The sequence below is a fragment of the Lysinibacillus sp. ZYM-1 genome (assembly GCF_001308875.1).
In the GTDB taxonomy this organism is placed as follows: domain Bacteria; phylum Bacillota; class Bacilli; order Bacillales_A; family Planococcaceae; genus Lysinibacillus.
Genome location: NZ_KQ465124.1, coordinates 45,193 through 89,057 on the forward strand (window position 1 = coordinate 45,193; position 43,865 = coordinate 89,057).

The 43,865-nt window shown below is 39.0% G+C and carries 36 protein-coding genes, 1 rRNA gene, 1 pseudogene and 1 riboswitch; of the genes and pseudogenes, 1 reads left to right on the forward strand and 37 read right to left on the reverse strand.

The features are described 5' to 3' along the window. From AO843_RS25175 to AO843_RS15440, 23 genes and pseudogenes are all read right to left on the reverse strand, one after another. Window positions 1–445: pseudogene (locus AO843_RS25175) on the reverse strand (YceG family protein); the annotation flags it as partial. 531 nt (window positions 446–976) lie between these two features. Next, on the reverse strand, window positions 977–2,473 hold the full coding sequence (glpK, locus tag AO843_RS15340) for a glycerol kinase GlpK (protein ID WP_054611961.1): 1,497 nt from the start codon (window positions 2,471–2,473) through the stop codon (window positions 977–979). Window positions 2,474–2,492: 19 nt separating this feature from the next. Next, window positions 2,493–3,296 carry an MIP/aquaporin family protein gene (locus AO843_RS15345; RefSeq protein ID WP_054611962.1) on the reverse strand — a complete coding sequence of 268 codons (804 nt, stop codon included), beginning with the start codon at window positions 3,294–3,296 and terminating at the stop codon, window positions 2,493–2,495. Between the two features lie 162 nt (window positions 3,297–3,458). Next, window positions 3,459–4,016 carry a glycerol-3-phosphate responsive antiterminator gene (locus AO843_RS15350; RefSeq protein WP_054611963.1) on the reverse strand — a complete coding sequence of 186 codons (558 nt, stop codon included), beginning with the start codon at window positions 4,014–4,016 and terminating at the stop codon, window positions 3,459–3,461. 71 nt (window positions 4,017–4,087) lie between these two features. Beyond that, entirely contained in the window at window positions 4,088–5,731 is a 1,644-nt protein-coding gene (locus AO843_RS15355) for a glycerol-3-phosphate dehydrogenase/oxidase (RefSeq protein WP_054611964.1), read from the reverse strand. Window positions 5,732–6,028: 297 nt separating this feature from the next. Beyond that, window positions 6,029–6,997, reverse strand: a complete 969-nt coding sequence (locus AO843_RS15360; protein WP_054611999.1) for a tRNA dihydrouridine synthase — start codon at window positions 6,995–6,997, stop codon at window positions 6,029–6,031. Window positions 6,998–7,626: 629 nt separating this feature from the next. After that, on the reverse strand, window positions 7,627–9,612 hold the full coding sequence (locus AO843_RS15365) for an AraC family transcriptional regulator (RefSeq protein WP_231630170.1): 1,986 nt from the start codon (window positions 9,610–9,612) through the stop codon (window positions 7,627–7,629). 163 nt (window positions 9,613–9,775) lie between these two features. Next, window positions 9,776–11,140 carry a 23S rRNA (uracil(1939)-C(5))-methyltransferase RlmD gene (gene rlmD / locus AO843_RS15370; RefSeq protein ID WP_054612001.1) on the reverse strand — a complete coding sequence of 455 codons (1,365 nt, stop codon included), beginning with the start codon at window positions 11,138–11,140 and terminating at the stop codon, window positions 9,776–9,778. 109 nt (window positions 11,141–11,249) lie between these two features. After that, the gene (locus tag AO843_RS25400; RefSeq protein ID WP_012292033.1) at window positions 11,250–11,372 is read right to left on the reverse strand and encodes a cytochrome bd oxidase small subunit CydS family protein; all 123 of its coding nucleotides are present in this window, start codon (window positions 11,370–11,372) and stop codon (window positions 11,250–11,252) included. Window positions 11,373–11,386: 14 nt separating this feature from the next. After that, window positions 11,387–12,412 (reverse strand): cytochrome d ubiquinol oxidase subunit II, encoded by a 1,026-nt coding sequence (locus tag AO843_RS15375; protein WP_054611965.1) that lies wholly within the window; start codon window positions 12,410–12,412, stop codon window positions 11,387–11,389. Beyond that, window positions 12,409–13,755, reverse strand: coding sequence for a cytochrome ubiquinol oxidase subunit I (locus AO843_RS15380; RefSeq protein WP_054611966.1), 1,347 nt, complete (start codon window positions 13,753–13,755; stop codon window positions 12,409–12,411). The genes AO843_RS15375 and AO843_RS15380 overlap by 4 nt, the downstream gene beginning before the upstream one ends. A gap of 432 nt (window positions 13,756–14,187) precedes the next feature. After that, the gene (locus tag AO843_RS15385) at window positions 14,188–15,102 is read right to left on the reverse strand and encodes a diacylglycerol kinase (RefSeq protein ID WP_054611967.1); all 915 of its coding nucleotides are present in this window, start codon (window positions 15,100–15,102) and stop codon (window positions 14,188–14,190) included. Window positions 15,103–15,174: 72 nt separating this feature from the next. Continuing rightward, window positions 15,175–15,738, reverse strand: a complete 564-nt coding sequence (locus tag AO843_RS15390) for a thioredoxin family protein (protein WP_054611968.1) — start codon at window positions 15,736–15,738, stop codon at window positions 15,175–15,177. A gap of 158 nt (window positions 15,739–15,896) precedes the next feature. Continuing rightward, window positions 15,897–17,324: an Asp-tRNA(Asn)/Glu-tRNA(Gln) amidotransferase subunit GatB gene (gatB, locus tag AO843_RS15395; protein ID WP_054611969.1), complete on the reverse strand. Its 1,428-nt coding sequence runs from the start codon at window positions 17,322–17,324 to the stop codon at window positions 15,897–15,899. Between the two features lies 1 nt (window position 17,325). After that, complete coding sequence (gene gatA, locus AO843_RS15400; RefSeq protein WP_054611970.1) at window positions 17,326–18,789, reverse strand: Asp-tRNA(Asn)/Glu-tRNA(Gln) amidotransferase subunit GatA; 1,464 nt, start codon at window positions 18,787–18,789, stop codon at window positions 17,326–17,328. Window positions 18,790–18,813: 24 nt separating this feature from the next. Next, complete coding sequence (gene gatC, locus AO843_RS15405) at window positions 18,814–19,101, reverse strand: Asp-tRNA(Asn)/Glu-tRNA(Gln) amidotransferase subunit GatC (protein WP_054611971.1); 288 nt, start codon at window positions 19,099–19,101, stop codon at window positions 18,814–18,816. A gap of 232 nt (window positions 19,102–19,333) precedes the next feature. Next, entirely contained in the window at window positions 19,334–20,473 is a 1,140-nt protein-coding gene (locus AO843_RS15410) for a CamS family sex pheromone protein (protein ID WP_054611972.1), read from the reverse strand. A gap of 89 nt (window positions 20,474–20,562) precedes the next feature. Further along, a complete protein-coding gene (gene ligA / locus AO843_RS15415) occupies window positions 20,563–22,566 on the reverse strand; it encodes an NAD-dependent DNA ligase LigA (RefSeq protein WP_054611973.1) in 2,004 nt (667 codons plus the stop codon). 14 nt (window positions 22,567–22,580) lie between these two features. After that, window positions 22,581–24,839 carry a DNA helicase PcrA gene (gene pcrA / locus AO843_RS15420; RefSeq protein WP_054611974.1) on the reverse strand — a complete coding sequence of 753 codons (2,259 nt, stop codon included), beginning with the start codon at window positions 24,837–24,839 and terminating at the stop codon, window positions 22,581–22,583. 32 nt (window positions 24,840–24,871) lie between these two features. Next, entirely contained in the window at window positions 24,872–25,561 is a 690-nt protein-coding gene (locus AO843_RS15425; protein WP_054611975.1) for a heptaprenylglyceryl phosphate synthase, read from the reverse strand. Window positions 25,562–25,675: 114 nt separating this feature from the next. Further along, window positions 25,676–25,993, reverse strand: coding sequence for a YerC/YecD family TrpR-related protein (locus AO843_RS15430; protein ID WP_008173656.1), 318 nt, complete (start codon window positions 25,991–25,993; stop codon window positions 25,676–25,678). Between the two features lie 15 nt (window positions 25,994–26,008). Next, a complete protein-coding gene (locus AO843_RS15435) occupies window positions 26,009–27,064 on the reverse strand; it encodes a DUF3048 domain-containing protein (RefSeq protein ID WP_054611976.1) in 1,056 nt (351 codons plus the stop codon). 69 nt (window positions 27,065–27,133) lie between these two features. Further along, window positions 27,134–28,855, reverse strand: a complete 1,722-nt coding sequence (locus AO843_RS15440) for an adenine deaminase C-terminal domain-containing protein (RefSeq protein ID WP_054611977.1) — start codon at window positions 28,853–28,855, stop codon at window positions 27,134–27,136. 199 nt (window positions 28,856–29,054) lie between these two features. Between AO843_RS15440 and AO843_RS15445 the strand changes: the two genes are divergently transcribed. Beyond that, window positions 29,055–29,480 carry a DUF2892 domain-containing protein gene (locus AO843_RS15445; RefSeq protein ID WP_054611978.1) on the forward strand — a complete coding sequence of 142 codons (426 nt, stop codon included), beginning with the start codon at window positions 29,055–29,057 and terminating at the stop codon, window positions 29,478–29,480. Between the two features lie 114 nt (window positions 29,481–29,594). Here the strand turns inward: AO843_RS15445 and purD are convergent, their stop codons facing one another. The 14 genes from purD to rrf all read right to left on the reverse strand — a co-directional run. After that, window positions 29,595–30,851, reverse strand: a complete 1,257-nt coding sequence (purD, locus tag AO843_RS15450; protein WP_054611979.1) for a phosphoribosylamine--glycine ligase — start codon at window positions 30,849–30,851, stop codon at window positions 29,595–29,597. 73 nt (window positions 30,852–30,924) lie between these two features. Next, on the reverse strand, window positions 30,925–32,451 hold the full coding sequence (purH, locus tag AO843_RS15455) for a bifunctional phosphoribosylaminoimidazolecarboxamide formyltransferase/IMP cyclohydrolase (RefSeq protein WP_054611980.1): 1,527 nt from the start codon (window positions 32,449–32,451) through the stop codon (window positions 30,925–30,927). Window positions 32,452–32,556: 105 nt separating this feature from the next. Then, a complete protein-coding gene (gene purN / locus AO843_RS15460) occupies window positions 32,557–33,126 on the reverse strand; it encodes a phosphoribosylglycinamide formyltransferase (RefSeq protein ID WP_054611981.1) in 570 nt (189 codons plus the stop codon). Further along, on the reverse strand, window positions 33,126–34,181 hold the full coding sequence (gene purM / locus AO843_RS15465) for a phosphoribosylformylglycinamidine cyclo-ligase (RefSeq protein WP_054611982.1): 1,056 nt from the start codon (window positions 34,179–34,181) through the stop codon (window positions 33,126–33,128). Before purM ends, purN begins: the two co-directional genes overlap by 1 nt. Window positions 34,182–34,275: 94 nt before the next feature. Next, window positions 34,276–35,700, reverse strand: coding sequence for an amidophosphoribosyltransferase (purF, locus tag AO843_RS15470; protein WP_054611983.1), 1,425 nt, complete (start codon window positions 35,698–35,700; stop codon window positions 34,276–34,278). After that, on the reverse strand, window positions 35,676–37,910 hold the full coding sequence (purL, locus tag AO843_RS15475; protein ID WP_054611984.1) for a phosphoribosylformylglycinamidine synthase subunit PurL: 2,235 nt from the start codon (window positions 37,908–37,910) through the stop codon (window positions 35,676–35,678). Before purL ends, purF begins: the two co-directional genes overlap by 25 nt. Beyond that, a complete protein-coding gene (gene purQ / locus AO843_RS15480) occupies window positions 37,897–38,580 on the reverse strand; it encodes a phosphoribosylformylglycinamidine synthase subunit PurQ (RefSeq protein ID WP_054611985.1) in 684 nt (227 codons plus the stop codon). Before purQ ends, purL begins: the two co-directional genes overlap by 14 nt. Window positions 38,581–38,582: 2 nt before the next feature. Next, window positions 38,583–38,831 carry a phosphoribosylformylglycinamidine synthase subunit PurS gene (gene purS / locus AO843_RS15485; RefSeq protein WP_054611986.1) on the reverse strand — a complete coding sequence of 83 codons (249 nt, stop codon included), beginning with the start codon at window positions 38,829–38,831 and terminating at the stop codon, window positions 38,583–38,585. 2 nt (window positions 38,832–38,833) lie between these two features. Further along, the gene (gene purC / locus AO843_RS15490) at window positions 38,834–39,544 is read right to left on the reverse strand and encodes a phosphoribosylaminoimidazolesuccinocarboxamide synthase (RefSeq protein ID WP_054611987.1); all 711 of its coding nucleotides are present in this window, start codon (window positions 39,542–39,544) and stop codon (window positions 38,834–38,836) included. 128 nt (window positions 39,545–39,672) lie between these two features. Continuing rightward, a complete protein-coding gene (gene purB, locus AO843_RS15495; protein ID WP_054611988.1) occupies window positions 39,673–40,968 on the reverse strand; it encodes an adenylosuccinate lyase in 1,296 nt (431 codons plus the stop codon). Window positions 40,969–40,981: 13 nt separating this feature from the next. Further along, window positions 40,982–42,106, reverse strand: a complete 1,125-nt coding sequence (gene purK / locus AO843_RS15500; RefSeq protein WP_054611989.1) for a 5-(carboxyamino)imidazole ribonucleotide synthase — start codon at window positions 42,104–42,106, stop codon at window positions 40,982–40,984. Then, window positions 42,103–42,591: a 5-(carboxyamino)imidazole ribonucleotide mutase gene (gene purE / locus AO843_RS15505; RefSeq protein WP_054611990.1), complete on the reverse strand. Its 489-nt coding sequence runs from the start codon at window positions 42,589–42,591 to the stop codon at window positions 42,103–42,105. The genes purK and purE overlap by 4 nt, the downstream gene beginning before the upstream one ends. 208 nt (window positions 42,592–42,799) lie before the next feature. Beyond that, window positions 42,800–42,898, reverse strand: a riboswitch (purine riboswitch). Between the two features lie 93 nt (window positions 42,899–42,991). Beyond that, window positions 42,992–43,186 (reverse strand): NETI motif-containing protein, encoded by a 195-nt coding sequence (locus AO843_RS15510; RefSeq protein ID WP_054611991.1) that lies wholly within the window; start codon window positions 43,184–43,186, stop codon window positions 42,992–42,994. Between the two features lie 581 nt (window positions 43,187–43,767). Further along, window positions 43,768–43,865 (reverse strand): 5S ribosomal RNA (gene rrf / locus AO843_RS15520); the annotation flags it as partial.

Consider the following 43,865-nt stretch of genomic DNA (forward strand, 5'->3'; position numbering starts at 1 on the left):
CAAAGTTTTTTAGTAAAGTGTCATTAGCATGCAGCTGTTGTTCTTTAAAAAGATGGAGAATGTTTTTAAAGCTAAGCTTTTTCGTCCATTCAAGTTGATCATTCGCTAATTTACCGCATAAAGGTGTCTCATACAGTAACTGCATACTATCAGCAGCAGCCTGCCAATTTTCCCAAAGCTCCGACAGTCTATCTGCATCTTTCTTATTATTGATGACCTCAAGCCTATGTAGTCGTAAATAAAATACGCTTTGCTTTGTGAAATACTCATCCATTTTTAAAATATCTTCTTTATAAAGATCTACAGAATCAGGTATACCAATATAACGGAGAAAGACTACTTCCTTCGTAAGGGCATTTTTGTTAGGACTGATCTGCATAAACTCCTGAAAAGGATTAGCTAACTTTTTATACTTAATTTTTAACGGTCTCGTTGTCACAACCATCTTCATACAACTCCTATAAGCACGTCATTACATATAATGGTACTTATATACAATTCTCTGACATCTCTCTAAATCCTCTATTCCAAACAAACAAAAATGCACAACTCTATAAAGAATTGAACGTTTTCTTCACCTTTCTCAAATAAAAATATAAAGAAATACTTATCAGAAGTATGACTAATCGTAGGGCTTGTATAAATAAAAAGCCGTGCATAAAAACAAGAACCCCGCCACCAGCATCTGTAGCTAGAGCACCAATAGCTACTACAAATGGCAAAACAGACTGATTGAAAAGTCAAACCAGCTATACGATGAGCTGTTTGAAAAAGAATTCATGCCAGAAGAAAATGAAAAGGAATTAGCATTGGAAGGCCTCGCTCAAATAATCGAAAAATTGAGGACTCATTGGACATTAGTTAAGAGCTATCTGGAGACAACATAAAAAATAGAGAAATCCAAATTTGAATGCATTCGAATTCGGATTTCTCATTAATTGAAGCTAGTTATGTCCCAGCCTCTCAAATGATTTGCTTACTTAAATACTTGCGCTGCGGCAACAGCCTTTTTCCAGCCTGCATAAATTTTGTCACGATGATCATTACTCATATTTGGTGTAAACTGACGATCTAAATTCCAATACTTGCTGATTTCCTCTGTCGAATGCCAATAGCCAACTGCTAAGCCAGCTAAATACGCTGCACCTAAAGCTGTTGTTTCATTAATAATTGGGCGATCAACAGGAACATCCAATAAATCTGCCTGGAATTGCATTAAGAAATCATTGGCCACAGCTCCGCCATCTACACGTAATTTTGCTAACGGAATATTCGCATCTGCCTCCATCGCAGCTAATACATCCTTTGTTTGATAAGCTAATGATTCTAGCGTCGCACGTACAAAATGCTCCTTCGCAGTTCCTCGCGTTAAGCCAAAGATAGCTCCGCGCACATCAGAATCCCAGTACGGTGTTCCTAAGCCAACAAATGCTGGGACAACATAAACACCATCTGTTGACTCTACACGTGTTGCATATTGCTCTGATTCACTTGCATTACGGAACATACGTAAACCGTCACGTAACCATTGAATCGCAGAACCTGCTACAAAAATACTGCCCTCTAAAGCATACGTTACTTTGCCATCTAAGCCCCAAGCTAATGTAGTCAATAAGCCATTATTTGACTTCACTGCCTTTTCTCCAGTATTCATTAACATAAAGCAACCTGTGCCATATGTGTTCTTGACCATACCTTCCTCAAAGCATGCCTGACCAAATAGTGCTGCTTGTTGGTCGCCTGCAGCACCCGCAATTGGGACAGCAGAGCCAAAGAATAATGCCTCCTCTGTATAGCCATAAACTTCAGAAGAAGGACGTACTTCTGGTAGCATAGAGGCAGGAACAGTTAAAATTTCTAATAGTTCTTCATCCCACTTTAAATCATGGATATTATACATCAATGTACGAGAGGCATTTGAATAGTCTGTAACATGTACTTTTCCACCGGAGAGCTTCCAAATTAGCCAAGTATCAATTGTACCGAATAGCAACTCTCCTGCCTCCGCTTTTTCACGGGCTCCCTCAACATGATCTAAAATCCACTTCACTTTTGTACCTGAGAAGTAAGCATCTATTAATAAACCTGTTTTATCACGGAATAAATCATTGTAACCGCTTTCCTTTAATCGCTCACAAATTTCATTCGTTTGACGTGATTGCCAAACAATTGCGTTATAAACAGGCTTGCCAGTATGTTTATCCCATACTACTGTTGTTTCACGTTGATTGGTAATCCCAATCCCTGCAATTTGACTTGAATTCACACCTTTTTCTGATAACACTGTTGCAATACAAGATAGAATTGATGACCAAATTTCCTCTGCATGATGCTCTACCCAGCCTGCTTGTGGAAAATGTTGTTGGAATTCTTGTTGTGCTGTGTGTACGATTTTACCCGTTTCATTAAAAAGAATAGCTCTTGAGCTTGTTGTTCCTTGGTCTAACGCTAAAATATATTTTTTTTCTGACATAGAAATCCCTCCAAATAAATTAGTCTTCTACTTGAACATTCTTAACCGTTAATTGAGCTCCTATGAAAATAGCAATCACAATTACTGCAACAATCCAAAATGCTATACTATTTTTCCCTTCAAATATTTGTTGGAAAAACAATGCACCAAATGTACCTCCAATAATTGGACCTACAACTGGTATCCATGCATAGCTCCAACCAGAATCACCTTTGCCTGCAATCGGTAAAATAAAATGCGCAATACGGGGACCTAAATCACGAGCTGGATTTATTGCATAACCTGTTGGGCCCCCTAAAGCCATCCCAATTACAATAATTAACATACCAACTAAAAATGGATTTAAACCATCTGTAATCGTATTTGTACCTAACGCTAAAATCCCTAAAACTAAAATAAATGTTCCTATCATTTCTGATAATAGATTTGATAAAGGATGCTTAATAGCTGGCATTGTGGAAAATGGCGCTAATTTTACATCGGCATCTGCTGTTGCCTGCCAATGTGGTAAATACATAAAGTAAACAAGTGTAGCCCCTAAAAATGCACCAATCATTTGTGCGGCAATATATGCTGGCACATCTGCCCAAGGAAAATTTCCAATCGTGGCAAGAGCAATTGTTAGTGCCGGATTTAGGTGGGCACCACTGATTCCACCTACTGCATAAGCTGCCATCGCAACCCCAAGCCCCCATGCAAAGGTAATAACAATCCATCCACCACCAAAGCCTTTTGATTTGTTAAGCACGGCACCTGCTACTACGCCGCCACCAAATAAAATAAGAATCATTGTGCCGACCAGCTCAGCTGTAAACGTAGACATAGTTTAATCCCCCTTTGTGATAATAGCCCATAGAAAACAAAAAGGAACCCACATCCAATCAAACTACATTAATACATGTAGATGAACAAATGTGGGTTCCTTTTCCTAACCACGTGCGTATGAACTTATGTCCATTTTAGAGAAAAAAACATACAGAGTCAACTATTTTTTGAAATTTTCCCATAATTGCCTATTAGATGTTGTAACGGCGATAGCACCACCAGCTATTGCTTCTTCAATATTGTCTACTGTACGCACTAAGCCACCTGTAATAACAGGGATTTGTGTGCGCTCATAGATTTCCTGAATCATCGACGGAATAATGCCTGGTAATAGCTCAATATAATCAGGCTGCGCTGTTTCAATCATTGAATAACTTTTTTCAAGAGCAATCGTATCAATCAAAAACACACGTTGAATAGCCATAATTCCACGCGCTTTGGCTTTCATTAGCATATTGGAACGCGTTGAAATAATGCCAGCTGGACGAATATCATTACATAAAAAGTCCGCTGCGAAATTATCTGTTTTTAAACCATGAATTAAATCCGCATGAATAATTAATTTTTTTCCATGCCGATGTGCCTCACGCTTTAAAGACATCAATAAGCTAATGTGCACCTCCAATAGCACAATATAATCGAATGGACTTGCTATTATCTCGTCAAATTGCTTGACGGTACGCGCAGCAGGAATCACCTGTTGATTATCAAAATGCATTCCATTCTCTCCTTCCCTTATAATACAGTGTGAACGCTCACCCTTATATTATGTTGAGAGTAACTACCTCATTATAGCGCAGTTGTCGCTCGTTTTATTTCTTTCTTTACATCTTCTTTATATTGTGTCCGTTGCTGTGCTGTCCAGTTGAGTTGCTTAGCCATTTCATCTAGAATTGCCTCTTCATATTGTTGAACAATTGCCATTTGAAAGAACATATATCCTGTCCGGCGAACCATAAAATCATTTGGATGAACGACCATTTCATGATGAATACCATACATTAATTGCGCATATAGCCATGATGGTAGGATTTGGTGTCCTTCCTTTACATAATTAAAAACAATTTCTACATTGCTACCATAATGCTGTGTTAAAAATTTGGCCTCTTCCTCAGATAAGCCTATTTTCTTGCCTACTCTTGTATGGTCATATAAGAAGGCATAAAATTTATTTGAGCCGCCAATATGGCCACCAGAAATCGGAATATTTTTTGTTGTACATGGAGAAGATTTAATACCAAACTGTTGCTCTAATTCATGTGCAAGCGTATTTAATACCGTTTCAGCCATTTTACGATAACCGGTTAATTTCCCACCTGCAATTGTTACAAGTCCTGATGGCGAAATCCACACTTCATCCTTACGAGAAATTTCAGATGGATTTTTACCGTCCTCATGAATCAATGGACGAACACCTGCCCAGCTTGATTCAATATCTGCATCGGTCACCTTCACATTTGGGAACATATAACGAATCGCGTTCATTATATAATCGCGATCCTCTTGATAAATATCCATATTGCGAGCATCGCCTTCATAAAATGTATCTGTTGTACCCACATATGTTTTTCCTTGTCGAGGGATGGCAAATACCATGCGACCATCAGGTGTATCAAAATAAACAGCTTGCTTTAATGGGAATTTTGATTCATCAAAAACAATATGCACACCTTTCGATAAAATTAAATGCTTCCCTGCTTGCTCTCCTTCAATTGTGCGCACATCGTCCACCCATGGACCAGCAGCATTAACCACAGCCTTTGCACGAATTTCGATTGTATGATTTGTTAAGAAATCCGTTGCAACAATGCCATTTATTTTTTGCTGTTCATTATATAGGAAATTTTCGGCTTTTATATAATTAAGTAATGTTGCCCCTCTTTCAATGGCTGCCTTTGCGACTTCAATTGTTAAACGGGCATCATCAGTACGATATTCTACATACATACCACCGCCAAGTAATCCCTTAGTTTTCACTAATGGCTCCTTTTCAATGGTTTGACCTGCATTTAACATATAACGTCGCTCTGCACGTTTAACTCCTGCTAAAAAATCATAGACACGCAAGCCGAGATTTGTAGAGTATTTTCCAAATGTCCCTCCCTTATGAAAAGGTAATAACATCCAAACAGGTGTCGTCACATGTGGACCATTTTCATAAACAATGGCACGTTCCTTCCCTAACTCTGCTACCTCTTTTATTTCAAATTGCTTTAAATAACGTAAACCGCCATGTACCAATTTTGTGGAACGGCTAGAAGTCCCTGCTGCAAAATCCTGCATTTCCACTAATGCTACAGAAAGACCGCGAGCAATAGCATCCAGTGCAATACCACACCCTGTAATACCGCCACCAATTACTAATAAATCGTACTCCCTATCTTGAAGTTCCTCTATTGTTTGTTGTCGTTGTAACGCAGAAGCTGTACTCATAATTTATTTCCTCCCTCATCATTTTAACGATAAAAAAGACCATCAAAAGCATATGTACGCTAGGCACATATGTTTTCAATGGTCTCTCAGTTACTCAAACCTGCTATTAACTTACTTTTTATTGTAATATGCACATTCCAAAAAGGCAAGTTTCTGTTTAGTGACAGGATACTGCTTAATAAAGGACTAGCAAGTTTTTCATCTAGGTGACAAAGCAAGAGCAAGGAGTGAATATTGCTTACTAAACTCTGTACTCCGATTTTTATGAATTAGGATTCTTCTTTATCAGCTCACTGGTTACTCAACATGATTTACTTCAAAGTGATCAAGCAATGCACGCACTTCATCTGTTGATTTTGTGTTCATCAATTGGCTTCTTAATTCACCAGCACCTCGGAATCCTTTGACATATATTTTGAAAAAGCGATGAAGTCCTGTGATTGTACGTGGTAGTACTTCCGCATATTGATCTTGAAGATCGAGCTGTAGCCTTAAAAGATTAAGGTACTCTTTACTACTATGCTCTTTTGGTTCTTTTTCAAAAGCAAAAGGATTTTTAAAAATACCTCGTCCAATCATAACACCATCAATACCATATTGTTCAGCAAGCTCTAGCCCAGTTTGTCGGTCAGGAATGTCTCCATTAATTGTTAAGAGTGTATTTGGTGCGATCCTGTCACGTAATTTTTTGATTTCTGGAATGAGCTCCCAATGTGCATCTACTTGGCTCATTTCTTTTCTTGTTCGTAAATGAATAGATAGATTTGCAATATCCTGTTTTAAAATGTGTGTTAGCCACTCTTCCCACTCATCTACATCCTTATAGCCAAGTCGTGTTTTCACACTGACAGGCAATCCGCCCGCTTTTGCTGCCTGAATCAATTCTGCCGCCACGTCTGGGCGTAGAATAAGGCCACTACCTTTCCCTCTCGATGCCACATTTGGCACAGGACAGCCCATATTAATATCGATACCTTTAAAACCTAGCTCTGCCATACCGATACTCATTTGACGGAAATACTCAGGATTATCCCCCCAAATATGTGCCACCATCGGCTGCTCATCTTCCGTAAAAATCAAACGACCACGTACACTTTTCTGTCCCTCTGGATGACAATAGCTATCCGAATTTGTAAACTCTGTGAAAAATACGTCTGGTCTTCCGGCTTCACTGACTACGTGACGGAAAACAACATCTGTGACATCTTCCATCGGTGCCAGTACAAAAAATGGCCGAGGCAAATCACGCCAAAAATTATCTATCATGTTAATTCCAAATCCTCTCACTATGAATAAAACTCCATAATCTCAGTTCAAAAACTATAAAGTCAAATATTACACTTATATCATGCTTATTAACCCATTATCCAGTACATATATCATTTGTGAAAAACTATTATGAAAATGGACACTATTTATTTTAACGAAAATCAGTTCAAAATGGTATTTTTAATACAAAAAAGCAGGTGGTATAGATTTTTGGAACTGCCCCTTGTTGTGGCCAATGCCATTATATAAAACCTGTTTCATTGGTATACCGCTACCCGCATTTCAATGTCTTTCACTTTTTTTCATATGGATAGCTCACTCTTGTACGCAAAGAAAAAACACCTCCTAATTGAAGTTTAGGTATCTAAACCTGAATTCAATCGAAGATGCTTTTGTATTTGTCTATACTATTGGGGTCAGTGCCGGTCATATCAATGACTTTTCTATTATACTAACTCCAACCACGCGACCCACAATCTTAATATTTTCGAATCACTAGATTAAGCTTTGCTCAGCATAAGTTCAGTACTTTTCTTAGTTAATTTTAGAGCCTAGCAAACATTCTATTCATGATTAAACTGTAGGCAGAAATTTTTCTGATTATGAATACGAACATTATATTTCACTCATTGGAGTTCCTCTGATTCCACAGAGCTTAGCAAGCTATCCACGACAAAGTCAAGTTGTTTATCTAGCGAGAAGATATCATTGTAGAAGAACAAGCCAAAGCTCATGTCGATTAACCGGCCATCCTTCACTGCCGGAATGTTATTCCAAATCTGGTTGTCTGATAAATCTTCCATTCCTTCAAAGGCAGAGCGGAATACATAGTCACCAGCATACTGAGTCAACACTTCGTAGGAGACATCCATGCTGGTCGCATCATTCTTGGAGGTTTCTATTTTTTGTTGCACGATCTCAGGCGCTTTCATCCCCAAATATTGATAAATAATCTGAGATCCCCGTCCGTAACCCATCCCCACCATTACGGCCATAGAACCTTTGTTGCTTTCCATAACTGTGACTGTTTTGTCCAAAATACCAGCTTGCTGCAGCTTTTGCTTGCTTAGTTCCACCTTATTATAAAAATTGTCCAAAAGTTCTTTAGCTTGATCTTCTTTACCAAATGCTTTCCCCAGAATGTCCATACGTTCTTCCACTGGTAAGTCATATGGTATATAAAGAGTAGGGGCAATTTTATGAAGGTTGTCGTAAATTTCATCTGTTGTAACAATAATAAGATCTGGATTAAGGGCGAGCACCGCTTCTGGGCTCGGTTGCCCATCTCCTAAAGTGGTGATACCATCCAATTCGCTAGCGATTGCCGCATCGCCTTCCCCAACTAGAGTGGAAATACCAACAGGCTTTATTCCTAGAGCAAGCAGGTCACCCATTAAATACAGGACAACGACCCTCTGCGGGTTAACGGGCACTTCCACATCTCCTTTTAGTGTGTTCACAATTCTCGTTTGTGGCATCCCCTTAGCTTCAGCATTTGATGTAGTCTGTGTTTGCGTCTCTGACTGGCTCCCCGTCGCTCCCTTATTCACAGGCGCATTTGATGTACACGCCGATAACAACAGCATCAAGCTCAAGGCTGCCGCCAAAATTATTTCCTTGTTTCTTGTCTTCCCTAACATCAACAATTCCTCATTTCCCTTAGATTTGACTAATTTATATAGTTCTCTCTCATTGTATTGAGGTTGATAATCATTATCAATATCATTAATGTCCTTATCAGTTATCATTTTTATCCGGTACTCACTTGGTGTCATATGGTTATACTTTTTAAACATTCGGATTAAATTTAACCCATCCACAAAACCGCAACCAACAGCAATTTCTTGAATAGTTGCATTTGTGTATTGCAAATGCCACTTAGCCGAACCCAGCCTTTTCTCATTCAAGAACTCCTGAGGGCTTTTATGCTCGCGTTTTTTAAAAAGCCTAATTAACTGGCTCCTACTAATGGGTAGCATTTCAATAAGTTGTTGAATGGAAACAGGCTCGCTATAGTGTTGTTCCAGATATTGCTTGGCCATTACCACATAATCAGGCTGGCAATAAAGAATATCTCCCTTTTCCAACTCATTGTAAATCTCATAGACAATCTGATACAGTATAATCTTTGAATAAAATTGATTTAACACAGATTCTCGATTCCAATTGTTTTTCATATTCAAAAACTTCTCCATAAAAAAAATGGGATTCCCCGGTGAGAATCCATACGTTTGTATAAACGGATTAATATGTTCTAACAAGCGATAAATTTCTCTTTTGTAAAATGGCGGAGTTTCTGCTCTATATAGCACCATGTAAGTCTCGAGACTGCTACTTACAGGATGAATTGATATTTCCGTTCCTTTTCCTCCATGAAAAATACCAAAACGTTCCGATTGATATAGTGTTTGATCCAATTTTACATTAGCCGTTCCACCACAGGTATACACCAGCATACTAGTCGGCATCCGGTAACTTTGGATTGGTTTGTCCGGATGAATCAACTTGTAACGAACATCTATTAGTGAAATGGATGAGCGCATCCATAGCCGGACAGCCTTATCGATCATTTCCTTTGTAAAGTTATTAGTTGAATCCATATCATTCGACATTCACCTTCACTCCTTCAATCCACATCATATTTGTATGGTAATATAAATGATAATGATTATCAACCTCATAGTAATTTCGTAGTTTGACTTCTAAAATACACAAAAGCACGAGCAATGAATATGCTCGTGCTTTATCAAGATAGTAAATGCGGTTCGTAATATCCTACTTCCTCACAAGCCACGCACAGCACTCAACATGTGTGGAGTGCGGGAACATATCTACTGGTTGAATTTCTTGTGTTCGATAGCCTCCGTCCTCTAAGATGCGAAGGTCGCGTGCTAGTGTGCCTGGGTTACAGGAGACATAGACTACTCGTTTTGGACGCTGCTCTAAAATAGTAGTTAAAAGTGCTTCATCACAGCCTTTACGCGGTGGATCGACGACGAGTACGTCAGCTTCCTTCCCTTCCTTATACCATCTCGGAATAACTTCCTCTGCTGGGCCAGCCTCAAAATAAGTATTTGTAATCCCATTGAGTACTGCGTTACGTTTAGCATCTTCAATCGCTTGTGGGACAATTTCAACGCCCATGACTGCCTTTGCTTTTTGCGCAAGGAATAAAGAAATCGTACCAATTCCACAATATGCATCAATGACTCTTTCATCCCCCTGCAGGTCTGCATAATCAAGTGCTTGTTTATAGAGGACCTCTGTTTGCTCTGGGTTGACTTGATAGAAGGAACGAGCAGAAATTTCAAAGCGTACGTCGCCAATTGTGTCAATAATGACGTCCTTGCCCCAAAGGTTCAGTGTGTCATCACCAAAAATCACATTAGTTTTCTCATGATTAACATTTTGCATAATCGAAGTGACGTTCGGAACAAGTTTTTGAATCACTGCAATGGCTGCCTCTTTTTGTGGGAACTTTTTATTTTTCGTCACGAGGACAACCATGACTTCACCTGTTGCACGTGCCTTACGAATAACAACATGGCGCAACATTCCATCGTGGGAAAGTTCATTGTATGGGCGCATGCCTATCGCCGCTAATTCTTTTTTCAAGCCTGCTAAAATTGCATCTGCTTCTCCTGTTTGAATCAAGCAACGCTCCATATCCACAATGCTATGCGTCTTCGTTTTATAGAAACCAGCAATAGCTTGACCTGCTTCATTTTCGGAGAAAGGAATTTGCGCTTTATTACGGTAATGCCATGGCTCTTTCATTCCTTTTACAGGCAGAACAGGTGCATCTATTTTGCCAATACGTTGCATCACATTGCGCACCATATTTTCTTTCCATTTGAGCTGTCCCTCATAAGATAGATGCTGTAATTGACAACCACCGCATTGCTTAAAGTAATCACATGGAGCTTCTACTCGATCGGGTGATGGCTTAATAATATCTACAACTTTTGCAAAGCCATAATTTTTTAAAGTTTTCATCACATGGATTTCGGCTGTTTCGTTCGGAAGTGCGCCTTGTATAAATAATGGATAGCCATCCACCTTAGCGACACCATTGCCATCATGTGTTAAGTCTTCTATATAAACTGAAAGTCGTTCATTCTTTTTCACGGGTGCTGACATTCGTACATCCTCCATTTCAATCTCCTTATTGTAGCATGTGTTGGCGAATGAAAAAAGAACAAGACTTGCCCGTTATGCGGTTCTTCTAACTAACTTGAAAAAAGAGCCGCTATTCGCGACTCTTTCCTTGCTCTTTTGTTATATGATAATCCCTTGGTGCCCACCAAAATGCACACAAGATTCCAAGAATGACGACAATAAAAGGCGCATAAAAAATTAAAAAACTTTGCATACACTAATTTCCTCCTATGCGTGATTGTCTTCTTTTCCGGTCACATAGTTTTTATTGAACAAGAATAATTTCATCAATAAATAAAGTGATGGAAGTAGGAGACACAGTCCTAAAATAAAAGCAATGATTAAAGCAATTGCCATTTGTGTACTTGTGAAGCCATCATAAATCGTTAAATATGGATACAGTAAATATGGATATTGCGCAATACCATAAGCGAAGAATGCTACTGCAAATTGAGCAATAAGAAGCACAACTGCAAGCCCATATTTTTTACGCATTGCAATGAGGAACACTGTAATCACAAATAATATGGCTGATATTGCAAACATCCACCATAAATTCACCATGTGACCATAACTTTCAGGGTTAATGGATTTCATCTCATACATGATGCCTAGTGCGCTGATCATCAAAGGAGCTGCCCAAACAAGTGCATATTTTCGCATTAGCTTCGTAGCTTCCTTGTCATTCGCTTTATGTGCATACCAAGTTAAAAATACTGCAGAAATGTAAAGTACAGCGGCAATACTCAGTACCACAATGCTCCAAGCAAATGGACTCGTATATAAAGTCCAGTAGTTTAATACGGGCTGCCCATTAACGAGATCCACATACCCTCCACCAGCAATAGCAAAGACAACAGACAAAGATGCAGGAATTAATAAACCTGCTACACCATATGTCAGCGTATAACCAATATGTCCTCTCGTACCATAGGATTCAAAGGCATAGTAGGAGCCCCGAATAGCCAATAGTACAAGTGAAATACTGACGGGTACAAGTAAAATTGTTCCGTAGTAAAAAGCTGTTTGCGGGAAAAATCCTACAATTCCTACAAAGAAGAATACCAAAAAGACATTGGTTACTTCCCAAACAGGTGATAAATATCTTTTAATAATATTCGTTAAAATATGATTCTTCCCTATCAGTAGGCTATAAGCGTTAAAGAAACCAGCACCGAAATCAATCGATGCGACAATGACATAGCCAAATAGGAAAATCCACAATACTGAAATACCTAGAATCTCTAATGTCATAGGATGTCACCGCCTTTTTCAGAGTGGCGATCTTCAATCTCACGCTCAATTGGATTCTTTTTAAACATTCGCACCAAGACGACAATACTTCCTACCGCTAATACTGCATATACACCTGCAAACAACAACAACATTAAATCCACATGATCACTCGTTGTGGCCCCTTCTGGTGTTCGCATCAAACCATAAAGAATCCATGGTTGACGTCCAACCTCTGCAAGCCACCATCCTGCTTCAATGGCAATGATAGAAAGTGGGCCACCTGCCACAATGATCCATCGATACCAGCGTGAATGAATAAACTGCCAGCCCCGTGCTTTCCCTACAACATACAGTAATGAAACTAGCACCATAAACATACCAATGGAAACCATGATATCAAAGAGATAATGAATATAGAGTGGTGGTAGATCCTCTTCATCGAATTGATCTAATCCAATTACCTCTGCGTTAGGATTAAAATGTGCAAGAATGCTTAAAGCATACGGAATTTTGATGGCATATTTCACTTCTTCTCCATCTAGCACGCCAAATAAGACAAGAGAAGCCTTTCCTTCCGTTTCAAAATGCCATTCCGCTGCGGCTAATTTTTCTGGTTGATATTCCGCTAAGTATTTTCCTGAGAAATCTCCAATCACAGCTGCTGCAATGGAGAAAATTAAGCCAATTTTCATCAGTAACAATAATGATTTTTTATGGTATACATGTTTCGATCCTTTAAGCATTCGGTATCCTGCTATAGCTGCTAGAACAAATGCAGATGTCATATACGCTGTTACCAGTACATGCGCCACCTTTGTCGGCATAGCAGGGTTAAACATCGCTAAGAAGGGTTGGATATTAACAAGGTTCCCGTCGACAATATCGAAGCCTCTCGGGGCATTCATAAAGGCATTCACAATTGTAATAAATACAGCCGACATCGATGCACCTACTGCAACTGGAATTAACAATAGCATATGCTTTTTCTGACTATCGAAGCGGTCCCAAGTATATAAATAAATGCCCAAAAATATAGCTTCAAAGAAAAATGCAAACGTTTCCAAAAAAAGTGGTAAAGCAATGGTTTGGCCAGCTAGTTGCATAAAGTTGGGCCATAATAATGATAGTTGTAAGCCAATTGCGGTGCCAGTCACAACACCCACTGCAACCGTAATGACGAAGCCACGTGCCCAGCGTCTTGCCATTAAAATATAATGCTCATCATTCTTTTTATACCCAGTCCATTGAGCAATCATGATCATTAACGGGACACCGACACCTATCGTTGCATAAATAATGTGGAACGATAAAGTTAACTCCGTTAATGCACGACTCCAATAGACTGCTGATTCGTTTATCATCTCATTGCCCCCTAGCTTCCAAATATTCTTCCAAGAATGGAAAGTAGCATAATAATTGCAACACCAAAGCTTAGCCAAATAAGCTTCTTCTCCTGTGACTTATACAAAAGCAACACTTCCTTTCCCTTATCCATACCCCATTTTCCACTATTACAACGAAAAAAACCTTTATAATGGACCGAAATTTCAGCCTATTAATAAGGTTTCAAATTTTGTTCAAGTAATATACGCACATTTGCCAAACATTTTTCTTAATTCATTCACAATCCCTAATTCTTCGCTGCGGGCTATTTGATTTAGTCTATTATCTTTTTAATCGTTTGATACGAAATTTTAGGTGGAGTTTTCCCATCTTTGAGTGCTGAACAGTTCTTAGATTCTTTTATACAAAAAAGCTCCTCCTCGCTAAAACGAAGATGAGCTTTTCATGTATTATATACGGTCCTCTTCGCGAATATCTGCAAGAGGGACAAAAATATCGATGTGACGTTTTAAATTTTCAAAGGTAGCTGGAGCATCTCCGCCATATTCGCCATCTAGGTTAAGATGTACTTCGTTTTCAGTAGTGACTTTGACAACGCTCGCTTTTTTGTAGATAACACGGTCATCATTTAAATGCTCGCCTCTTAATGCCATGGCAGCCAGCTGAATAAACTCCGGTAGGCTAACTTTTTTTAACACTAATAATGTAAAGTATCCATCGTTAATACTTGCGTCGGGTGCAAGCTTTTCAAAGCCTCCTACAGAGTTAGTTAAACCACATAGGAACATCATGGCATCGCCATCAAACACTTCGCCATCATATTCAATACGCATATGGGAGGCTTTGATGGATGGAATCATCTCTACTGCTTTTAAATAATAGGCTAACTGGCCAAGCATTGTTTTCATTTTACTTGGTACTTCATATGTTAGCTCAGTAATGCGTCCGCCAGCAGCAATATTGATGAAGTAACGTTCGCCATTTAATAGACCGACGTCCACTGGTAATGTGTCGCCTTGAATAATAATGTCCACAGCCTCATCAATATTTCGAGGGATATGCACGGCACGGGCAAAATCATTTGTAGTGCCCATTGGAATTAGACCAACTTTTGGACGGTTTTCAAATGGACTTACACCTGAAACAACTTCATTTAATGTGCCATCTCCACCAACTGCGATGATTATGTCAAAGCCACGGTCTACTGCATCTTTTGCTGCAAGTGTTGCATCGCCTTCACCGGTTGTTGCGTGACAGGATGTTTCATAGCCTGCTACTTCTAATTTTTCCAACACCTCTGGTAGATGTTTCTTAAACGCTTCACGTCCAGATGTAGGATTATAAATGATTCTTGCTCGTTTCATAACATACCTTCCTGCTTCATAAGATTCTATTTCATTCAACGAATTACTCGCTAAAATGTTGCTTTACGTTTGTTATTTTTGGAATGCGTTTGTAACCTGCTTTTTAAAATCTTCATAGACATACGTCCAATACGATTGGTTCGTCATATTTTCTTCACGAATTTCCGCATAAAGAGCCTTTTGGGCTTCTTCAAATGCTGGATCTTCTTTATCTGGTAAGCTTGCACGCTTTGTTACTACAAGCTCTTGTAATTCAGGTGCACGTGGACCCCATTTTGCAATAACCTCACCAGTGCCATCTATTAACAAGTAAATAGGAATAGCACGACCTCCATTTGTTAGATAGCGATCAATTAGATCTGTATCTGCATCGCGGAACACTGTACGCATGTCTAATCCAGCTGCTTCAGCAACGCGGCGAACAATTGGATTGTTTAACATAGCATCTCCGCACCAATCTTCTGTAATCGTTAAAATTTTTGGCTGTTTGTCTTTTAATAATTCAATGAAACCGTCGTTTGTTGGCACTGTAAAACCGTCATAAATATGGAAACTCTCTTCTTTAAGAGTCGTCATATTCTCCATATATTGTTGAATCGAAATCGCTTCATTAAAATATTGTTGTTCTGTTTTCATTGGTTCGTCCCCCTTATGATTGTCTATTTTATATTTTGCTATGAATACTCCTTTTAAACAACTATAAAGTTTTACAAATTGCAAATTTGTTACATTTATGAAAAACAATAGCCGAGAAAGCGATTATGCTCTCTCGGCTATTATGTTACAACGAGTAATTATCGTTTGGCAATTTCTTGTTGCAATAATTTATTCACCATTGGAGGATTCGCTTGACCTTTAGTAGCTTTCATAATTTGACCAACTAAGAAGCCAATAGCACGATCCTTACCATTTTTAAAGTCTTCGATAGATTGCGCATTGTTATCTAAAACTTCTGTAACAATTGCCAGTAGTGCACCTTCATCAGAAATTTGAACTAAACCTTTTGCTTTCACAATCTCCTGCGCAGAACCGCCATTTTCAACTAATTCAGCAAACACTTTTTTACCGATCTTAGAAGAAATTGTACCGTCAGTGATTAATTTCACCATTTCTGCAAGATTTACTGGTGTTAACGCAGTATCTTTTAAGTCTTTTTGTTCCGCGTTTAAGTACGCAGAAATATCACCCATTAACCAGTTAGCAGAAAGTTTCGCGTCTGCACCGTTCATGATCATTGCCTCGAAGAAGTCAGAAATTTCTTTAGAAATAACAAGAACTCCTGCATCATATGGTGTTAATCCTAACTCTTCAACATAGCGTTTTTTACGAGCATCTGGAAGTTCAGGAATTTCGGATTTAACTCGCTCTAGCCATGCATCGTCAATAGAAAGTCGAACCAAGTCTGGCTCTGGGAAGTAACGGTAATCATCTGTACCTTCTTTAACACGCATTAAAATAGTTTTACCTGTTTTTTCATCGAAACGGCGTGTTTCTTGCTCAATAACCCCACCTGATAATAATACATCTGCTTGACGTAATTCTTCATGCTCTAAACCACGACGAACATAGTTGAAAGAATTCAGGTTTTTAAGTTCAGTTTTTGTACCAAATTCTTCTTGACCATAAGGACGAATAGAAATGTTGGCATCACAACGAAGTGAACCTTCTTCCATCTTACAGTCAGATACATCTGTATATTGAATAATTGATTTTATTTTTTCTAGATAAGCATAAGCTTCGTTTGGTGTACGAATATCTGGCTCAGAAACGATTTCAACAAGTGGTGTACCTTGACGGTTAAAGTCCACTAAAGAGTGATCCCCAGCATGTGAAAGTTTACCAGCATCTTCTTCCATATGCAGACGAGTAATACCGATACGTTTTGTATAGCCATCTACTTCAATGTCAATCCAGCCGTTTTTACCAATTGGTTTATCAAATTGTGAAATTTGATAAGCTTTCGGATTATCCGGATAGAAGTAGTTTTTACGGTCAAATTTTGTTTCTTGTTCGATTTCCATATTGAGTGCAAGAGCGGCACGCATAGCGAAATCTACCACATTTTTATTTAGAACTGGTAGGACACCAGGATAACCTAAATCGATTACTGTTGTATTTGTATTTGGTTCAGCACCAAAGTGAGCTGGTGCTGGTGAGAAGATTTTTGAGTTTGTTTTTAACTCAACGTGTACTTCTAAACCAATGACTGTTTCAAAGTTCATGTTATTTTCCCTCCCACATTTGAGGAACTTGTTTATGGAACTCTGTTGCTTGTTCAAAAGCATGAGCTACACGGTAAATAGTTGCTTCATCAAAATATTTACCAATAATTTGTAAACCTAGTGGTAGTCCGTTTTCAAAGCCACAAGGAATTGAAATCGCAGGTACGCCCGCTAAGTTCATCGGGATTGTTAAAATATCGTTTGCATACATTGTCATCGGATCATCAACGTTTTCACCAATTTTGAATGCTGGTGTTGGAGATGTAGGTCCAATGATAACATCAAAGTCTTCAAATACTTTGTCATAGTCTGCTTTGATCAGTGTACGTGCTTGTTGTGCTTTTTTGTAATACGCATCATACGTACCTGCACTTAGTGAGTAAGTTCCAAGCATGATACGGCGCTTTACTTCATCACCAAAACCTTGAGCACGTGTTTCTTTATAAAGGTCCATTAAATTTGTCACGTTTTCTGCACGGAAACCATAACGGATACCATCGAAACGAGATAAGTTAGAAGACGCTTCGGATGAAGAAAGAATATAGTACGCAGCAAGTGCATACTTCGAATGCGGAAGAGATATTTCTTCTACAGTAGCACCTAAACCTTTTAATACCTCTAATGCAGCAAGCACTGATTGACGTGCTGCTTCGCCAACACCTTCACCAAGGAATTCTTTTGGTACTGCGATACGTAGGCCTTTAACATCACCAGTAAGAGCTGCAGCATAGTTTGGCACCTCTACATTAGCAGAAGTAGAATCATTTGGATCTAAGCCTGCAATAGCTTCAAGTAATAACGCATTATCTTCAACATTGCGTGTAATTGGTCCAATTTGATCTAAAGAAGATGCAAATGCTACTAGACCAAAACGAGATACACGACCATATGTAGGTTTCATCCCTACAACACCACAGTAAGCTGCTGGTTGACGGATTGAACCACCTGTATCTGAGCCAAGAGAGAATGGTACTTCACCTGCTGCTACAGAGGCTGCAGATGCACCTGAAGATCCCCCTGGTACGTGGTTTAAATTCCATGGGTTTTTAGTTGTTTTGTAGTATGAATTTTCATTAGATGAACCCATTGCAAACTCGTCCATGTTTAGTTTACCGACTGTAATCATACCGGCTTCACGTAGCTTGTTTACAACAGTTGCATCGTAAATTGGCATAAAGCCTTCAAGAATTTTAGAGGCACACGTTGTTTCTAAGCCTTCTGTTACGATGTTGTCTTTCACTCCGATTGGAAGACCGAAGAGTGGTCCACGTTCTTCAAATGGAACTTTATCCATTTCAGCAGCTAGTCCAGTTGCTTTTTCTTCGTTTGAAGCAAGGAATGCTTGTACATCGCCGTCTAGCTTTGCAATACGTTCGTATGCTTCTTTCGTTAAGTCAGCGATCGATAAGTTACCTGCTTTAATTTCTGCTTGTAACTCCTTAGCTGAACGTTCAAATAACGTCATGAGGAATCCTCCTATGTTTTAGTATTACATGATAGCTGGTACTTTTACTTGACCATCTTCTTGTTCTTTTACGTTTAACATCATTACTTCACGGTCTAGACCTTTTACTGCCACGTCTTCACGCATTATATTGACTAATGGTAAAACATGTGTTGTTGGTTCAACATTCGTTGTATCTAGCTCGTTTAATTGCTCTGCAAAGTCTGTAATTTTGCCAAGCTGTTCAGCAAATTTCTCTGCTTCTTCTTCTGTAATTGCAAGACGTGCTAAATTTGCCACGTGCTTTACTTCTTCTTTTGTTAATTTAGCCATTTTTCACACCTCCGAATACTTGTTCAATTCATTGTTTTTATTGATAACAATAGGGTTGAATAAAGTTAACCATGCCAATAATCATAACATTTTTCATATTAAAAATCACAACTTTCACCAAAAATATAGAAACTTTCACTACTATAACGAAGTGTTGTCAATCTATACCAATGGTTTCCCTTCAATTCTATATGTCTACATAAAAATATAGCCAGCTCAAAGGCTGACTATATTAGTCATAAACATGCACGTAAGGATCCTTATCATTGGCCTTTTTAATAATTAATGCCTCTGGACCATTTACAGAAGTAACGCTCACCTCAACATGAATATTATCAAATTGATTAATTAAAATACCCGTCAAATATTGCGTAAAGCCTATTATTTCTGCTTTACCGAAAAATTGGATTGGAATTTCAATCGAAAGGTTTTGTATTTGCTTATTGCGATAGAAACCTGTCCCTATCACACTCGTATAGTTTGAGAAATACTTATCAACATCTTGTTTAAAATTCTTGAAGTTATTGTTGACATCTCGATAAATATCTTGTAAATCATCTGTTGGGAACAAAATATAATTTTCATCGATACCTTCCCAATCAGCAATACTGTTCTGCCCAGATTTTGCTACTCCATAGCTAAAATATGCTCCTGGAATAATTTGATTGCGAGCTTGCTGTTTAAACAAACCAACAACAATTGGAACATCCTTTAACTCATCACGTGTACGTAAACGAGAAACAATTTCAGCAGCCATTTTTTTGCCTTGCTCCACAAGCGTAGATTCTGAAATTGGTGCCTCATAATATTCGCCATACTGTTCTTTTTGATAATAATAAATGGAGTTTAAAGCAAGCCCTATTGAAATTCCACCTAATTTCACTTTATTATCTTTCGTTTTTGTTAAGTAATTTTGCTCTACAATATGGGATAAATAAATGGGTGCCTTCGTTGCCCGCTCTTCAGGTGTCATTGAGTCTGTTGTCGGTGGATTTAATCCATCGTCTGTTTGTGAACTACGGGCAAGCCAAGAACTCACAGTACTTTCAGCTAAATATTGACCTTCTTGGAAGTAATAGTTTTCTGTGTCAAACTCGTTTTGAGATAGACGCATTAAACCCGCTTCCACTTCCTTCATATCATATTTCGTATAAAGATTTGATACAACTAGACCTCTACTGGCACTCTCTTTATAAGGAATAAGTGTCTTATAATAAGATTCATCAATCTGTATGCTTGGGATAATGGTTGTTTCAGCTTTTTCTTTCTGTTGCGTTTCTTGTGTAAGCTCTGTCTCCTTCTTGTCAGAAGGCACACAGCCGACTAGCATTGCAGCAGCTACAATTGCTGGAATGAGTCGAAAAGACTTCATTATTTAGTGCTCCTTTACTAATAGTCAATTTCAGGCTGACGAATCCATCGACGCCCTGATATATTATCGTTTTGTTAATCATGCACGGATTAGATGAGGTTAAGTTGTTCAATTAAGTTTTCTTCATTCCACACTTCAATACCTAATTGTTCAGCCTTAGTCAGTTTTGAGCCCGCATCTGCCCCTGCGATGACAAGGTCCGTTTTTTTGCTGACACTGCCTGTTACAGTACCACCTAACTCTTCTATTTTCGCCTTTGCTTCGTTGCGTGTCAATTGCTCAAGTTTACCAGTTAGGACAATTGTTTTGCCTGCAAAAGGATTATCGCCTACAACCACTTCTACTTTTTTACCTTTAAAGTTCATATTCACGCCCACTTCAGCAAGGCGTCCAATAACTGCACGTGCGTCTTCATTTGAGAAATATTCCACTAATGAAGAAGCCATTTTATCGCCAATCTCGTATATAGCCACAAGTTGTTCCTCTGTTGCCGCCATTACGGCTTCCATCGAACCAAATTCCTCTGATACGATTTTTGCCGCCTTCTCACCAACATGACGAATTCCTAAACCAATTAATAAACGCTCCATTGAATTTTCTTTAGAGGCTTGAATAGCATTTACTAAATTGGTTGCAGACTTTTCGCCCATCCGTTCTAGCTCGACCAGTTGTTCTACTGTTAAATGATATAAATCAGAAACATCATGGATTAAATCTGCACGTAATAATTGCTCAACAACTTTATCCCCAAGCCCATCAATATTCATAGCATTGCGAGACACGAAATATTTAATGCTTTCTGCAATTTGAGCAAAGCATGCAGGATTTACACAGCGTAATGCAACTTCACCCTCAATACGAATCAATTCACTATCGCATACAGGACAATTTTTTGGCATCTCAAATGGAACAGAATCCTCAGGACGTTGCTCAATTAGCACCCCTACAACTTGCGGGATAATATCACCAGCTTTTCGAATAATCACTGTATCCCCAAGGCGTATATCTTTATCTCGAATGAGATCTTCATTGTGTAAAGAAGCACGTTGCACTGTCGTCCCTGCTACTTGAACGGGGGTTAAAATAGCTGTTGGTGTGACAACACCTGTACGTCCCACTGTTAAATCAATATCAAGTAATGTTGTGACAACTTCCTCAGCTGGAAATTTATAAGCAATGGCCCAGCGTGGACTTTTTGCCGTGTAGCCTAGCTCATCTTGTTGAGCGTAGCGGTCTATTTTTATAACGATACCATCAATTTCGTAAGCTAGGTTTGGACGGTTTTCTGTCCAATGTTCAATAAAGGCCATAACTTCTTCGATGGTAGAGCAACGCTGACGCTCTTTATTGGAGGGGAAACCTAGGCCTTCTAAATAGTCAAGCATTTCTGCATGTCCGTCGATGCCATAGATCTCACCATCTCCGCCAATGGCATAGATAAAAGTCGATAGTTGGCGACTCGCTGCAACTTTAGGGTCTAACTGCCGTAAAGAGCCTGCAGCGGCATTACGTGGATTGGCAAATAGTTCTTCATCATTGTCAGCACGTTGCGCATTTAATTTTTCAAATGATTTTTTCGGCATGTACGCTTCACCACGTACTTCTATTGTAATCGGTTCTTTTAAACGCAGAGGTATGGCACGAATTGTCTTTAAATTGGCTGTAATTTCTTCCCCTACAACACCGTCTCCTCTTGTTGCGCCTTGTACAAACATGCCATTTTCATATTTTAATGAGATGGCGAGACCATCTATTTTCAGCTCACATACATAGGAGAAATGATCCCCAATAGCCTGTCGAACTTTACGATCGAATTCTCGTAAATCTGCTTCGTTAAAAGCGTTTGATAGACTTAGCATTGGGTAATCATGTGTCACCTTTTTAAAGCCTTCTACCACTGTTCCTCCAACACGTTGAGTAGGTGAATCAGGATAAATAAGTGATGGATTTGCTTCTTCTAAGGCAATTAATTCATGCAACAATTGATCATAAACACTATCAGCTACAACTGGTTTATCTAGTACGTAATAGGCATACCCATATTCATGTAATAATTTATTTAACTCCGCTATTCGCTGTTCTATTTCGTTCATTTACGTTCCTCCGCTTACGCTTTTTCAATCGGTGCAAATTGTGCCAGTAATCGCTTAATACCAATTGGTTGTGGAAAAGCGATATCAAGCTCTGTACTATCACCTTCGCCTTTTACACTTACAACCATACCCGTACCCCATTTTTTATGGACGGCCTTATCTCCAGCCTTCCAGCCAAACTGATCTCCGCCTGTCGTTTGTAAACGAGCTGTGGCAGGCTGGGTTTGTTGAACAGCCCCAAGGGTACGTTTTTGATAACCACCTGTTGAACGATTGCTAGTAGCAAACGGTATATTCGTATTCGTTTTAGTACCAGCTTTGGAAATAGATTCGGTAATATCTTCAGAAATTTCACCTAAAAATCGTGAAGCATTATTAAAGCTAGAACGGCCAAAAATCGTTCGGCTTTGTGCACATGTTAAATATAGTCGCTCCTCTGCTCGCGTCACACCAACATACATAAGACGACGTTCTTCTTCCATTTCATCTTGATCATCTAGTGAACGTGAATGTGGGAAAATATTTTCCTCCATACCGATAATAAAGACAATAGGAAACTCCAAGCCCTTAGCAGCATGCATAGTCATTAAAATAATATTCCCTTTGGATGCATCCTCTTTATCAAGAGCATCGATATCAGCAATAAGTGCCAAATCCGTTAAAAACGCTATCAGACTTTTATCATCGCTGCGCTCCTCAAAAGCTTTTGTGACAGATAAGAACTCCTCAATATTCTCTAAACGACTTTCGGCTTCAATCGTTTTTTCATTTTGTAACATTGTACGGTAGCCAGACTTATCAATGACTTGCTCTACAATTTCTGTGACAGATAAATATTCTTGCATTTCTGTAAAGCCTTTAATCATTGCATAAAACTGTTCTGCTGAGTTTGCGGCTTTCCCGGATAGACCCATGAATATTAAATCATTCATGGCATCGAAAATGGAACGGTCCTGTTCAATTGCATAGCGTGCCATTTTTTCAAAAGATGTAGCGCCAATGCTACGTTTTGGTTCATTAATGATACGTGCAAGTGATAAATCATCGTCATTATTAGCAATAAGGCGTAGATAAGCAAGTAAGTCTTTAATTTCTTTTCGATCATAGAACTTTGTCCCACCAACTATTTGATACACCATATTGGACTTTACAAGTACTTCCTCCATCACACGAGATTGGGCATTCGTACGATATAAAATGGCAAAGTCATCAAATGAACGATTTTCCTTTTCCATCAACTGCTGGATTGTTTGTACAACAAATTGTGCTTCTTCCTGCTCATTATAAGCTTTGTATAAAGCAATTTTTTCACCATCTGCATTTTCTGTGCGCAGTTCTTTTGGATAACGTGTTGTATTATTTTGAATGACGTCATTTGCTGCTTGTAGGATGCGTTTAGTTGAACGATAGTTTTGCTCAAGCATAATCACCTTAGCATTGGGATAATCCTTTTCAAAGGAAAGGATATTACCGATATCTGCACCACGCCAGCGATAAATTGATTGATCAGAATCCCCTACAACACAAATATTTTTAAATTTTTTAGCTAATAATTGCACAAGTAGATATTGGGATTTATTGGTATCCTGATATTCATCTACATGAATATATTGAAATTTATTCTGATAGTATTCCAGCACTTCTGGTACGCGTTTGAACAACGTAATGGTTGTCATAATTAAATCATCAAAATCCAGGGATTGGTTACGACGTAATCTTTTTTCATAGCCTTTATACACACGTGCAACGGTTTGTTCATAAGGGTTTTTATCATTCATTTGACCCTCATAATCATCTGCTGTAATGCACTCGTTTTTGGCTGCACTAATAGCATTTAAAATAGCTCGTGGCTCAAAACGCTTAGGATCGATATTCTCATCCTTCATTACATTCTTGATCACCGAAAGTTGATCCGTAGAATCTAGGATGGAGAAATTACGAGATATGCCTAGTTGATCGATATTGCGACGTAAAATTCTTACACACATCGAGTGGAAAGTAGATACCCACATACTATCGCCAGTTCCATTGCCAAGAATACCGTCAATACGCTCTCGCATTTCACGAGCAGCTTTATTGGTAAACGTAATGGCTAAAACTTTGGATGGATACACTTCCTTTTCTATGATTAAGTAAGCAATACGATGTGTTAATACTCGTGTTTTCCCTGATCCAGCACCAGCCATAATCAGCAGCGGTCCCTCAGTGGTTTTAACCGCTCTTTCTTGTTCAGGATTCATACCTGCTAGTAAATTTTTTGTTAACTGTTCCATTTCGCACCGCCTTACAAACATTTGTTCTAAAATTATAACGTATTTTTCACAGCCTTAACAGTCGCAAGCGCAGCTTTTAAATCTTCATAAATAATATTTCCCACTACTACCGTGTCTGCGAATTGTGCCATTTCCTCTGCCTGTTTTGCAGATGTAATTCCTCCACCATAAAAGAGCTTAGTATGCTTCAGTTCATTTTTCACAGCACTTACTACTTCTTGATTCCCATAAATTCCACTGTATTCTAAATAAAATACTGGGAGTTTAAAGAAATTTTCTGCCATGCGTGCATAGGCTACGATATCGTCAATCGATAAATCTGTTTTGGCACCTGTTACTTGTGCCACTTTACAATCTGGATTTAAAATACAATAACCTTCTGCCACCAATTCATCCCATACCATGATATCTCCAAACTCTTTAATGGCTGCATGATGCAAATTTTTAATCCATTTTGGATCATCACTATTTAAGACGGTCGGAATGAAGTAATAATCATAGCCTGGTGTAATCGCATCAATAGTCGAAATCTCCAGAGCTATTGGTACTTCGAAGCGTCTAACACGAACAAGTAAATCTAATACCCCATCTAAAGTTACATTGTCTGTTCCACCAACTAAAATAACGTCTGTCCCAGATTCACAAATTTTTTCTAAATCTTCATCTGAAATGTCCTTTGCTGGATCTAGCTTGAACACATGTCTCCATTCTAAATAATCCATTTATTTTACCACCTATCGTTTTCTATCTATTCGTTTACAAGTATAGCTTATGATGGACGACAAAAAAATGAAAAAGACTGAGTAGAACATCTACCCAGTCTCATTTTCCAACTATTATTTTGGTGCTTGAAACGGTTTCTCGTCAGGATACAAACGACCTAGCATTTCATCATATGTATCGTTTCCATAATCGAAGCAACGTCGAACACGTGAAATCGTTGCTGTACTTGCACCTGTTTCCTTTTTAATGGATTCGTAGGTTTTCTTTAAACGTAATAAATGTGCAACCTCAAAGCGTTGTGCCAACGATTGAATTTCACTAATCGTGCATAAATCATCAAAAAACTTATAACATTCTTCGATGTCTTTCAGCTCTAACACTGCTTTAAATAATTGATCTGTTTGATGCCCCCGAATTTTTTCGATTTGCATTCAATTTTCCTCCCTTTAAGGCTGCGTTTTCACCATTGCTTGTAACCCTGGTGAAGATGGTACAAAATGAACCCACGACTTTCCTGGTACTAGCTTTACAGGCTCCCCTGATTGCTCAACAGCCATTGGTATTCCATTCACATTAGCCCATTTGACTTCCCTCAAATAGCCATTTTGCAATACATACGCATTTCCACCAGAAGTTAAATCAATTTCTTGGCGACCAATATCATCAATTGTTTGGTGATCCATTTCAAAAAATAGAACATTTGCCAATGATAGTGTTTCGCCTGTTAACATGTCTTTTGTGTCCACGCCAGCCGATTGTCGTTCATAGTGATTACTTTGATGATCGTACACATACGAATTGTGGAAATCTTCATTATTTCCGTAGTAAATGTCAACTTGACTTGTTTCAATGCCTATTTTACCACGTTCATCGGGTTCATAAAAAGCCTGAAGTACTTTTTCACTGTAATTCATTGAAGCGCCCACCATTTCAGCGCCTTTTATAATCATTTCAGATGTAATATATGAATTGTGTGGAGCAACCCGTTCGCTTGAACGTTTAAAAAGTATACCATCATAGGCCATACCATTGATATTGTCGACTACACGATTATCAAGCATTGTTTTCGCCTCTGGACTATAGCCATGAGCTACATAAAAGGCATCGAATCCCTTTGCTATATCGATAAAATAAGAGCGTGCACTACGAACTGGCCCTATATTGTCAGGTAGCTCACTTTGATAAACTGCTAAAAAACGCGTTAAATTTCCTTCCGCCAGCATTTCATAAATGATATCCGCATCAGCTAGTCCTGATTGTGGACGTGCGGCTGGATGATTATTAATGGTTACGATAATAGGTCGCTGGGTGATTTCTTCTTGTACAGCCTCCCCTGTAAGTGGTGCTACGAATGCTGGTTGTTGAACTGGCTCTTCAACTACGGTTTCTTCCTCCACTCTACTTTCATCATCTTCTTTGACCTTTGGTGTATCCTTAGAACATCCTCCGATCACCAAAGCACTAAATGCCATAGCCATCAATAAATTCTTCGATTTGAACACAAGCATTACTCTCCTTTGAACAATTACACATAAAGGTAATTGTTTACACAACCGAAACACTTTCATACATTAGCGCATAACAGCAGGTAATAATAACTTATTCTTCATCACATCGAAAATCCCTTTTGGTGTTATACGAATATATGGTAAATGAGTGGACTGTAAAAATAATAGTGTATAAATAGCATCCCCTAATTGATACCCACGTTCTGCTAAAGCTTGTTTTAAAGCCTTTTCTTTCTCTGTTAACGTCAATACATCCCCATCATATAAAAGTCCACCAATGGCTAATGGGATATCTGCAATGACTTCTCCTTTTTCTACAAGGACAATACCACCATTCATCGCCTTCATTTCTTCAAAGGCTCTGATCATATCCTCTTTATTTTTTCCAATCAATAAAATATCACCTGTGTTTGAGTAGGATGATGCAAAGCCTTGAACACCTGTCGCAAATCCTTTAATCATCGTATTAACATGCCAGTTACCTTGTCGGTTTATTAACATTAAATAACACTCATCATGATCCGCCAGCTGCCCTTCTCTAGTAATCAATGAATTATACGGTTTTGTAATGACATCATTAATAAGCTCAATTCCGAAAGGCATAGAAAATTGGAAATCTTGTGAGTCTAGTGAGAAATCTAAATCGAACGCTGGGATACTAGAATAATCGATTGCTGCCAATCTATGCACACGTTCTCCATCACGCTTCAGCCATACACCCTTTGATAGGACACTTTCTGGTACAGGATGATATTCATCTTGTAAAATATTAAGCGAAGCAAAGCGACCTGTCGCGATAAAACCATGTAGATTGGACATATTATAATAGCATGCCACATTATAAGAAGCCATTTGGTAGGCATCAATTGGAGAAACGCCTGCATCTAGGGCTACTTGAATGCATTTATCCATAACACCGTCCTCATGGAATGAAGGTGGCGAGCCATCAGTTGTCATCATTAAATGATCAAAAATAGGAAGTTCTTTTTCTACGATTCCTTTTAATAGATGCGGTAAATCTGGTCGAATAGATGAATGACGTAATGTCACTGCATAGCCTTGCATTATACGTCGCTCTACTTCCTCCACTGTCATCGCCTCATGATCACCATCTGCACCAAGAAGTTTCATACGAGCTAGAGTTCTCTCGGATGCTCCAGGGAAATGACCTTCAATTTTTTTACCTAGCCCCTTCGCCATTTGCATGCGATAAAGCATTTGATCGTCTCCATGTAACAACTTAGGCCAGCCTGTCAACTCTCCACCAAGCAAGACGTCTCTTCGCTCTAACCATTCTAAAATGGATGTGTTAGAGAATACTTCTTCCTCCTGCTCCAATTCCGTTTGTGAATCAAAGCGAGTCCACCAATAAAAAGAAAACGGTAGCTTTTTTAAATGATCTAAAATTGAAAACGCTTTCTTATTTTCTAAATTTAAAACGAAACTTAAATTATCGGAAATAAAAGTCGTTGTCCCTAGCTGCCCACAAAAATCTGCAAATGACTGTGGATGATAAAGCTGGAACGGGTGTACATGTGGCTCAATATAGCCAGGTACAATTGTTTTCCCTGTACAATCCACCACTTCTGTTCCTTCTATTAAAGGAGGCATTCTGTCACCAGCATAGACAATGCGGTCCCCTAAAACCCAAATGTTTCCTACAATCCATTGTTTCAACATACTATGCAAATACCTTGCATTTTTCAGCACAATATCAGGTGCCTTTTTTCCATCAATTACCGCTAATTGTTGACGTATTTTTGTTATTTTCCATACTGGATCCATGCTATTCGCTCCTTCCTAAATTGCGTAATTTTTCATTGTGTAAATCCAACTTGAAATCACATACTACTACTGCATAATCGCATATTTTCATTAAATTTATGCTTTATGCAATCATCTTGTTTCAATGGTAACACAGCACTTTCATAAAGCAAAGTGCACCTCGCTTATTTTTTCCACAATGACTAAAGGAGGAAGTATTATGATGCAGCAAGCAAATTTAAGCGAAAAAAATGCATTTTGTCGTTTTGCCATGGGTACAAGTTTGACAGCATTTGGTATCGCTAAAGTTTCAAGAAATCCTAATTGTACAAAAGGTCGATTGATGATTGCATTAGGGGCCATGAAAATGGCTGAAGGACTCTTCAAGTATTGTCCTACGAAAGCTCTCATGAGCTCTAATATGCAAAATGCCATGAACACCTCTATGCAAAGTATGTTCAGCGGGCAAAATTCTATGTCCTCTGAGCAAATCGATATGCTCATGAAGGATTTCTCTTCTGCAATAGCTGGTAATTCTTCAGGTTCACAAGCAACCGCTTCATCTCAATCTGGTACCAGCGCTTCAACTCAAAATTCCTCAACTAGGAGCAATTCTACATCGAATAACGCTCAAAACCCTTCTTAGTCAAAGGAGCCGTCCCAATCTATTTTGGAGACGGCTCTTACCTCTTACGTTTGAAACTTTAAGAGGTTTCATAAAGAGGATTAAAAATATTTTAAATTTTAGTAAAATTTCCGATTACTTAAATGTGCGCCAGCCAATATCCTTACGGAAGAAAAAGTTATCCCATTTTTCTGTGGCAATGCCTGCATATACTTTTTCCTGTGCTTCCTGTAAAGTGGAGGCCTTTGCACCAACTAGCAATACACGACCACCGTTACCAACAAATTGGCCATCCACTAATTTTGTACCTGCATGGAATACGGCATGTGACGCTGAAAGTGATTCTAAATTCGGTAATACTTTTCCTTTTTCAACATCACCTGGATATCCCTCTGCTGCAATGACAACACCTAGCATAGCATCTGCTGACCACTGCAAATCAAATGGCTGTTCATTCATTAATGCCATCATAAATGCACCAAAATCAGAAATCATTCGTGGTAAAACTACTTGTGTTTCTGGATCACCAAAACGAGCATTAAATTCTATAACCTGAGGGCCTTTCTTCGTTAAAATTAACCCTGCATATAATATTCCTGTAAAGGATGCGCCATCAGCTTCCATCCCTTTAACAGTTGGTTCGACAATTGTTTGGAAAGCAGTATCTACTACTTCTTGTGAGATTTGTGGCACAGGTGAATAAGCCCCCATACCTCCCGTGTTTGGGCCTTTATCGCCGTCATATGCACGTTTATGGTCCTGTGCAATAACCATAGGATAAATTTGTCCTGCATGTACAAAGGACATAAAGGAGAATTCTTCCCCGTCTAAAAATTCTTCGATTACAACACGAGAAGAGGATTCACCAAAGCGTTGATTCCCGATCATATCTTGTACAGCTTCTATGGCTTCTTTCTCTGTCATCGCCACAACAACACCCTTACCAGCTGCTAAACCATCTGCTTTGATAACAATTGGTACGCCTTGTTCTTTAATATAGGCAATTGCTTGTTCTGCTTCAGTAAATGTTTCATGTGCGGCTGTTGGTATATTGTATTTATTCATTATTTCTTTTGCATACGACTTACTACTTTCTATTTGAGCAGCCACCTTTGTCGGTCCAAAAATACGCAATCCACGAGCTGTGAAGAAATCGACAATGCCTTCAGCAAGTGGTTGTTCTGGGCCTACAAACGTTAAAGCAATATCATTTTCCTTCGCAAATTGCGCGAGGCCCGCAAAATCCATTGTGTCAATACCAACAATCTCTACTTCTCCGCGCATTCCGTCATTCCCAGGCGCTACAAATACTTGGTTAACGGATGGAGAAATGCTAAATTGTTTTGCGATGGCATGTTCACGGCCACCACTTCCAATTACTAATACATTCATTTTAGAGAATCCTCCTCTTTGTGAGTAAGACCGAGATGAACCCACATCTCGGTCTGCTTTGTGTCATTATCAATTAGTGTTTAAAATGGCGTACACCTGTGAATACCATAGCAATACCGTATTCATTCGCTTTATCAATTGAATCTTGATCTTTTATAGATCCACCCGGTTGAATAATTGCTGTAATTCCTGCTGCGGCTGCAGCCTCAACAGTATCACTCATTGGGAAAAATGCATCTGATGCCAGCGCAGCACTTTTTGATTTTTCACCAGCTTGCTCAAAAGCAATTTTAGCTGCACCAACGCGGTTCATTTGCCCTGCGCCTACACCTAGTGTCATTTGAGCGTCTGTTACAACAATCGCGTTTGATTTAACATGTTTAACAACAGACCAACCAAGCTGTAATGCTTCCCATTCCTGTTCTGTTGGTTCACGATCCGTCACTACTTTAATATCTGCATTGCCAAAGCCATAGCGATCTGGTTCTTGTACAAGAAGACCGCCCTCAACAGATACAACATTAAATTGATCTTGTTTAGCTTGCTCAAACGGAATTGTTAGTAAGCGAATATTTTTCTTTTTCGTTAAAATATCTAGTGCTTCTTGCGAGAAAGCAGGAGCAATAATAATTTCTAGGAAAATATGACTTAGCTTTTCAGCAGTTGCTGCATCCACTTCCATATTAAGGGCAATAATTCCACCAAAAATAGATGTTGGATCTGCTTCATACGCTTTATCAAATGCTGCTTCTAATGTGACACCTGTTCCAACTCCACATGGATTCATATGTTTCACAGCTACTGCAGCTGGCATTTCAAATTCTTTCACAATTTGCAATGCTGCGTTACCATCTTGAATATTGTTATAGGATAACTCTTTTCCATGTAATTGTGTTGCGTAAGCTAATGAGAAATCAGAGCCAAGACGTTTTTGGTAAAATGCCGCTTTTTGGTGTGGATTTTCACCATAACGTAAGTTTTGCTTTAATTCATAAGTCATTGTTAAACTCTCTGGGAACTCTTCTTCTGTCAAATAGTTCGAGATATATGAATCGTAAGCAGCTGTGTGACGGAAAACTTTTGCAGCTAATTTACGACGTGTTTCAATTGTTGTTGCGCCATTTGCTTTTAGTTCCTCTAATACTGTTGCATAGTCATTGCTGTCCACGATTACCGTTACATATTGATGGTTTTTTGCAGCAGACCGTAACATTGTAGGGCCACCGATATCAATGTTTTCAATCGCATCATCCCATGTTACATTAGGCTTTGAAATTGTTTCAACGAATGGATAAAGATTGACACAAACAATCTCAATCGGCTCAATCCCATGCTCATTCATTTGTGCCTGGTGAGAGTCATCATCAAACTTTCCTAATAGACCACCGTGAATCATTGGATTTAATGTTTTAACACGCCCATCTAAAATTTCAGGAAACTTCGTTACTTCATCTACTGCTGTTACAGCCACAGCATTGTCTTGTAACATTTTTTTAGTACCGCCAGTTGATAAAATTTCATAACCTAATGCTACTAATTCCTTTGCAAATTCTAAAATACCATCTTTATTGGAAACACTGATTAATGCACGTTTTGTCACAACAATATCCTCCTAATTTTCATCGTGCTTACCACGATCTAACTTGCTTCAATAGATTTATAGAGTTAGGTGTTGAGTAAGGTTCTCGACCTAACTCCTTCTTCCTTATTGTAGTAATTGCTGTAAAGCTTTGGTATACAATAGATGCTCTTGTTTGTGAATTTCAGCTTCTGTCGCCTCTGGATTTCCATCAATCACTGATACAGCAGCCTGTGCGATAATCGGGCCAGTATCCATTCCTTCATCTACAAAATGCACCGTTACACCTGTTATTTTCACCCCATGGTTTAATGCTTGTCCAATAGCATCCTTCCCTGGAAAGGCTGGCAATAAGGAAGGGTGTATATTAACAATTCGCTGTGGAAATGCCGCTAATAATACGTCACTGATTAAACGCATATACCCTGCAAGAACAATCCATTTCACATCACATTCATGTAAAGCGTCAATGATAGCAGTTTCATAGGCTGCCTTCGATGTAAACACTTTCGGGTTTAAGGCAAGCACTGGAATCCCAAAGCTTTCGGCACGGGTTACTACATATGCACCAGGTTTATCTGTCACCACTAGTTCAACCTTTGCATCTAGTTCTCCACGATCAATAGCCTCTTGAATGGCTTGAAAATTACTACCGCTTCCTGACGCGAACACAGCGATTTTTGTTGGGATCGTCATTACACTAAACTCCCATCATGTGAGCCATTAAATATTACTCCATCACCTTTGATAACACGTCCGATTGTATAAGCCTTTTCACCATTTCCTTCTACTGCTGCTATAACTTTATCAGCTTCTGCCGCTGGAATAGCTATTACAAAACCTATACCCATATTAAACACATTATATAAATCTCTATCTTCTAACTGACCTTTATCTTTTAAGAATTCAAAGATACGTAATACTGGCCATGAACCTAAGTCAATTTCTGTAGCTAGTCCTTCAGGCATCATACGTGGTAAATTTTCATAGAAACCTCCACCAGTAACGTGGGCACAGCCATGTACATCTGCTGCTTTTAAGGCTGCTAATACAGGCTTAGCATATAACTTTGTTGGTACTAAAAGAGCCTCACCGATCGGTCCTAAGTCTTCATAGCCTTCTACAATGGCATCCACTGCATATTGATGATCTGCAAAGACAATTTTACGTACTAAAGAATAACCGTTTGAATGTACACCACTTGAAGCAATACCTACAAGTACATCGCCTTCAACAATTTTTTCTCCTGTCACAATGGCAGACTTTTCACAGGCACCCACTGCAAAGCCAGCTAAATCGTATTCATCTTCTTCATATAGACCTGGCATTTCTGCCGTTTCGCCACCGATTAGAGCTGCACCAGATTGCACACAGCCATCTGCTACACCTTTAACAATTTGCTCAATTTTTGCAGGCTCTGCTTTTCCAAGAGCTACGTAATCTAAAAAGTATAGTGGCTCCGCTCCTTGTGCAACGATATCATTCACGCACATTGCTACACAGTCCACGCCAATAGTATCGTGCTTGTCTACCATGAATGCTAGCTTTAGCTTTGTCCCTACACCATCAGTCCCTGAAATAAGTACAGGTTCTTTAAGGTTTAGTTCTGACAAGTCAAACATACCACCAAAGCCACCAAACGTTCCCATTACACCTAGACGGTTCGTACGTTCAACGTGAGATTTCATTCGTTTTACGGCTTCATAGCCCGCTTCAATATTTACACCTGCTTGTTCATATGCCTTTGACACGCAGAGTTCCTCCTTATCATCTAAATCGCCTAAGAGTATCCTAGAATTCGTTTTACAACCTTCTAGAAAACACTAATTCGTTGCGATGTTTTTCTTAACGTAATAGTTCTTTTTCATGTGGTAAGATGGTATCCGGGAAAATCTCTGTTGGATATTTACCTGTAAAGCATGCTAAGCATAGTCCACGGTTGTCATCTTCATATGGTCGCGCAATAGTCTCAACCATGCCTTCAACAGAAAGGAACGTCAGGGAATCTGCACCAATTACTTCACGAATTTCATCAACATTATGACTAGAAGCAATAAGTTCTTCATGTGTTGACGTATCAATGCCATAATAACAAGGGTTTGTCATAGGTGGTGATGAAATGACCACATGAACCTCTGCCGCTCCAGCATCTTTTAACATTTTGACAATACGACGTGATGTTGTGCCGCGAACAATAGAATCGTCCACCATAACTACACGTTTGCCTTTTACAACTTGAACAACTGGCGAAAGCTTCATTTTCACACCACGTTCACGTAATTCTTGTGTCGGTTGAATAAAAGTACGACCTACATAACGGTTTTTAATAAGACCTAGTTCATAAGGGATACCACTTTCTTCTGCAAAACCGATCGCTGCTGAAATACTTGAATCTGGTACACCTGTTACAACATCAGCCTCAATATGTGCACATTCACGCGCTAGCTGTTTCCCCATGCGTTTACGTGCCATATGAACGTTAATACCATCAATATCCGAATCAGGACGTGCTAAGTAAACATACTCCATCGCACACATAGAACGTTTTTCCATATCAGCGAAGCGGTCTGATTTTACACCCTCATCGTTAATAATTAATAACTCTCCTGGCTCTACAGAACGAACAAATTCTGCACCAATTAAATCAAATGCACAAGTTTCAGAAGCGACCACCCAGCCATCTCCTAGCTTTCCAAGAGATAATGGACGTAAACCATGTGGATCACGTGCAACAAGCATTTCATCCTTTGTCATAATTAAGCAAGAATACGCACCCTTTAATAAAGAGAGGGCATTTTTCACCTTTGCACGGAATGGTGAATGCGAGCTTTTCTTAATAAGATGCGCCAGCACTTCTGTATCTGAGCTAGAGTGAAAAATGCTACCTTGTCGCTCCAAATACTGTTTTAAATGTGTCGCATTGACTAGGTTACCGTTATGGGCAATGGAAAGGCTACCAGTTGAGGAATGAAATAATAATGGCTGTACATTTTCGATACCGCCACCACCAGCAGTCGTATAACGAACGTGTGCAATTGCTGCCTTGCCGTCCACTGCCTTTAATTTATCTTCGTTGAAAACATCATTAACTAGTCCTTCACCTTTTACCGCGCGAAGGTGTTGGCCATCTGAAACAACGATACCAGCGCCTTCTTGTCCACGATGTTGAAGAGCATGAAGCCCGTAATAACTAAGGTGTGCTGGATTTGAGTTCCCCCAAATACCAAACACCCCACATTCTTCATTTAAGCCTCTGAGTTCAGCAAGCATGGGATTGCTCCTTTCCAATTAGAACGGAATTCCTCCACTGTACCTTCTACAAGCACACCTTTGTCCCCGTTGATTTTAACAAGTGCATCGTTTGTTACGACACCTATTTTTTGAGCATCTTTGATGATTTCGACAAATGCAGCTGCATTTTCTTCTTTGACTGTCACAACAAAACGAGATTGACTTTCACTGAATAATGCCGTTGTAGCAGAACCTGTTAATGAAACGTCAACACCAAGACCGTTTGCACTGAAAGTTGTTTCAGCAATGGCTACAGCAAGACCACCCTCAGCCACATCATGTGCAGACTGTACAAGACCAGCCTTTATAGCCTTTAATAATGCTTGCTGACGTGCCGCTTCCACTTCTAGATCGATTGCTGGTGCTTTTCCAGAAATAACCCCATTATTTAATAATTTTTGAAGCTCTGAACCACCAAATTCAGTTGTTGTCTCACCAATAACAAATACGAGATCTCCTGCTGCTTTTACTTCCTGTGTTGTAACATGAGCTAAGTCTTCAATTAGACCTACCATACCAATTGTTGGTGTTGGATAAACTGCTTCGCCTGAACGTTCATTATAAAGTGATACATTACCGCCAATTACTGGTGCATTTAAGGCTGTACACGCAGCCGAAATGCCGTCAGCAGATTTTTCAATTTGCCAGAAGATTTCTGGTTTCTCTGGATTACCAAAGTTTAAGCAGTCTGTAATTGCGAGTGGCGTACCACCAGTTGCAACAATATTACGAGCTGCTTCAGCTACTGCAATAGCACCGCCCACTTCTGGGTCTAGATAAATGTAGCGAGAGTTACAGTCCGTTGTCATTGCTAAGCCTTTATTTGTACCACGTACACGAATAACAGCTGCATCAGAACCTGGTTTAACAACAGTTGAAGTACGAACCTGATAATCGTACTGATCGTATACCCATTCTTTCGAAGCAATTGTTGGTGCTTTTAATAGAGCATTTAATGTTTCTTTATAATCCGTAACAACAGGCTCTGTGTTTTCGATTGCTTGGAACTGTGCATAGTAAGCAGGTTCAGCAGATGGTTTATGATAAACTGGTGCATCTTCTGCTAATGCATCAGCAGGTACTTCTGCCACCACTTGTCCATTGTGTAAAAGACGAAGCATTTTATCATCCGTTACACGACCAATTGCTACAGCATCTAAATCATATTTATCGAAAATCGCTTTAATTTCATCTTCGCGACCTTTTGTCACAACTAATAGCATACGTTCTTGAGATTCAGATAACATCATTTCGTACGCTGACATCCCTGTCTCACGTTGAGGCACTAAGTCCAAATTCATTTCTACACCAGAACCAGCTTTTGAAGCCATTTCTGCTGATGAAGAAGTAAGTCCAGCTGCACCCATATCTTGAATCCCAACTAGTGCGTCAGATTTTACCACTTCTAAGCATGCTTCAAGTAAAAGTTTCTCCATGAATGGATCCCCTACTTGTACTGCTGGACGTTGGTTTTCTGATTCCTCTGTTAATTCTTCAGAAGCAAATGTCGCACCATGAATTCCGTCTCGTCCTGTTTTCGCACCAACGTACATAACTGTATTACCAACACCTGCTGCAATACCTCGTTGAATATCTTTATGGTCAATTAAGCCTACACACATCGCATTGACAAGTGGATTGCCTTCATAGCAAGGATCAAATTGAATCTCGCCACCTACTGTAGGAATACCAATACAGTTACCATACCCTGCAATACCAGCAACTACTTCTTCAAATAGATATTTACCACGTGCTGATTTTAATTCACCAAAACGTAATGAATTCAGCATTGCGATTGGACGTGCACCCATTGAGAAAACATCACGGATAATACCGCCAACACCAGTCGCAGCTCCTTGATAAGGTTCAATTGCAGATGGATGGTTATGAGATTCCATTTTAAATACTACTGCTTGTTCGTCACCAATATCGACAATACCCGCACCTTCACCTGGTCCTTGTAAAACTTGAGGCCCTTTTGTCGGGAATTTACGGAGTACCGGCTTAGAATTTTTGTAAGAGCAATGCTCAGACCACATTACTGAGAAAAGACCTGTCTCTGTCCAGTTAGGTAGACGTCCTAAAATACCTTCTACCATTGCAAATTCTTCGTCTGACATCCCCATACCAGCGTAGAGCTTTTCATCTTTAATTTGCTGTGCTGTTGGCTCAAACTTAGTTGTTGACATGATTTTCCCTCCACTGCTTCACAATTGATTTAAATACTGCTAAACCGTCTGCACCGCCCACCAGTGCATCAACAGCTCGCTCTGGGTGTGGCATCATCCCTAATACATTGCCGCGCTCGTTTATAATCCCTGCGATATCTTCTAAAGAACCGTTTGGATTGTCACCTGAGTATGTGAATACGATTTGATTATTATCTTTTAGTGATTGTAATGTTTCCTCGTCACAGTAGTAATTACCTTCACCATGTGCGATTGGAATATTGATGATTTGACCTTGCTCATATTGATTTGTGAATAATGTATTGTTGTTTTCCACTTTTAGCTGCACTGTACGACACATAAATTTCAAGTTTTTATTGCGTAGTAAAGCTCCTGGCAATAAACCAGCTTCCGTTAGAATTTGGAAGCCATTACATACACCTAATACTGGTTTACCAGCATCTGCTGCTTTCTTAACCTCTGCCATAATGTTCGATTGATTAGCCATTGCACCACAACGAAGATAATCTCCATATGAGAATCCTCCAGGTACTAATACACCATCAAAGCCACTTAGATCTGTTGCTGTATGCCATACATATTCTACTTCTTCACCTAGCTCGTCTTTAATCGCATGATACATATCGATATCACAGTTTGACCCAGGGAATACGAGTACTGCGAATTTCATGATTAGTTTGCCTCCTCGACTTCAAAACGGTAGTCTTCAATTACAACGTTTGTTAAAACCTTTTCACACATTTCTTTTACTAGAGTATTAATGTCACGTTCTGTATCTTTTATTGTTAGTTCAAGATATTTACCGATACGTAAATCTTCTACTTCACCGTAGCCCATTTTAGCTAAAGAACCCTGTACTGCAGAACCTTGTGGATCAAGAATGCTCTCACGTAATGTTACATAGATTTTTACTTTTTTCATTGTTATTTGCCTCCGAGTCTAGAAAGTATAATAGTATAAACTTCAGTTAAATTACCAAGGTCCCTACGAAAAACATCTTTGTCTAACTTTTGCTTCGTTGTTGCATCCCAAAGTCGGCATGTATCTGGTGAAATTTCATCTGCCAATAATACTTGGCCATCTGCATCACGTCCAAACTCTAATTTAAAATCAATTAGTGTCACATTGACATCTGCAAAGATTGGCTGTAGAACTTTGTTAATAGCTAGTGCCTTATCGTAAATAGCAGTTACTTCAGCGGGCGTTGCAAGCTCCAGAACATCTATATGCTCTGTTGTAATGAATGGATCGCCTAATTCATCATCTTTAAAATAAAATTCGACGATTGGTCTTTTTAAAGATGTTCCCTCTTCAAGACCAAGACGTTTTGCCAAACTTCCTGCAGCTATATTACGAACAACAACTTCAATCGGAATAATATCTACTTTTCTTACAAGTTGTTGCGTATCTGATAATTGTTTCACGAAATGTGACGCAATTCCGTTTCCTTGTAATTTTTCGAAAATTAATGAAGTAATGCGATTATTTAAAATGCCTTTGCCTTCAATTTCCTCTTTCTTTTCACCATTGAATGCTGTCGCACTATCCTTGTACTCAACAAGTAGCACATTCGGCTCCTCAGTTGCATACAATTTTTTTGCTTTACCTTCATACAAAAGTTGACCTTTAGTCATCCGTTTTTCCCCCTGATATTATGAGATACGCTTTTAATCATGATCAGAATTGAACCGTGTCTCCACGATTCAACTCTGAAGCATTTACTGGTGGCTCTAACATTTATTTTTTAATGGCGAAATAAATATTAGTTGAGTCCTAATCGTTCGAAAATCATATCAACATGCTGTAAGTGGTAGTTGTAATCAAAGCACTCATCCAGCTCTTCTTTTGTTAAATAAGATGTGATTTTTTCACTTGCATCGACTAATGTACGGAACTGTACTTGCTCGTCCCATGCTTGCATGGCTAAAGGCTGTACCGTATCATAAGCTTCCTCACGTACTAATCCTTTATCAATCAATGCTAACAAGATGCGCTGAGAATAAATAAGACCAAATGTGCGATTCATGTTACGTTTCATGTTTTCAGGGAATACTGTTAAGTTTTTCACAATATTACCGAAGCGATTTAACATATAGTTAAGAGTAATTGTTGCATCCGGTAAAATAACGCGCTCTGCAGATGAATGAGAAATATCACGTTCATGCCATAAAGCGACATTTTCATAAGCTGTTACCATGTATCCACGCATTAAACGAGACAATCCAACCATGTTTTCAGAGCCGATTGGATTACGTTTATGTGGCATTGCAGACGACCCTTTTTGCCCTTTTGCAAAAGCTTCTTCCACTTCACGCGTTTCAGATTTCTGTAAACCGCGAATTTCTGTTGCGAATTTTTCAATGGAAGTAGCGATTAAAGCTAATGCCCCTAAATACTGCGCATGGCGGTCACGCTGTAAAGTTTGTGTTGAAATCGGTGATGCAGCAAGACCCAGTTGATCACAAACATATTGCTCAACGCGAGGATCGATATTGGCATATGTTCCAACGGCTCCAGACATTTTTCCTGTTTCAATTACTGTAGCTGCTGCTTCAAAACGTTCAAGGTTACGTTTCATTTCCTCATACCATAAACCAAGTTTTAAACCGAAAGTAGTTGGTTCTGCATGAACACCATGTGTACGTCCCATCATCACTGTATGTTTATGTTCTTTTGCCTTAACAGCAATAATATCAATGAAATTCGCGATATCTTTGCGTAAAATATCATTTGCTTGTTTGATTAAATAAGAAAGTGCTGTGTCTACTACGTCTGTAGAAGTTAAACCATAATGTACCCATTTACGTTCTTCTCCAAGTGTTTCAGAAACGGCACGTGTAAATGCTACAACGTCATGACGAGTTTCTTGTTCAATTTCTAAAATACGATTCACATCAAATGAAGCATTTTTTCGAATTTTAGCAACATCCTCTTTTGGAATATCGCCTATTTCTGCCCAAGCCTCACAAGCTAAAATTTCAACTTCTAGCCAAGCTTGATATTTATTTTGTTCTGTCCAAATTGCGCCCATTTCGGGTCTTGTGTAACGTTCAATCATTGCGTATCTCCTTCTATTCTGACCAAATGCCAGAACTCTCGATTTGTTGTAGTGTTTCCTCTAAGTTTTTTGTCATAATCGTTACATGGCCCATCTTACGGTTAACCTTAGCTTCAGCTTTCCCATAAAGATGGATAGACCATTCAGGATATTTAGCAATGGAGTTACTCAATGGCACGACATGCTGCCCTAATACATTGACCATAATGGATGGTGCCCAAAGTTCTGGCTTACGTAATGGCCAACCACAAACAGCTCTTATATGCTGATGGAATTGTGAAACATTACACGCCTCTATTGAATAGTGACCTGAATTATGAGGTCTTGGTGCTAATTCATTAATAACAATGCTACCATCTTCTAACACAAACATTTCTACCGCTAACGTTCCTACTAAATGTAAGTAATCTGCAATTTTTAAAGCTTCTCGTTCCGCAGCTTGAGCTGTGCTTTCTGTTATGCGAGCAGGTACAATTGTTTCATGCAGAATATGATGAACATGAATGTTCTCTCCAACTGGTTGACAATACGATTCACCGTTACCATTTCTTTGAACAATGACCGATACCTCTTTAACGAAAGGCACAAATCCTTCTGCAATACATTGAGAATGCGTGAAGAGTTCTTTCGCTAATGGAAGATCTTCAGTTGATTTTAACAGCTGCTGTCCCTTGCCATCATAACCACCTCTTGCTGTTTTGACTATACAAGGATAACCAATCGAATCAATATTGGCTACTAATTCTTCATAAGTTTTTGCAACAATATATGGTGCTACTGGGCATCCAGCTTTCACAATAGCTTCTTTCTCCGTTATACGATTTTGTGTAATGCGTACTAACTCTGCTCCCTGAGGAACATAAGCCATTTGTGATAAACGTTTTAAGCCATCATAATCAATATTTTCGAATTCATATGTGATGACATCACTTACTTCTGCAAGTTCTTCTAATGCTGCTTCGTCATCATATGGAGCCACAATACGAACATCCGCTACCTGCCCACAAGGCGAGTCCATTGCTGGTTCAAGTACAGCAATTTTAAAGCCAGACTCTTTTGCAGCAAGGGCCATCATTCGACCAAGCTGGCCCCCACCTATAATACCTATCGTTTGTCCAGGATAAATAATCTTCGTCACACTAAGTCACCTGTGCTTTCTAATACTTGCTGCTTTGTAGCTTCACGTCGAACATCTAATTTGTTAGCAAGTTCTGCATCTGTCGTTGACAAAATTTGAGCTGCAAGTAAGCCTGCATTTGTTGCTCCAGCTTTCCCAATAGCTACAGTTGCTACAGGAACACCTCCAGGCATTTGAACGATGGATAACAGTGAATCAAGCCCATTCAGTGCACGTGATTGAACTGGTACACCGATTACAGGTAAAGTTGTTTTAGCCGCTACCATTCCAGGTAAATGTGCAGCTCCACCCGCCCCAGCTATAATTACTTGTATTCCCCGTTTGCGTGATGTTTCCGCATATTCAAACATTAAATCAGGTGTTCGATGTGCAGATACAACCTTCTTTTCGTATGGTACTTGTAATTCATCTAAAATATCACATGCATGTTTCATTGTTTCCCAGTCACTTGAACTACCCATAATGACACCGATTTTCGGATTCATAAATTGTCGCTCCTTTTAAACGATAGAAAAATGATCAATTATCGTGCAAGCCTCTATTTTTAATAGCTACTGCAATTTTTACCTTTTTATAAAGAAAATCCCCAAATAAACTACTCTCTACTATTACACGTGAAAGCAGCTTACTTGAGGACTTATTAGAACAAGAATTAGCCAATGTACAAAACTGTACATAGACTTTCTCATAACAGCCAAAAGTGCTTTCCCGCATAGTCCAGCATTTACGGTGCCGGGTAGAGACACTAGAGCCAATCCTCTAGCATATATGGGGGATTTATTTGTTTTTCCTTCTCACATTTTAACAAGTGATCGCATTATCGTCAATGTAAAAATGCGAACATTTTTTATAAGCACTAAAAAAATGTTCGGATTTTAGTCAAAATCAATCCATGTCTTGAGTAGGTATGGCTTTAAATTGGATTTTTTGACGTAAATATGTGGGTTCACCATCGACTAAATGAAAAAGTGGTTCTTCTTTTCGGCCAATAGCCATGTATCCATCCAGTCGCATTCTTGCTAAACACTCTTCTATGGTTTCGTTTTCTTGTACTTCATACCAAATTTGATTCTTCCCCAACTGTTTCTTCCTTTCAATTTCTTAATTTATAACCTAGCACTTGTACTTCATTATACCTTTAGTTGCCTTAGGAAGTATGTAAGAACTGATTAATTGTTCTTTAAATTATAAAAAACTGCAGATATTGATCTGCAGTTTTGATTGAAGTTCAGCTAAAACCATAAAAAGCTTTTATATAGATGCCTAGAAATAGTAATAATAGAAGAGAATGAAGGATGACAAGAATCAAACGATAGTCTCCTTTTATGCCTAATAGGGCACTAACAATGCCTACTACGTCTAATATAAATGGCATAAACATACTTATCTCATTGAGGAATCTAAAAAAACCTCCATACCATCTCGTAGAATCATAACCAAACATTAAGAATGCTAGTAGTAGGCACAAAATTGAAAGAGTCGAAAAAATATTATGCCTCATTTTTATTCCTCCGTCATTCAATTCAAATATAAAGAGTTAAGGGTTATCTATTTTAACCAGAGCTTTTCATGTATAAATTAATAATTTAGTAAATTATATCACTGTTTTAATACTTTATAAAATAAAAAAAGCCATGGAATATATCCATGACTTCTTAAGTGCCTAGCGATGTCCTACTCTCACAGGGGGAAGCCCCCAACTACCATCGGCGCTAAAGAGCTTAACTTCCGTGTTCGGTATGGGAACGGGTGTGACCTC

Bases quoted from the DNA above. Each gene is read 5' to 3' on its own strand.
- purE (WP_054611990.1), bottom strand. From the start codon at position 42,591: ATGAATCCGAAAATCGGTGTCATTATGGGTAGTTCAAGTGACTGGGAA.
- AO843_RS15445 (WP_054611978.1), top strand. From the start codon at position 29,055: ATGATGCAGCAAGCAAATTTAAGCGAAAAAAATGCATTTTGTCGTTTT.
- purC (WP_054611987.1), bottom strand. From the start codon at position 39,544: ATGACTAAAGGTCAACTTTTGTATGAAGGTAAAGCAAAAAAATTGTAT.
- purS (WP_054611986.1), bottom strand. From the start codon at position 38,831: ATGAAAAAAGTAAAAATCTATGTAACATTACGTGAGAGCATTCTTGAT.
- glpK (WP_054611961.1), bottom strand. From the start codon at position 2,473: ATGTCAGAAAAAAAATATATTTTAGCGTTAGACCAAGGAACAACAAGC.
- AO843_RS15360 (WP_054611999.1), bottom strand. From the start codon at position 6,997: ATGATAGATAATTTTTGGCGTGATTTGCCTCGGCCATTTTTTGTACTG.
- AO843_RS15355 (WP_054611964.1), bottom strand. From the start codon at position 5,731: ATGAGTACAGCTTCTGCGTTACAACGACAACAAACAATAGAGGAACTT.
- purF (WP_054611983.1), bottom strand. From the start codon at position 35,700: ATGCTTGCTGAACTCAGAGGCTTAAATGAAGAATGTGGGGTGTTTGGT.
- rlmD (WP_054612001.1), bottom strand. From the start codon at position 11,140: ATGTCAGCACCCGTGAAAAAGAATGAACGACTTTCAGTTTATATAGAA.
- gatB (WP_054611969.1), bottom strand. From the start codon at position 17,324: ATGAACTTTGAAACAGTCATTGGTTTAGAAGTACACGTTGAGTTAAAA.
- purQ (WP_054611985.1), bottom strand. From the start codon at position 38,580: ATGAAATTCGCAGTACTCGTATTCCCTGGGTCAAACTGTGATATCGAT.
- pcrA (WP_054611974.1), bottom strand. From the start codon at position 24,839: ATGGAACAGTTAACAAAAAATTTACTAGCAGGTATGAATCCTGAACAA.
- AO843_RS15430 (WP_008173656.1), bottom strand. From the start codon at position 25,993: ATGCAAATCGAAAAAATTCGGGGGCATCAAACAGATCAATTATTTAAA.
- AO843_RS25400 (WP_012292033.1), bottom strand. From the start codon at position 11,372: ATGCAAAGTTTTTTAATTTTTTATGCGCCTTTTATTGTCGTCATTCTT.
- AO843_RS15425 (WP_054611975.1), bottom strand. From the start codon at position 25,561: ATGGATTATTTAGAATGGAGACATGTGTTCAAGCTAGATCCAGCAAAG.
- AO843_RS15385 (WP_054611967.1), bottom strand. From the start codon at position 15,102: ATGAAACGAGCAAGAATCATTTATAATCCTACATCTGGACGTGAAGCG.
- AO843_RS15350 (WP_054611963.1), bottom strand. From the start codon at position 4,016: ATGCATTTTGATAATCAACAGGTGATTCCTGCTGCGCGTACCGTCAAG.
- AO843_RS15390 (WP_054611968.1), bottom strand. From the start codon at position 15,738: ATGAAAACAGAACAACAATATTTTAATGAAGCGATTTCGATTCAACAA.
- AO843_RS15375 (WP_054611965.1), bottom strand. From the start codon at position 12,412: ATGACATTAGAGATTCTAGGTATTTCAGTATTGTGGATTTTCCTATTT.
- gatC (WP_054611971.1), bottom strand. From the start codon at position 19,101: ATGGCTAAATTAACAAAAGAAGAAGTAAAGCACGTGGCAAATTTAGCA.
- purD (WP_054611979.1), bottom strand. From the start codon at position 30,851: ATGAATGTATTAGTAATTGGAAGTGGTGGCCGTGAACATGCCATCGCA.
- purB (WP_054611988.1), bottom strand. From the start codon at position 40,968: ATGATTGAACGTTACACAAGACCCGAAATGGGCGCAATTTGGACAGAA.
- AO843_RS15380 (WP_054611966.1), bottom strand. From the start codon at position 13,755: ATGATAAACGAATCAGCAGTCTATTGGAGTCGTGCATTAACGGAGTTA.
- gatA (WP_054611970.1), bottom strand. From the start codon at position 18,789: ATGACGTTATTTGAACGTTCAGCTAAGGAGTTACAAGCAGAAATTAAA.
- purN (WP_054611981.1), bottom strand. From the start codon at position 33,126: ATGACGATCCCAACAAAAATCGCTGTGTTCGCGTCAGGAAGCGGTAGT.
- AO843_RS15345 (WP_054611962.1), bottom strand. From the start codon at position 3,296: ATGTCTACGTTTACAGCTGAGCTGGTCGGCACAATGATTCTTATTTTA.
- purL (WP_054611984.1), bottom strand. From the start codon at position 37,910: ATGTCAACAACTAAGTTTGAGCCAACAGCACAGCAAATTAAAGATGAA.
- ligA (WP_054611973.1), bottom strand. From the start codon at position 22,566: ATGAACGAAATAGAACAGCGAATAGCGGAGTTAAATAAATTATTACAT.
- AO843_RS15410 (WP_054611972.1), bottom strand. From the start codon at position 20,473: ATGAAGTCTTTTCGACTCATTCCAGCAATTGTAGCTGCTGCAATGCTA.
- AO843_RS15365 (WP_231630170.1), bottom strand. From the start codon at position 9,612: ATGTCGAATGATATGGATTCAACTAATAACTTTACAAAGGAAATGATC.
- AO843_RS15440 (WP_054611977.1), bottom strand. From the start codon at position 28,855: ATGGATCCAGTATGGAAAATAACAAAAATACGTCAACAATTAGCGGTA.